General features: G+C 66.5%; 50 protein-coding genes (2 of these 50 only partly in view). 27 read left to right on the top strand and 23 right to left on the bottom strand.

Going from position 1 to position 56914, the window contains the following annotated elements; all coding sequences use genetic code 11:
- Positions 1–47 carry the start of a DEAD/DEAH box helicase gene (locus tag AC56LG_RS00490; protein ID WP_497164189.1) on the bottom strand. The gene continues 1366 nt to the left of window position 1, outside the view, so only the first 47 of its 1413 coding nucleotides appear in the window; the start codon lies at positions 45–47; its stop codon lies beyond the left edge, outside the window.
- Between the two features lie 216 nt (positions 48–263).
- Positions 264–1043 carry an inositol monophosphatase family protein gene (locus AC56LG_RS00485; RefSeq protein WP_497165001.1) on the bottom strand — a complete coding sequence of 260 codons (780 nt, stop codon included), beginning with the start codon at positions 1041–1043 and terminating at the stop codon, positions 264–266.
- Positions 1044–1232: 189 nt separating this feature from the next.
- Here AC56LG_RS00485 and AC56LG_RS00480 point away from each other — a divergent pair, with 189 nt between their 5' ends.
- Positions 1233–1982: an RNA methyltransferase gene (locus AC56LG_RS00480; RefSeq protein WP_497164188.1), complete on the top strand. Its 750-nt coding sequence runs from the start codon at positions 1233–1235 to the stop codon at positions 1980–1982.
- A gap of 36 nt (positions 1983–2018) precedes the next feature.
- Here the strand turns inward: AC56LG_RS00480 and AC56LG_RS00475 are convergent, their stop codons facing one another.
- The 4 genes from AC56LG_RS00475 to AC56LG_RS00460 form a co-directional block, all read right to left on the bottom strand.
- Entirely contained in the window at positions 2019–2834 is an 816-nt protein-coding gene (locus AC56LG_RS00475; protein WP_497164187.1) for an acyl-CoA thioesterase, read from the bottom strand.
- Between the two features lie 146 nt (positions 2835–2980).
- The gene (locus AC56LG_RS00470; protein WP_497164186.1) at positions 2981–3292 is read right to left on the bottom strand and encodes a hypothetical protein; all 312 of its coding nucleotides are present in this window, start codon (positions 3290–3292) and stop codon (positions 2981–2983) included.
- Positions 3293–3558: 266 nt separating this feature from the next.
- On the bottom strand, positions 3559–4464 hold the full coding sequence (locus AC56LG_RS00465) for a DUF2145 domain-containing protein (protein ID WP_497164185.1): 906 nt from the start codon (positions 4462–4464) through the stop codon (positions 3559–3561).
- Positions 4464–4925 (bottom strand): hypothetical protein, encoded by a 462-nt coding sequence (locus tag AC56LG_RS00460; protein ID WP_497164184.1) that lies wholly within the window; start codon positions 4923–4925, stop codon positions 4464–4466. Before AC56LG_RS00460 ends, AC56LG_RS00465 begins: the two co-directional genes overlap by 1 nt.
- A 249-nt stretch (positions 4926–5174) precedes the next feature.
- Here AC56LG_RS00460 and AC56LG_RS00455 point away from each other — a divergent pair, with 249 nt between their 5' ends.
- From AC56LG_RS00455 to AC56LG_RS00430, 6 genes are all read left to right on the top strand, one after another.
- Positions 5175–5696, top strand: coding sequence for a hypothetical protein (locus AC56LG_RS00455; protein ID WP_497164183.1), 522 nt, complete (start codon positions 5175–5177; stop codon positions 5694–5696).
- 1 nt (position 5697) lies between these two features.
- Entirely contained in the window at positions 5698–7320 is a 1623-nt protein-coding gene (locus AC56LG_RS00450) for a GMC family oxidoreductase (RefSeq protein WP_497164182.1), read from the top strand.
- A complete protein-coding gene (locus tag AC56LG_RS00445) occupies positions 7317–8666 on the top strand; it encodes an alpha/beta fold hydrolase (RefSeq protein WP_497164181.1) in 1350 nt (449 codons plus the stop codon). Before AC56LG_RS00450 ends, AC56LG_RS00445 begins: the two co-directional genes overlap by 4 nt.
- Positions 8663–9169: a phasin family protein gene (locus AC56LG_RS00440; RefSeq protein WP_497164180.1), complete on the top strand. Its 507-nt coding sequence runs from the start codon at positions 8663–8665 to the stop codon at positions 9167–9169. Before AC56LG_RS00445 ends, AC56LG_RS00440 begins: the two co-directional genes overlap by 4 nt.
- A 90-nt stretch (positions 9170–9259) precedes the next feature.
- A complete protein-coding gene (locus AC56LG_RS00435) occupies positions 9260–9949 on the top strand; it encodes a TetR/AcrR family transcriptional regulator (protein ID WP_497164179.1) in 690 nt (229 codons plus the stop codon).
- Positions 9950–10060: 111 nt separating this feature from the next.
- On the top strand, positions 10061–10612 hold the full coding sequence (locus AC56LG_RS00430; RefSeq protein WP_497164178.1) for an LOG family protein: 552 nt from the start codon (positions 10061–10063) through the stop codon (positions 10610–10612).
- An 89-nt stretch (positions 10613–10701) separates the two neighbouring features.
- Here the strand turns inward: AC56LG_RS00430 and AC56LG_RS00425 are convergent, their stop codons facing one another.
- From AC56LG_RS00425 to AC56LG_RS00415, 3 genes are read right to left on the bottom strand one after another with little or no spacing between them, the layout of a single operon-like run.
- Positions 10702–13392, bottom strand: coding sequence for a bifunctional diguanylate cyclase/phosphodiesterase (locus AC56LG_RS00425; protein WP_497164177.1), 2691 nt, complete (start codon positions 13390–13392; stop codon positions 10702–10704).
- Positions 13393–13402: 10 nt separating this feature from the next.
- Positions 13403–13846, bottom strand: a complete 444-nt coding sequence (locus tag AC56LG_RS00420) for a phosphate ABC transporter substrate-binding protein (RefSeq protein ID WP_497164176.1) — start codon at positions 13844–13846, stop codon at positions 13403–13405.
- Between the two features lie 8 nt (positions 13847–13854).
- Positions 13855–15108, bottom strand: coding sequence for a hypothetical protein (locus AC56LG_RS00415; protein WP_497164175.1), 1254 nt, complete (start codon positions 15106–15108; stop codon positions 13855–13857).
- Between the two features lie 282 nt (positions 15109–15390).
- On the opposite strand from AC56LG_RS00415, the gene AC56LG_RS00410 reads away from it, so the two are divergent.
- The 4 genes from AC56LG_RS00410 to AC56LG_RS00395 all read left to right on the top strand — a co-directional run bounded on the left by AC56LG_RS00410 (position 15391) and on the right by AC56LG_RS00395 (position 21453).
- Positions 15391–15762 carry a hypothetical protein gene (locus tag AC56LG_RS00410; RefSeq protein WP_497164174.1) on the top strand — a complete coding sequence of 124 codons (372 nt, stop codon included), beginning with the start codon at positions 15391–15393 and terminating at the stop codon, positions 15760–15762.
- Positions 15763–15852: 90 nt separating this feature from the next.
- Positions 15853–17115, top strand: a complete 1263-nt coding sequence (locus tag AC56LG_RS00405) for a TolC family protein (protein WP_497164173.1) — start codon at positions 15853–15855, stop codon at positions 17113–17115.
- Positions 17112–18317 (top strand): efflux RND transporter periplasmic adaptor subunit, encoded by a 1206-nt coding sequence (locus AC56LG_RS00400; RefSeq protein ID WP_497164172.1) that lies wholly within the window; start codon positions 17112–17114, stop codon positions 18315–18317. The genes AC56LG_RS00405 and AC56LG_RS00400 overlap by 4 nt, the downstream gene beginning before the upstream one ends.
- A 10-nt stretch (positions 18318–18327) precedes the next feature.
- Positions 18328–21453: an efflux RND transporter permease subunit gene (locus AC56LG_RS00395; RefSeq protein WP_497164171.1), complete on the top strand. Its 3126-nt coding sequence runs from the start codon at positions 18328–18330 to the stop codon at positions 21451–21453.
- Positions 21454–21613: 160 nt separating this feature from the next.
- Here AC56LG_RS00395 and AC56LG_RS00390 read toward each other — a convergent pair whose 3' ends face one another.
- The 5 genes from AC56LG_RS00390 to AC56LG_RS00370 form a co-directional block, all read right to left on the bottom strand.
- On the bottom strand, positions 21614–22132 hold the full coding sequence (locus tag AC56LG_RS00390; RefSeq protein ID WP_192054687.1) for a YgjP-like metallopeptidase domain-containing protein: 519 nt from the start codon (positions 22130–22132) through the stop codon (positions 21614–21616).
- Between the two features lie 191 nt (positions 22133–22323).
- Entirely contained in the window at positions 22324–22680 is a 357-nt protein-coding gene (locus AC56LG_RS00385; RefSeq protein WP_497164170.1) for a KGG domain-containing protein, read from the bottom strand.
- 111 nt (positions 22681–22791) lie between these two features.
- Positions 22792–23343: a hemerythrin domain-containing protein gene (locus tag AC56LG_RS00380; RefSeq protein ID WP_497164169.1), complete on the bottom strand. Its 552-nt coding sequence runs from the start codon at positions 23341–23343 to the stop codon at positions 22792–22794.
- A gap of 22 nt (positions 23344–23365) precedes the next feature.
- Complete coding sequence (locus AC56LG_RS00375) at positions 23366–23791, bottom strand: phasin family protein (protein ID WP_497164168.1); 426 nt, start codon at positions 23789–23791, stop codon at positions 23366–23368.
- A gap of 124 nt (positions 23792–23915) precedes the next feature.
- Positions 23916–24935, bottom strand: a complete 1020-nt coding sequence (locus AC56LG_RS00370; RefSeq protein ID WP_497164167.1) for an NADP-dependent oxidoreductase — start codon at positions 24933–24935, stop codon at positions 23916–23918.
- A 150-nt stretch (positions 24936–25085) separates the two neighbouring features.
- Here AC56LG_RS00370 and purU point away from each other — a divergent pair, with 150 nt between their 5' ends.
- From purU to AC56LG_RS00355, 3 genes are read left to right on the top strand one after another with little or no spacing between them, the layout of a single operon-like run.
- The gene (gene purU / locus AC56LG_RS00365) at positions 25086–25955 is read left to right on the top strand and encodes a formyltetrahydrofolate deformylase (RefSeq protein WP_497164166.1); all 870 of its coding nucleotides are present in this window, start codon (positions 25086–25088) and stop codon (positions 25953–25955) included.
- Between the two features lie 19 nt (positions 25956–25974).
- Positions 25975–26520, top strand: a complete 546-nt coding sequence (locus AC56LG_RS00360) for a YaeQ family protein (protein ID WP_497164165.1) — start codon at positions 25975–25977, stop codon at positions 26518–26520.
- Between the two features lie 23 nt (positions 26521–26543).
- Entirely contained in the window at positions 26544–27002 is a 459-nt protein-coding gene (locus AC56LG_RS00355; protein WP_497164164.1) for a copper chaperone PCu(A)C, read from the top strand.
- Between the two features lie 41 nt (positions 27003–27043).
- Here AC56LG_RS00355 and AC56LG_RS00350 read toward each other — a convergent pair whose 3' ends face one another.
- Together AC56LG_RS00350 and AC56LG_RS00345 are read right to left on the bottom strand one after the other, a co-directional pair.
- The gene (locus AC56LG_RS00350) at positions 27044–27817 is read right to left on the bottom strand and encodes a head GIN domain-containing protein (RefSeq protein ID WP_497164163.1); all 774 of its coding nucleotides are present in this window, start codon (positions 27815–27817) and stop codon (positions 27044–27046) included.
- 123 nt (positions 27818–27940) lie between these two features.
- Positions 27941–28483 (bottom strand): RNA 2'-phosphotransferase, encoded by a 543-nt coding sequence (locus AC56LG_RS00345; protein ID WP_497164162.1) that lies wholly within the window; start codon positions 28481–28483, stop codon positions 27941–27943.
- A 150-nt stretch (positions 28484–28633) separates the two neighbouring features.
- Between AC56LG_RS00345 and AC56LG_RS00340 the strand changes: the two genes are divergently transcribed.
- The gene (locus AC56LG_RS00340) at positions 28634–29107 is read left to right on the top strand and encodes a DMT family transporter (RefSeq protein ID WP_497164161.1); all 474 of its coding nucleotides are present in this window, start codon (positions 28634–28636) and stop codon (positions 29105–29107) included.
- A gap of 98 nt (positions 29108–29205) precedes the next feature.
- The gene (locus AC56LG_RS00335; protein WP_497164160.1) at positions 29206–30327 is read left to right on the top strand and encodes a type IV pilus twitching motility protein PilT; all 1122 of its coding nucleotides are present in this window, start codon (positions 29206–29208) and stop codon (positions 30325–30327) included.
- 103 nt (positions 30328–30430) lie between these two features.
- Here the strand turns inward: AC56LG_RS00335 and AC56LG_RS00330 are convergent, their stop codons facing one another.
- A complete protein-coding gene (locus tag AC56LG_RS00330) occupies positions 30431–30853 on the bottom strand; it encodes a hypothetical protein (protein WP_497164159.1) in 423 nt (140 codons plus the stop codon).
- Positions 30854–31088: 235 nt separating this feature from the next.
- Here AC56LG_RS00330 and AC56LG_RS00325 point away from each other — a divergent pair, with 235 nt between their 5' ends.
- Both AC56LG_RS00325 and AC56LG_RS00320 read left to right on the top strand, forming a co-directional pair.
- Complete coding sequence (locus AC56LG_RS00325) at positions 31089–32186, top strand: RDD family protein (protein WP_497164158.1); 1098 nt, start codon at positions 31089–31091, stop codon at positions 32184–32186.
- 266 nt (positions 32187–32452) lie between these two features.
- Positions 32453–33406 (top strand): fasciclin domain-containing protein, encoded by a 954-nt coding sequence (locus AC56LG_RS00320; RefSeq protein WP_497164157.1) that lies wholly within the window; start codon positions 32453–32455, stop codon positions 33404–33406.
- A 58-nt stretch (positions 33407–33464) separates the two neighbouring features.
- Here AC56LG_RS00320 and AC56LG_RS00315 read toward each other — a convergent pair whose 3' ends face one another.
- From AC56LG_RS00315 to AC56LG_RS00300, 4 genes are read right to left on the bottom strand one after another with little or no spacing between them, the layout of a single operon-like run.
- Entirely contained in the window at positions 33465–34733 is a 1269-nt protein-coding gene (locus AC56LG_RS00315; protein WP_497164156.1) for a c-type cytochrome, read from the bottom strand.
- The gene (locus AC56LG_RS00310) at positions 34730–35443 is read right to left on the bottom strand and encodes a c-type cytochrome (RefSeq protein ID WP_497164155.1); all 714 of its coding nucleotides are present in this window, start codon (positions 35441–35443) and stop codon (positions 34730–34732) included. The genes AC56LG_RS00315 and AC56LG_RS00310 overlap by 4 nt, the downstream gene beginning before the upstream one ends.
- Before the next feature lie 53 nt (positions 35444–35496).
- Entirely contained in the window at positions 35497–36093 is a 597-nt protein-coding gene (locus tag AC56LG_RS00305) for a 3'-5' exonuclease (protein ID WP_497164154.1), read from the bottom strand.
- A gap of 13 nt (positions 36094–36106) precedes the next feature.
- Entirely contained in the window at positions 36107–36484 is a 378-nt protein-coding gene (locus AC56LG_RS00300) for a ProQ/FINO family protein (RefSeq protein ID WP_497165000.1), read from the bottom strand.
- 793 nt (positions 36485–37277) lie between these two features.
- Between AC56LG_RS00300 and rpoD the strand changes: the two genes are divergently transcribed.
- The 7 genes from rpoD to AC56LG_RS00265 all read left to right on the top strand — a co-directional run bounded on the left by rpoD (position 37278) and on the right by AC56LG_RS00265 (position 49724).
- Positions 37278–40004, top strand: a complete 2727-nt coding sequence (gene rpoD / locus AC56LG_RS00295; protein ID WP_497164153.1) for an RNA polymerase sigma factor RpoD — start codon at positions 37278–37280, stop codon at positions 40002–40004.
- A 306-nt stretch (positions 40005–40310) separates the two neighbouring features.
- Positions 40311–41036, top strand: a complete 726-nt coding sequence (locus AC56LG_RS00290; RefSeq protein ID WP_497164152.1) for a gluconate 2-dehydrogenase subunit 3 family protein — start codon at positions 40311–40313, stop codon at positions 41034–41036.
- A gap of 10 nt (positions 41037–41046) precedes the next feature.
- Entirely contained in the window at positions 41047–42822 is a 1776-nt protein-coding gene (locus tag AC56LG_RS00285; protein WP_497164151.1) for a GMC family oxidoreductase, read from the top strand.
- 19 nt (positions 42823–42841) lie between these two features.
- Entirely contained in the window at positions 42842–44224 is a 1383-nt protein-coding gene (locus AC56LG_RS00280) for a c-type cytochrome (protein ID WP_497164150.1), read from the top strand.
- Positions 44225–44615: 391 nt separating this feature from the next.
- On the top strand, positions 44616–46499 hold the full coding sequence (locus AC56LG_RS00275; RefSeq protein WP_497164149.1) for a methyl-accepting chemotaxis protein: 1884 nt from the start codon (positions 44616–44618) through the stop codon (positions 46497–46499).
- A gap of 74 nt (positions 46500–46573) precedes the next feature.
- Positions 46574–47368, top strand: coding sequence for a transporter (locus tag AC56LG_RS00270; RefSeq protein ID WP_497164148.1), 795 nt, complete (start codon positions 46574–46576; stop codon positions 47366–47368).
- Between the two features lie 175 nt (positions 47369–47543).
- Positions 47544–49724, top strand: coding sequence for a glycoside hydrolase family 10-like protein (locus tag AC56LG_RS00265; RefSeq protein ID WP_497164147.1), 2181 nt, complete (start codon positions 47544–47546; stop codon positions 49722–49724).
- A gap of 117 nt (positions 49725–49841) precedes the next feature.
- Here the strand turns inward: AC56LG_RS00265 and AC56LG_RS00260 are convergent, their stop codons facing one another.
- Together AC56LG_RS00260 and ppc are read right to left on the bottom strand one after the other, a co-directional pair.
- On the bottom strand, positions 49842–52415 hold the full coding sequence (locus tag AC56LG_RS00260; RefSeq protein ID WP_497164146.1) for a bifunctional diguanylate cyclase/phosphodiesterase: 2574 nt from the start codon (positions 52413–52415) through the stop codon (positions 49842–49844).
- A 180-nt stretch (positions 52416–52595) separates the two neighbouring features.
- Positions 52596–55424, bottom strand: coding sequence for a phosphoenolpyruvate carboxylase (gene ppc, locus AC56LG_RS00255; RefSeq protein ID WP_497164145.1), 2829 nt, complete (start codon positions 55422–55424; stop codon positions 52596–52598).
- Between the two features lie 173 nt (positions 55425–55597).
- Here ppc and hemC point away from each other — a divergent pair, with 173 nt between their 5' ends.
- On the top strand, positions 55598–56578 hold the full coding sequence (gene hemC / locus AC56LG_RS00250; protein ID WP_497164144.1) for a hydroxymethylbilane synthase: 981 nt from the start codon (positions 55598–55600) through the stop codon (positions 56576–56578).
- A gap of 18 nt (positions 56579–56596) precedes the next feature.
- Positions 56597–56914: the 5' portion of a uroporphyrinogen-III synthase gene (locus AC56LG_RS00245; RefSeq protein ID WP_497164143.1), read on the top strand. 450 nt of this gene lie beyond the right edge of the window; 318 of the gene's 768 nt are visible here — the first part of the coding sequence; the start codon lies at positions 56597–56599; the stop codon falls past the right edge of the window.

Raw genomic sequence — 56914 nt, 5'->3', positions numbered from 1 at the left:
ACTGCACGGACGATGGCGTCGGACAGGCCGAGGGTAGCAAATGACATAGACTCTTCTGGTGAGGTTGATTCCGCCGCGGCGCGAGCGGCGCCAGGATCGGAACGGACAATCGACCGGCACACGCGCATCGTCGTGATGCGCCTGTCGGACAATTGATTATAGAGATTTTGTTGCGCGGTAGAAATGCCGGGATGGGTGCTCAGTGACGCAACCCCGGTACGCAACGCGCCAGGGCCACAAGCAAGCCTGTTATTTTACGCTAGTTACGCGAAAGGGACCATCAGCGGCACCATCTGTGCGAACACCTTCGGGCCGGCGGCCATGATGTCGCCCTTGTTCAGGTAGGCGGACTCGCCGTTGAACTCGCCGCAAATGCCGCCCGCTTCGGTCACCAGCAGCGAACCGGCAGCGATGTCCCAGATTTTGAGGCCCTTTTCGAAGAAACCGTCGACGCGGCCGGCGGCCACGTTGGCCAGTTCCAGCGCGGCCGAGCCGCTGCTGCGCACGCCGTGGCAGCGCGAAGCGACGACTTCGTACATGCGCAGGTATTCGGCGAGCGCGCGAGGATCGGGACCGTGGCCGGCGGCGATCAGGGCCTTGCCGATGCGGTCGTGGTTCTTCACGCGGATGCGCTTGTCGTTCAGGTAGGAACCGGCGCCCTTGGACGCGGTGAACAGGTCGTTGCGGACCGGGTCATAGATGACGGCCTGGGTGATCACGCCCTTGTGCTGCAGCGCGATCGAGATGCAGAAGTTCGGGTAGCCGTGCATGAAATTGGTGGTGCCGTCGAGCGGGTCGATAATCCAGACATACTCGCTGTCGTCGTTCAGGTTGCGCGACGGGCCCGACTCTTCGCCGAGGATGGCATGGTCAGGGTAGGCCTTCAGCAGCGTTTCGACGATTGCCTGCTCGGACGCCTGGTCGACGTCGGTGACGAAATCGTTGTGTTGTTTTTCAGAGACCGTAATACGGTCGAGGTCGAAAGACGCGCGGTTGATGACGGTGGCGGCGCGGCGAGCGGCCTTGATGGCCGTATTGAGCATTGGATGCATTGTGCTTTTCCCTGAAAAAAACGCTGAAGCCCGCGGCGCATGGAGCGTCGCGAGCGATCGAGTATGAGGTGACGACTTAAAGCCGAATTAAAGAGCGGGGCGGCCGCCGAACAGAGTAAAATTCCGGCCCTTGATGCCGAAATTCCAATTGCTCGTCGCCGCGCGATAGCGCTATTTTAAATGAACCCGCCCAATTCCGACACGTCTCTTTTCACTCGTCTCCGTTTCGTTCTGGTCGAAACCAGCCGCGCCGGCAATATCGGCTCGGTGGCCCGTGCCATGAAGACAATGGGTTTTACCGAACTCGTGCTGGTGGCGCCGCGCTGCGCCGATCCTTTGACTGACCCCGAAGCCGTTGCCTTTGCCAGCGGCGCCCTCGACGTGCTGAGCAATGCGCGCATCGTCGGCAGCATCGGCGAAGCCCTGGAAGGCTGCAATTTCGCCGCCGCCGTCTCGGCGCGCCTGCGCGAATTCTCGCCGCCGGTGTGGACGCCGCGCGCATTCGCTGGCCATGCCGCAGGGCAGAGCGAAGTGCACGCCGCACTCATCCTCGGCAACGAACGCGTCGGGCTGCCGAACGAGATCGTCGAAAAGTGCAACGTGCTGATCAATATTCCGGCCAATCCCGCCTACTCGTCGCTGAACCTGTCGCAGGCGGCGCAGGTGCTGGCCTACGAATGCCGGATGGCGGCCATCGGCGACGGCGTGCCGGAAACCCCGGTCGGCTTCCATGGCGACGCCGCCAGCGTCACCCAGATCGAAGGCATGTATGCGCACTTGGAAGAGGCGCTGGTGTCGATCGGCTTCCTCAACGCCGACAATCCGAAGAAACTGATGCCGCGCCTGAAACGCCTGTTTGCGCGCACCCAACTGGAGACGGAAGAAGTTAATATCCTGCGCGGGATTGCACGGCAGATCCTCAAACGCTGACGACGCGCTCCGCCGCCCGCGTCCTATTTCCCGCCGTTATTCCTTGTAGTAGACCACCTGGTGCGTGGTCGCCAGTAGCTCGCCAGTCTCGCTCCAGATCTCGGCCGTCTGGTCGAAAAATCCCCTCCTGAAATTCAGCGCCCGCGCCCGTCCCAGCACCGGCGCGCTGCCTTGCGCCGCCAGTTGCGCGGCGTCCGCATGAAAGTAAGTGGTCAGGGCGACCGTGCCGATCGGCACCCACTGCGGCCGGCGCACGAAGATGCGCGGGAAAAAGGCGTCGCAGATGGCCGACAGCGACAGGAAGTCGAGCGGGCGCGCCGGCTGGTCGCGCATCCACAACAGCGATTCCGACGAATCGCTGTCCGTACCGGGCGCCCCGGGAATGCCGTCGACGAAGCGCATTTCGTAGCAGGCGGTCCATGCGGCGCGCGCAATCGCCGGCGCCGGCGCGATGCTGTCGGCCGGCGGCGCCGCCGGAAAGACCGCGTCGAGCGCCTGCCAGGTATCGCGCCGGACGGCGGTCACCGCCGTGGCAAACGCCGCGACACCGTCATCCTGGATCAGTTCCACATACCAGTGCTGGGTCGAGCGGTTGGTGCGTACGGTCCTGGCCTGCACCGAAAAGCCGCCATCGGCGATCGGCGCGGCGAAGTGCACGGTGAGCGACAAGGGGTCGCCCAGGCGCTGCGGATGCTGCATGATCGCATTCAACAACGCCGCGCCGATGACGCCGCCGAAGGGGCCGACCATGTTGGCGTAGGCGGGATGCGTGTGGCCGGTGTAGGCGCCGTCGGTCGCTGGTTTCAGCGCGATGGCTGCGTCGAAGATGTGCGTGGGTTCGCTTGTCGTCATGGTCGTCTCTTGTTGGTTTCCTGTCAGGATACGATAACTGTTCGGAAACTGCTGACGGAGGACGCTGTCAGGAAGAAGAAAGACCGGTGGCCGCTCGACGATTATCGGTTCGGCGCAGGGCGGCGGCGTGCATGCAAAGCGCGGGTCTATTTGAGCTCGTGCGTCAACAAAGAGAACATTTTCTCCTTACAACGTGCCACGAACTCATCTTCCGTTTCATCGTTATGGGGCTTTCCGATCGCCGCACTGAATTTACTCAGAAACTTTTCGCTATAGGCTAAGCCACCGATTTTATTTGCGAGATCTTGCGCTGCGGGTTCCGAAAATACTGGGGCATCTCCAAGCTTGATTTGTCGTAAATCTCGCGCCACCGATGTGCTGACCGAATCCTGCGAAAGGGCCAAGGCGCGGCCCGCACCGGAAGTGCGGTCTTTTACGAAGTCGATAAACCCGCTCATGCTGCCGACTCCTTCCTGCTCGACTGGAAGTAGGCGCGTAAAAGCGCATCGAAGCTCTCAACGACAAAGGATAAAATGCGCTGTTTTTGCGAGTCAGGGACTTTGCCCCAGAATTCGAATAACCACGTCACGATTTTGTTAAGGATTTCCACCATGTTCATTCCAATCACAAGGTTGAGCGCACAACACGCGAACACCTGAGTTTAAAATGAATTTTTCCTTGGTGCAACAAAATAGCAATATCGCATGCCGGAGGGGCCGCCGCTTTACGGGTGTAGCGTAATCACTTCGTCACCCGCGAGCGCCCGGCACTGTGCCCCGATCGGCTGCCACCCGCGGCGCACGACGATGCGTTCGCTGTCGTGGCACAGTTCTACCCGGCGCGCGGCCGGCGTCCTGGCTTGCACGAAAGCCTCGATCGACTCCGGCAAGCTGACCTGCAGCTTGAGTGCGTGGATGTCCTCGACCGGGTGGTCGTTTACATGCAGCAGCGGCACGAACTGGCCGGCGAACATCATCGCGTGCGACGGGATCCGCACCGGGCCGGCGGTGTAGCCCTGGGTGCGCAGCCAGGCCTGTGCCTGGGCGCGCGGGGCGGAAGTTCCATCGAGATTGCCCCAGGCGCCGGCCAATAGTTCGGCCACCCACCCGTTACAGTTCTGGTAGCGCGTCCCGAAGGCATAGGCGTTGGCGCTGTACTCTCCGGCCAGCAGCGACAGCGCCAGCGGCTTGTCGAGCGCGGCCCGTTCCAGCAACGCACCATCTTCCTCTGGCAGGAAGACCAGCGACATGTGGCCGGCAGCGGGGGTGTCGGCGCCGAGGGCGAAACCGGCCACGCCCTGGTCGAACAGGCGCGGGCGCGATTCGTCGCAGGCGTAATAAAGCTGGCGCACGGCCCAGGGGCCGGCGGGATTGTCCTTGAGGGCGACGGCGGCGTGCGAATACAGCAGGCCGAAGCGGCTCAGGTCGGTGCCGGCGCGCGCCACCAGCGCCACGCGGGCGCCGGAGCGTTCGAGTTCGCGCTTGACGACGCCGGCAAAACGCAGCACGCGGTCCTGTTCGGCGGCAGTGATTTCGCTGGCGCGTTCGCAAAAGGCCGGGATGCCGGCCCAGGCGCTGCCGCCGGCGCACAGCGCCAGTACAGCAACGGCGAGCCGGAATCGAACACGCATCAGATCGCGACTTTTTGCGAACCCAGTTCGCGGTACCAGTTGTCTTCCAGCGCGAGGAAGAAGGCTTGCTTGCTGTCGGCATGGGCGAATTCGTAGCCGTATTCGCGCGCGTTCACCTGCACCAGTGCGCCCTTGCCGACAGTGCGTTGCGCCAGCGCGCGGTTCGGCACGTCGAGGGTGAATTCGCGTTCGCCGACGGCCGCGTGCAGGGTCATGCGGGTGGTGTCCGGCTTGCCCGGTGCGGCGGCGACGTCGATCACGCGGTATGCGCCGGCGGCCACGCGGCGGTCGTCGCCCGAGCTGTTGCTGGAGGCGCCGATCGAATCGGAGACGCTGCCCGACGAGGCCGAACCCGCGCTGGAGGCGGACGAAGCGGCGGTGCTGGCAGCCTGCACAGGCAGGGCGCAGGCGGCGGCAAAGATGGCCAGCAGGGTGGCGCGGGAGAGGGAAGTGGTGGTCATGTGGAGCTTTCGTAGTCGAGCTGAATACGCCTATGGTACAAGCCCGCCGCGCGCAAGAGAAGGCTCGTCCGAAGGGGTGACCAAGTATACGTGGCGCTATGCAAACAAAATTTGCATGTGGGGCGCATCTTGCAAAGCTTATTTGCCTGCAGCATGAGATCGCCATCATCCCGACGATCCCCTCTAGAGCGATGCCGTTTCGACAGCACTGCCTGGCGTACACTAGCCTCGACAACAACAAGGATTCCAATGGAGACCAGGCGTCGATCGTTCCTGAAGGCCGGCTTGCTCGGCACGCTGTTGCTGGCCGCGGGCGGCGGCATCTATCGCGCCGTGCAGGCGCCGGGCCCGCAAGGTTTCGTGCTCGATGGCGAGGCACGCGCCGCGCTCGCGGCCATTGTCCCGGCCATGCTGGCGGGCGCGCTGCCGCATGGCACAGCCGAACGCGCGGCCGCCGTCGACAGCGCGATCGCAGGCGTGCACACGGCAATCTCGAACCTGCCGCTATCCGCGCAAAACGAAGTACAAGACCTGTTCGGCCTGCTCGCGCTGGCGCCCGCGCGCCGTCTGCTGACGGGTATCTCCGGCGGCTGGGCGAGCGCAGATCCGCGCCAGGTTGCCGCCTTCCTGCAGGACTGGCGTCTGCATCGCCTCGCCCTGTTGCGCACGGCCTACGGCGCGCTGCACGATCTGTCGCTCGGCGCCTGGTACGCGCAGCCGGCCAGCTGGCAGGCGATCGGCTATCCCGGCCCGCTGCAGGAACTGGCCTGAGATGCGGACCAACATCGTTCCCGACCCGATCCAGGCCGGCCGCGCGCGCGGCTGGCGGATCGTCGACGCCGCCACCCTGGAAGCCGACCGCACGCTCGAGGCCGACGTCGTCATCGTCGGCAGCGGCGCCGGCGGCGGCGTGACGGCCGAGATCCTGGCGCTGGCCGGCTTGAACGTCCTGATCGTGGAAGAGGGCGCGCTGCGATCGTCTTCCGATTTCAAGATGCGCGAAGCCGACGCCTATCCGGCCCTGTACCAGGAATCGGCCGCGCGCCAGACCCTCGACAAGGGCGTCAAGATCCTGCAGGGACGCACCGTCGGCGGCTCCACCGTCGTCAACTGGACTTCGAGCTTTCGCACCCCGCCATCGACGCTGGCCTACTGGCGCGACCGCTTCGGCCTGTTCGACTACGATGCCGAGGCGCTGGCGCCCTGGTTCGCCATGATGGAAGCGCGCCTGCACGTGAGCGACTGGCAGGCGCCGCCCAACGCCAACAACGACCTGCTCAAACGCGGGCTCGACCAGCTCGGCATCGCATCGGGTTTCATCCGCCGCAACGTCAACGGCTGCTGGAACCTCGGCTACTGCGGCATGGGCTGCCCAAGCAATGCCAAGCAATCGATGCTGGTGACGACGATTCCGTCGGCGCTCGACCATGGCGCGACGCTGGTCACGCGCGCCCGCGCCGAACGCTTCGTCTTCCACGGCGAGCGCGCCGACGAGTTGCTGTGCAGCGCACTCGGCGCCGACGGCGTGGCCACTACCGGGCGCGTGCTGCGCCTGCGCGCCAGGCATTTCGTCGTCGCAGGCGGGGCGATCAACTCGCCGGCGCTGCTGCTGCGCTCGGGCGCACCGGACCCGAACCGGCTGCTCGGCAAGCGCACCTTCCTGCACCCGACCCTGATCTCGGCCGGCATCTTCCCGCAGCGCGTGGACGCCTGGGCCGGCGCGCCACAGACCGTCTATTCCGACCACTTCCTGGACACGCAGCCGATCGACGGCGCACTCGGCTACAAGCTGGAAGCGCCGCCGCTGCACCCGGTGCTGCTGGCGACCACGCTCAACGGCTTCGGCCAGGATCACGCCGCCATCATGCGCCAGTTCCCGCACCTGCAAGGCACGCTGGCGCTGCTGCGCGACGGTTTTCATGAGGAGTCCGCGGGCGGCGCCGTGCAATTGAAAGATGGCGCCGCGGTGCTCGACTATCCGCTCAACGATTTCCTGTGGGACGGCGCGCGGCGCGCCTTGCTCACCATGGCCGAAGTCCAGTTCGCGGCCGGCGCCGTCGCGGTGCAGCCGGCGCACGACACGGCGCGCCGCTATACGTCGTGGACCGAAGCGAAGCGCGCGATCGCGGCCTTGCCGCAAGGGCTGCACCTGACGCGCGTAGCCTCGGCCCACGTGATGGGCGGCTGCACCATGGCCGGCAGCGCGGAGCGCGGCGTGGTCGCGCCGGATGGCCGCTACCGCGATCTCGCCAACCTGTCGGTACACGACGGCTCGCTGTTCCCGACCTCGATCGGCGCCAACCCGCAACTGTCGATCTACGCCATCACGGCGCGCCTGGCCAGCACGCTGGCAACCAGCCTGACCGGCAAGCCGGCGCCACGGGTGTCGGCATGAGCGCGCGCCGCATGCTGCGATGGCTGCTGGTCGTGCAAGGCGTGGGCGCGGCCGCCGTTGCCATCGCCGCCTGGCGCCTGCTTGGTGCCGCGCCATGGGCGGCGCTGGCGCTCGGCCTGGCCTGCGTGGTGCTGGTGCGCCTGGTGATCAACATGAACAATTTCGTCCTCAGCGCCTGCTTCGCCAGCCCGACGCCGCGCGAATTTCATCTGGGCTGGCGCGCGCGCCTGCACCTGCTGGCCGAGGAATACCGCAGCAGCATGCTCTACACCTCCTGGTTCATGCCGCGTGCCGTCGCCTGCCGCCGCATCGAGCCTGATTCGCGCCATGTGCCGGTGCTGCTGATACACGGCTACGGCTGCAACAGCGGCTATTGGGCCTACCTGGTGCCGCGCCTGCAGCGCAACCACATCAGCTACGGCGCCATCGACCTGGAACCGGTCGGCGGCGCGATCGACGGCCACGTACCGCTGGTCGAGCGCGCCGTCGCGGACCTGTGCGCGGCGACCGGTGCGGCGCAGGTCGCCATTGTCGCCCACAGCATGGGCGGGCTGGTGGCGCGCGCCTGGATGCGCGAGCACGGCAGCACGCGCGTGGCGCGCCTGGTTACGCTCGGTACGCCGCACCACGGCACCGGTCTCGCCAACTTCGGGCTGGGTGCGAACGCGGCGCAGATGCGGCGCGTGCGCGGCGCAGCCTGCGATTGGCTGTGCCGGTTGGCCGCGTCCGAAGACCCGGCGCGGCGTGCCCTGGTCACCTCGATCTTCAGCCACCACGACAACATCATCTCGCCGCAGACATCAAGCGTATTGGAGGGCGCGCGCAACCTCGCGCTGGGCGGCGTCGGCCACGTGGCGCTCGGCTGCAATGCCCGCGTGCTCGACCTGGTGATGGAAGAGCTGGGCGCGCTGACACTGGACGCGCAGATGCCGGCCGTGCTCCTGGTCGACGACGATCCCTTCATGCTCGCGATGCTGCGGGAAACACTGCAGGGGCAGGGCTGGCGCCCCCTGGCGGCAGGTTCCGGCGCCGCGGCGCTGGCCGTGCTGGCGCGCGAACCGGTGGCCGCGATCGTCAGCGACCACGTGATGCCTGGTCTCAGCGGCGCCGCATTGCTGGCGCAGGCACGGCGCCTGCAGCCCGCGAGCTATCGCATCCTGTTGTCGGGCGCGCGCGACGACCCGGCGATCGCGGCGGCGCTGGGGAATGGCGACGCCGACGCCTTCCAGGCCAAGCCCTGGCGGTTGGACGACTTGCTGGCGCTCCTGAACGATGCACGCGCCGTTTACAATGCGGGTACTAAGGTGCAGGCCTACAATGGGCTGCACAGGATGAGGAAGCGATGACGAAAAATATCAAGGAACTCGAGCAGGAAGAAGAAGAGCTGTCGCGCGCTGTGCGCAGCTCGGCCCAGCAGATCTGGCAGGCGGGCCTGGGCGCATTCGCCAAGGCCCAGCAGGCGGGCGGGCGCGAGGGGGGACGTGAGTTTACGCGCCTGGTGCGCGACGGCAGCGAGCTGCAAAAGCGCGCGCGCCAGGTCGAGGATGCAACCGACACCGTGGCGCGCAAGGCCGAGCGTTCCAGCCGCCGCGCTTCGGGCACCTGGGGCAAGCTGGAGCAGGTGTTCGAGGAACGCGTGGCGCGCGCCCTGGCCACCATCGGCGTGCCGGCGCGCAGCGAAATGGAGGCGCTGAACCACCGCATCGACGAACTCGAGCGCATGGTGGCCGAGCTGGCGGGCGAACACCTGCGCAAGAAGGCCGATCCGAAGCCGGCGCCGGCCAAGCGTCCCGCCACGAAACGACTCTCCACAAGCCGCGCCGCGAAGCGAAGCGACGCCGCCGACTGACAGCGCAAGGGTCGGGCCATGGCGGCCGCAATGCCGCCAACATCCGGTTCGATGATATGCTTGCGCGTGACACCATTCAGACCGCCATCCATGCTACAGAAAGCTCCACGCCGCACCCGTGAACGCATCCTCGAGCTCTCGCTCAGGCTGTTCAACGAGTTCGGCGAGCCGAACATCACGACGACCGTCATTGCCGAGGAGATGAATATCTCGCCCGGCAACCTGTACTACCACTTCCGCAACAAGGACGACATCGTCAATTCGATCTTCGTGCAGTTCGAAGCCGAGATCGAGCGCATCCTCACGGTGCCGGCGGGACGGCGCTCGAACATGGAAGACGTCTGGCTCTACCTGCACCTGATGTTCGAGCTGATCTGGCGCTACCGCTTCTTCTACCGCGACCTCAACGACCTGCTGTCGCGCAACCGCAAGCTTGAGCTGCACTTCAAGGCCATTCTCGCCCACAAGATCAAGGTCGCGCGCCAGTTGTGCGAAGACCTGCGCAGCGAACAGTCGCTCGAAGCCTCCGACCAGCAGATCGGCGCCATGGCCACCAACATGGTCGTCGTCGCGACCTACTGGCTGTCCTACGAATATGTGCGCAACCCGCGCAAGTACAGCGAGCAGCAAGCCATCGCCGACGCCCTGGCGCGCGGCTGCTACCAGGTGCTGTCGATGCTCGGACCCTACCTGCGCGGCGATACCAGCCTGCTGTTCGAAAAGCTGAGCGAAGAATACTTAAAAAAGCTGCCCGACGAGGGCCGCGACCCGAGCGCCTGATAAAACCACCCATGGCGGCGTTGCAGCGTCTCGCCGTACTAGCGTACTGTCTTCGACGCTGCGCCTTGCCCTGGGCGGTTTTATCAAGCGCTCTACTATTTTGGAATTTTCATGAAATCCATCGCCGTCTACTGCGGCGCCTCGAATGGCGCCAAGCCCCTGTATGCCGACGCCGCGCGCGCGTTGGCGCGCGTACTGGTCGAACACAACATCGCCCTCGTCTACGGCGGCGGCAAGGTCGGCCTGATGGGCGTGATCGCCGACGAGGTATTACGGCTGGGCGGCGAAGCCACCGGCGTCATCCCGCGTGCCCTGGTCGAACGCGAAGTCGGCCACGCCGGCCTGACGCGGCTGTTCGTGGTCAAGGACATGCACGAGCGCAAAGCCATGATGGCCGAGCTGTCGCAAGGCTTCATCGCCATGCCCGGCGGCTTCGGCACGCTGGAAGAGTTGTTCGAGATGGTGACCTGGGCCCAGCTGGGGATTCATGCCAAGCCGATCGGCTTGCTGAACGTCGATGGGTTTTATGACGGCCTGGTGAGTTTTGCGCGGCACCAGGTGGGGGAGGGATTCGTGCGCGAAGGGCATGCAGCGTTGATGCACGTCGATGCGGATGCCGAGGCGTTAGTACGGCGTTTGCGCGAAGCGGCTGGCGTCAAATAACACCAGTTCGTTACGAGCAGACCGTAGGGTGGGCGGGAGACCCGCCCACCCTACGGTCTGCGCACGCTGTTCGGTGAAATTTTTCGCCGCTACGCCATCTCCAGCGCATGCACCTCCAGCATGTCGACAATCTCGTCCGCCGACACCGGCTTGCTGAACAAATACCCCTGCATCTCGTCGCATTCGTTCTCGCGCAAGAATGCGCGCTGCTGCTCGGTCTCGACGCCTTCGGCGATCACGCGCAAATTCAGCTTGTGGCCGAGCGAGATCACGGCCATGGCGATCGCCTGGTCGTCGGCGTTGTCGGCCAGTTCGCTGACGAAGCTCTTGTCGATCTTCAGGCGGCTGATCGGGAAGGTTTTCAGGGACGACAGGCTCGAGTAGCCGGTGCCGAAGTCGTCGATCGACAGCGACACCCCCATCGCTTCGAGTTCGCGCATCTTCGCGACCGACTTCTGCAGGTCGCGCATGATCAGGCTTTCCGTCACTTCCAGTTCCAGCAGTTCCGGCGCCAGGCGGCTGTCGCGCAGGGCGCAGGCGACGCGCTCGACCAGGCGCGCTTCCTCGAACTGGCGCGCCGACACGTTCACCGACATCGTCACCGGCGGCAGGCCGGCGTCGACCCAGGCGCGCGCCTGGCGGCAGGCTTCGCGCACTACCCAGTCGCCGATCTCGACGATCAGGCCGCTCTCTTCGGCGAGGCCGATGAAGCGCTGCGGCGGCACCATGCCGTGTTCCGGATGCTGCCAGCGGATCAGCGCCTCGACGCCGAACACGCGCCCGCTGCGCAAGTCCACCTTCGGCTGGTACAACAGGCGGAAACCGTTGTCGGCCGCGCCTTCGAAGGTGGCCTGCACGGCCTGGCGCAGGCCGTCGAGCAGCACCAGCTTTTCCTCGACGCTGGCATTCATCTCGCGCGCATAGAACTGGAAGTTGTTGCTGCCCAGGTCCTTGGCGCGGTACATCGCGGCGTCGGCGTTCATCAGGAGGGCGCTGGCATCCATGCCGTCGCGCGGATACATCACCACGCCCATGCTGCAGCTGACCTGCACCGCCTGGCCGCCCACTTGCACCGGTTCGGTGACGGCGACGCGGATCTTTTCCAGCAGCGGCGCCAGCGCGTCTGGATCGTGGCCCTGGTCGGGCAACAGGATCACGAATTCGTCGCCGCCGAAGCGTGCCAGCGTGTCGCTGCGGCGCAGGCAGGCGCCCATGCGCTTGCCGACCACCTTGAGCAGTTCGTCGCCGGCCTTGTGGCCGAGGCCATCGTTGACCAGCTTGAAGCCGTCCAGGTCGACGAAGGCCAGCGCCACCGCATTGCCGTTGCGCGCCGCGTTGTGGATCGCGTGCTCGATCCGGTCGTGCATCAGGGTGCGGTTCGGCAGGCCGGTCAGCTCGTCGTGGTGCGCCAGGTGGAAGATGCGCGCCTCGACCTGCTTGCGCTCGGTGATGTCGCGCACGATCACGACCACGCCGTCCTCGACCGCCACGATCTGGCGGTGCAGCCAGCGTCCGGCGGCCAGGCGGGTCGAGGCCTGCCATTCGCCTTCGCGCGGCTGGCCGTCCTGGGTCGCCGCGGCCAGGTCGTCGAAAATGCCGTTGTCGCGGTAGTGCGGCAGCATGTCGCACAAGAGCATGCCCTGCATCTCGGCACGCGCCAGGCCGGTGATGCCCTCGGCGCGGGTGTTGGTCGCTTCCACGACGAAGTCGGCGATGCGCCCGCCGTTGCCACGTACTGCACGCAGCACGAAAAACGCATCCAGGCTGCCCTCGGAAGCGGCGGCATAGGTTTCCTGCGCGCGCCGCGCACGGCGCCGCACACGCGCCAGCTGCCAGGCCCAGCCCGCGACCACGGCCACCACCAGCAGCAGCAGGGCGCTGGCGCTGGCCGCGGCCAGCAGGTAGGTGCGGCGCTTTTCCTCGAAGGCCGCAAACTGTTCGTCGTGCGCCAGGCCGACCACGATCGCCAGCGGGAAGCCGTGCACGCGCTGCACGCTGGTATAGCGGGCGATGCCGTCGGGGCCTGTGTGCAGCGTGACGCCGCCCTCGGAGGCGCCGAGTTCGATGCGCTGGCCCCAGCTGACATGGTCGCCCACGCGCAGCGCGCGCATCACGCCGTCGACGCCGGCCAGGCCCAGCATGCCGTGCTCGCCGTCGCGCGAGCGTTCGTAGGCGCTGGTGAAGTACGACGGCTCGGCTGCGACGATGGCAATGCCGGCGAAGCGGCCGGCGCTGTCGTTGATGCGGCGGGTAAAGTGCAGGTGCGGCTCGGCGCGGGCGCCGTCGCCCAGGGTCGCGCTCACGAAAGGCAGCCCCAGGTCGTTGTTGCGGTGGTAGAGGAAGTAGCCGGTGCCGGAGACGTCGTGCTCGCCCTGTTCCGGGTTGCTGGCGTTGACGTGGCCATCGCGGTCGGCGACGGAAACCACGAACACCAGGCTGGGCGGCAGCAGGCCTTGTGCGCGCAGCGCCGGGATGGCGCCGTCGGCGCCGTTCAGTTCGACCGCGTACTTCAGTACTTTCAGGGTCTGGTCGATGCCGTTCAGGCTGCGCGCCATCTGCGCTTCGTAGGTCTCGACGCGTTCCAGCGTGGCCGCGTGCACGGCGTTCACGGTTGCGGCGCGGTCGGCGTCGATCACGCGCAGCGTCAGGACCCACAGGCCGATGACGAGCAGGACCGCGAACAGCGGCAGCGAGATGTGCGTGTCGAGCCCGCGTCCGAGCCAGCCCGCCAGCCTGGGGCGGCGCGCCGCGCTGCGCGGGGAGAGGGAAGTGGAAATCATGGTCGTCCTTTCAATGCACCAGCAAGACCTGGCGCACGCTCGGGTCGAGCGCCTCGCGTTCGATGTAGCCGATCAGGGCCGGGTCCTCGGCCACCGCCTTGCGCACCGCGGCGCTGCCGGCCAGTTCGCGCGGCGGCTGGCCGCGGCCGGTGAACACCATCTTCGACCAGTGCGCCTTCAGCAGGGCCGGCGTCTTGCCGGTCACGCGCAGGTAGAACTGGTCGCGCTCGACGGTGCCGAGCGGCTGGTCGAGCGCGCTGGCGACGGCGCCGTTCGGAAAGCGCGGCGCCTGGCCGAGGAAAATCGCGGCCACCTGTTCCGGCCGCAGCGCTTCGACGCTGCTGCGCGCCGAGACCACCACCACCAGGTCGCCGGCCTGCGCCAGGCCGGCGCAGCATGCGAGGAGAAGGGAGACCAGCAGCCTTGCATTGTGACGAATACTGCGACGTGTCATGGCGGCCCTCAAAAGACGAAGTCGAGGGCGGCGCTGGTCACGTGCGCCGTGCGCCCGGGTTGATAGTCCGGCGTCGAATTGATGAACAGGCCGCGCGAGCCGCCATGGGGGGTGACGCGTTCGTGCTGGAACTTCAGTGCGACGTTCGGGGCACAATCCCAGCGCAGGCCGGCGCTGAGCGTCGATTGCGAGGGCACGCTGCGCATCAGCAGCATGTCGAGCCCGGCGTTCAGCGCGGCACCGGCGGCTGCGTAGGGCGGCGCCAGGCCGTCGAGGGAGAGTGCCTTCGGACCGCGCGGCAGGATGCCCCGTACCCGCGCATAGCCGGCATAGGGCGTCAGGTTCCCATGGCGCCAGCCGCCGCTGAGGTAAGCCGAGCGCGTGCCGCCGAGGAAACCGTCGACCTGGGTGTAGCCGGCTTCGCCCAGCACGAACCACCCACCCGGATCGTAGTTCATGCCGAGGCTGACCATCGAGGCGCGCTTGTCGGCAATGGCCAGGCGCTGTGCGATGTCGCGCCCTTGCGCGCTGAAACCACGCAGCGCATTGGACAATTCCGGGTACATGCTGAGCGACACGCGTGCGGCCATGACGGATGCGCGTGCGCTCAGGGCGCCGCGCTCGACCGTGTGCGACAGGCCGGCAATGCCGCGCCCGTTCAGGCGCGCGCCGCCGTAGAGCGCCACGTCGGTATGGCCGTACAGGACCTGGGTGGTGCTACGCACCGATTCGCCGTTCCACTGCCAGCTGAGGTCGGCGCCTTCGCTGCTGCTCAGCGGCAGGACGCCGTACACCTCGATCGGCGTGCGGACCCACGGGTAGGCATAGCCGACCTTGCGGTAGTCGGCGGCGATGAATACCGGCAGCGCGATGCGCCCGACGCGCAGCGCCAGTTCGGGTGTGACCTGGTATTTAATGTTGGCCCATTCCACGCGCGGCTGGTAGCTGTTGTCGTAGCGCTGCTGGCTCACGACCTGCAGCACCGCCGACCAGCGCGTGTTGAGGGTAAAGTCGACCTGGCCACCCAGCTTGCTGTCGACGTGGCGGCTCCAGCGCGCTGTGTGCCCGGCGCCATCGCCCTGCAGGATGGTGGCGACGAAATCTGCCTGGCGCTCGTCGGAATGGACGACCCCGACCGTGCCGAAGCCGGAAAAGGTCCAGCCCGGCGCACCGGGGTCGGCGCAGGCGGCGCCGGCAAGGACGAACAGGATGGCGCCCGCGCAGGCGGGGGCAGCAAGGGCGGCAAGGGATGGGAACAACATGGATCGCTTTCGTTCGGGTCCGGCGTGCACGGATGAGCGGCACTGCCGGCGGCATGGGCGCGCGTATGGCGCACGCTATGGAACTGGACTGTAGCGGACCCGCCCCGCTGAAGTCGATGAATTTACGTATAGAAACGATTCGGCGGCGCTTAAGCGTTGTTGGGTGGCAACGAAAATTGCGTTGCTCATATCTAAGGCGCGTGGACGGCGGCGCCCGCCATTCCCTTGAACGCCAAACACGCAAACCTCTCGTCCCGATGGCCTGATATGGCAAGAACAAGTATGATGGCGCTTCCTTCCGCCGATCTTCTGCCGATGCGCCGCTGGCTCCTCATCCTGTTGTTGCTGATCTATCCATTCCAGGTATCCCTGGCAATGGCGGACCGGTGCTGCGTGGCAACGCCCGGCGGCATCACGCATCACGCCGCGGCGCAGGCGAACGGCGCCCCGGTGCCGGTGTTCGTCGCCGACGATGCCGCTTCGTCGCTGGCCGATCCCCACTGTCCGGCATGCGTGTTCGGACAGGTCTCCGCCGTGCCCGCGCACAACCCCGCTGTCCCCGCAACCCGCCACCATGTGTCGGCGGTGGCGTCCGGCATTCCCTTCCTGACTTCCGTGCCTGCACGCCGCCTCGAGCGGCCCCCCATGGCCTGACGCCGCCAGGGTGCGCGCAGGATCTTCGCATGTGGGCCTCCCGGCCCACACGTTCCTGCGCGCCTGATCGACGTTTTTTCAGGAGCATGCATGACCATCCAACCCAAGCGGCTGCCGATGCTGGCCGCGCTGTTTTTGTACGCGTGGAGCGGCGGAGCCGCCGCGCAAGCGCTGCAAGCTGCATCGATTGATTTACCGACAGCGATCCGGCTCGCCCTCGCACAGCCCGCCGTGCGCGCCGCGGCCCATGAAGTCGCGGCCAGCGACGCGGCCGCCGGCCAGGCCGGCAGCTATCCGAATCCCACGCTGGAATACCTGCGCGAGGGCCAGCAAGCCGGCACCCGCACCACCACCATCCAGATCAACCAGCCGATCGAACTCGGCGGCAAACGGCGGGCGCGGGTGGCGCTCGCAGAGGGCAGTGCCAGCCTCGCCCGCAGCGAACTGGCCGCACGGCGCCAGGAAATCCGCGCCGACGTCATCGCCGCCTTTTACGGGCTGCAGGTCGCCCGCGAGCGGCAGGGCGTGGCGCAGTCGCTCCTCGAGCTGGTGCGCCGCAGCGTGGACGTCGCCGCCAGGCGCGTCGCAGCCGGCAAGATCTCGCCGATCGACGAAACCAGGGCGCGCCTCGCTGCCGTCGATGCGGCCAGCGCGGTGAATGGTGCAAAGGGCGAACTGGCGATGGCCAGGGCGCGGCTCGGGGCCTTGATCGGCCAGCCGGGCGACGCCATCGCGCTGGCGCCGTCGTCCATCGAGCAGCTTCCCGATGCCAGGCCGCGCGCGGCCCTGCTCGCCGACGACACGACCGCAGTACGGCGCGCCCGCGGCCAGCTCGCGGCCCAGCTGGCGCAAGCCGACGTCGAACGCGTCGCCCGCATTCCCGACGTAACGGTCTCGATCGGCAGCCAGCGCGACGATGAAGTTGGCCGGCGCCAGGCCGTGGTCGGCCTGTCGGTGCCGCTGCCGCTGTTCAACCGCAACGCCGGCAACCTCAAGGCGGCCCTGCTGCGCACCGACAAGGCGCGCGACGAACTGGCCGCGGCCCAGGCAATGGCCGCCGCCGACCTGGCGAGCGCCGACGCCCGCTACGAAACGGCGCACGCCGAGGCCAGCCTGCTGCGCCAGGACGTGCTGCCACAGGCCGCCTCTGCCTACGACCGCACGCTTACCGGTTTCGAGTTCGGAAAATTTTCCATCCTCGACGTGCTCGATGCGCAGCGCACCCTGTTCCAGTCGCGCACCCGCTACCTCGACGCACTGCTGGGCGCCTGGCGCGCCTGGGCCGACATCGAGCGCCTCGCCGGCGCCACCACCGAACAAACCGGATCGACCGGACAGGGACCGACACCATGACCAGGAAACAGACTTATCTGATCGCGCTGATGTGCGCGCTCGCCGCCGTGCTGGCCGCGCTGCTGCTGTGGCGCGCCCCCGAGCCGCCCGCGACCGGAGGCCACGAAGCCCATCAAGACACGCATGGGCACGACGACCGTCACGCGGACGAAAGGGAAGAGCACGACACGGAAGAAGCCGGCATCGCCATGACCGAAGCGCAAATAAGAGCCAACGGCATTGCGGTCGATGCCGCCGCGCCCGCCATGATCCGCGAGCGCCTGCACCTGCCGGCGCAGGTAACCGTGAATGCCGAGCGCACGCTGGCGCTGGCGGCGCCGGCCGCGGGCATCGTGCAGTCGGTGCCGGTCTCGAGCGGCACGCCGGTCAAAAAGGGGCAACCGCTGGTCGTGATCAGTAGTCCCGACGTGGCGCAGTGGCGCGCCGACGAGGGCAGCGCGCGCCAGCGCCTCGAGCTCGCCCGCATCACCTACGCGCGCGAGAAAACCTTGTGGGAACAGCGCATCTCGGCGCGCCAGGACCTCGACGCGGCGCAGGCCGCGCTGAAGGAGGCCGAATTCGGCGCCGACGCCGCACGCCAGCGTCTCGCCGCCTTCGGCATTGCGCCGGGCGGCGCGGTGTCGAACAGCGTCACCGTGCGCGCGCCGCTGGACGGCGTCGTACTCGAAAAACCGGTGGTGGCCGGCCAGGCGGTCGATGCGACCACGCCCTTGCTGACGATCGCCGACCTGTCCCAGGTCTGGGTCGAAGCGGCGCTGCCGGCGGCGAGCCTGGCACAGGTCGCCGGCGGCATGCCGGCCCGGATCAGCGTCAACGCGCAGCCGAAGGAACTCGAAGGGACGGTCTCGTTCGTCGGCCCGGTGCTGGGCGAGGCCACGCGCATGGCCACGGCCAGGATCGCGCTGCCTAATCCGGGATTGCGCCTGCGGCCGGGCATGCTGGCCACGGTGGACCTGCTGGGGCAGCAGGGCAGTGTCGCGGTGGCGGTGGCCAGCGAGGCGATCCAGACCGTGCACGAGCGCAGCGTGGTGTTCGTGCGCACCGCCGGCGGCTTTCGCGCCCAGCCGGTGACGGTGGGGCGTTCGGACGGCAAGCGCAGCGAGATCGTCGCGGGCCTGGCGGCGGGCACGAAGTATGCGGCCGGCGGCAGTTACCTGCTCAAGGCCGATCTCGGCAAGTCCGAGGCCGAACACCATGACTAGGCCGCCGACCATGTTCCAGAAAGTTATCGAGCTTGCCATCGCGCGGCGCTGGCTGATCGTCTTCGTCGTCGCCTGCCTCGGGGCGCTGGGCGTCCATAGCTACACGCGCCTGCCGATCGACGCGGTGCCCGACATCACCAACGTGCAGGTGCAGATCAACACGGCCGCGCACGGCTATTCCCCGCTCGAAGTCGAGCAGCGCATCACCTTCCCGATCGAGACCGTGATGAGCGGCCTGCCGCGCCTGGAGGGCACGCGCTCGCTCTCGAAGTACGGCCTGTCGCAGGTGACGGTCGTGTTCAAGGACGGCACCGACATCTATTTTGCGCGCCAGCTGGTGAGCGAGCGGCTGCAGGAAGCCCGCTCCAGGCTGCCGGCCGGGGTCGAACCGGCCATGGGCCCGACCGCCACCGGCCTCGGCGAAATCTTTTACTGGACGGTGGAGACGAAGGAGGGTGCCCGTAAAGCCGACGGTAGTCCCTACACGCCGGCCGACCTGCGCGAGATCCAGGACTGGATCGTGGCGCCGCAACTGCGCAGCGTGATGGGCGTCACCGAGGTCAACACGATCGGCGGCTACCTGAAGGAATACCAGGTGGCGCCCGACCTGGCCAGGCTGTCCGCGCACGGCCTGTCGCTGGCGACGCTGGTGAATGCCATCGACCGCAACAACGCGAATGCCGGCGCCGGCTATATCGAGCGCGGCGGCGAGCAGTTCGTGGTGCGCACGCCGGGGCAGGTACGGTCGCTGGAAGAGATCCGCAACATCGTGCTCGACGTGGTGCAGGGCGCGCCGGTGCGCGTGCGCGACGTCGCCGACGTCGAACACGGGCGCGAGCTGCGCACCGGGGCGGCCACCGAAAACGGGCGCGAGGTGGTGCTGGGCGCGGTCTTCATGCTGATCGGCGAGAACAGCCGCGCCGTGGCGCAGGCGGCGCGCCTGAAGCTGGAAGACGTCAACCGCTCGCTGCCCGCCGGTGTGCAGGCGCTGCCGGTCTACGACCGCTCGGTGCTGGTCAACAAGGCAATCGACACCGTGCGCCGCAACCTGGTCGAAGGCGCCTTGCTGGTGATCGCGATCCTGTTCCTCTTCCTCGGCAACCTGCGCGCGGCCCTGATCACGGCGCTGGTGATTCCGCTGTCGATGCTGATGGTGTTTACGGGCATGGTGCAGGCGGGCGTCAGCGCCAACCTGATGAGTTTGGGCGCGCTCGACTTCGGCATCATCGTCGACGGCGCCGTCGTGATTGTCGAGAACTGCATCCGCCGCCTCGGCTTGGCGCGCACGGCGGCGGGGCGGACGCTGACGCGCGAGGAACGCTTTGCCGAAGTCGCCGCTGCTGCAGCCGAGGCGCGCCGGCCGCTCCTGTTCGGCCAGCTGATCATCATGACGGTCTACCTGCCGATCTTCGCCCTGTCCGGCATCGAAGGCCGGATGTTCCATCCGATGGCGATCACGGTGGTGATGGCGCTGCTGGCGGCGATGATCCTCTCGATCACCTTCGTGCCGGCCGCGGTGGCGCTGTTCGTCAAGGAAGGCGCCGAGCACGAGAACCGGCTGATGGCAAAGGCACGCGCGCTATACCGGCCGCTGCTGGACTGGGTGCTGGCCAACCGGCCGGTGGCGTTCACGTTCGCGGTGCTGTCCATCCTCCTGTCCGGCCTGCTGGCGACGCGCCTGGGCACCGAGTTCGCCCCGCACCTCGACGAAGGCGACCTCGCCGTGCTCACCATGCGCATTCCGGGGACGAGCCTGGCGCAATCGGTCGCCATGCAACAGCACCTGGAAAGCACGCTGCTGAAGCAGTTCCCCGAGATCGAACGCATGTTCGCGCGCGTCGGCACCTCCGAGGTGGCGACCGACCCGATGCCGCCGAACGCCGCCGACAGCTACATCATGCTGCGCCCCGAAAAGGAATGGCCGGCGCCGCGCAAGTCGCATGCCGCACTGGTGGCGGCGATCACCGAAGCAGCCGCGCAGATCCCGGGCAACAACTACGAGTTCTCGCAGCCGATCCAGTTGCGCTTCAACGAACTGATCTCGGGCGTGCGCAGCGACGTCGCCGTCAAGGTGTTCGGCGACGATACCGCGGCCATGGCGGCGGCTGCGCAGCGCATCGCGCGGGTACTGGGCGGGATTTCCGGCGCCGCCGAGGTCAAGGTCGAACAGACCGAAGGGCTGCCGGCGCTGACCTTGTCGGTCGACCGCATCAAAGCGGCGCGCTATGGGCTGAACGTGGCCGACGTGCAGGAAGCCTTCGGCACCCTGGTCGGCGGGCGCGACGTCGGCATGGTGTTCGAAGGCGACCGCCGCTTCGCCATCACGGTGCGGCTGCCCGAGGGCGTGAGCAACGACGTCGACAGCCTGCGCCAGTTGCCGCTGGCGCTGCCCGCCAAGGACAGGGAAGGCCACGCGGCCAGTATCCCGCTGTCCGAGGTGGCGACGCTCGGCTTCGTGCCGGAGGCGAACCAGATCAGCCGCGAAAACGGCAAGCGCCGCATCGTGGTGACGGCCAACGTGCGCGGGCGCGACCTCGGTTCCTTCGTGGCCGAGTTCAAGCCGGCGCTAAGCAAGGCGGCGCTGCCGCCCGGCACCTGGGTGGGTCTCGGCGGGCAATTCGAGAACCTGGAAGCGGCCAGCGCGCGCCTGGCGATCGTGGTCCCGGCCGCGTTGGCGCTGGTGTTCGCGCTCCTGTACCTGATGTTCAACAGCGTCAAGGATGGCTTGCTGGTCTTTAGCGGCATTCCGTTCGCGATGACGGGCGGCGTGCTGGCGCTGTGGCTGCGCGGCCTGCCGCTGTCGATCTCGGCGGCGGTCGGCTTCATCGCCCTGTCCGGCGTGGCAGTGCTCAACGGGCTGGTGATGGTGTCGTTCGTGCGCACGCTGCGCGAGGCGGGCCATGCGCCCGAGGCGGCGATGCGCGAGGGCGCCGAGGTACGCCTGCGCGCCGTGCTGATGACGGCGCTGGTGGCTTCGCTCGGCTTCCTGCCGATGGCGCTGGCGACCAGCACCGGGGCCGAGGTGCAGCGCCCGCTGGCGACGGTGGTAATCGGCGGGATCCTGTCGTCGACGGTGCTGACGCTGTTGATCCTGCCGGCGCTGTATGTCTGGGCGCATGGAGGAGGTCGTAAGTAGGGTGCGCATGCCCACCGATTACAACGGTTGAACATCGACTGCATCGCCTGGCTCCAGGCCACGTTGTCGACAAGCGTTGCGGCGTGCATGGGCACGGAGGCGGGCATGCCCGCCCTACATTACACAGCGGTCAACAATGAAACGAATGCCGGTAAATAATTCAAGCCGCTTCGCTCCACAGGCGCTCGCCCGTCGTTTCCATATGCGTGAGATACAGCCGCAAGTCGAGTTCGAACTGGTGGTACTGCGGCTCCATCCAGCAGCAGAGTTTGTAGAAGGCCTTGTCGTGCTGCTTTTCCTTCAGGTGCGCCAGTTCGTGGACGGCGATCATGCGCAGGAATTCGAGCGGGGCGTCGCGGAACACGCTGGCGATGCGGATCTCGTGCTTGGCCTTGAGCTTGCTGCCCTGCACGCGCGAAATGGCCGTGTGCAGGCCGAGGGCGTGCTGCACCACGTGGATCTTGCTGTCGTAGGCGACCTTCGCGACCGGCTCGGCATTGCGCAGGTAATCGTCCTTCAAGTCCTGCACGTAGCCGTACAGGGCGCGGTCGGTGCGCAAGCCGTGCGCTGCGGGATAGCGCGAACGCAGCAGGGCGCCCAGGCGGCCCTCCTTGACGAGGGTGGCGGCTTGCTGGCGCAGCTGGTCGGGGTAGGCGGTGAGATAGCGAAGTTCGGACATGGGACGCGAATGTAGCACAGCCGTCGCGCCCTTGCAGCCGGCCGCAGCACCGGCGCCGGATGATCCGGCGCCGGTGCGAGCGCTGCAAACCCGACGCGGCGAATACGCCGCAACCTCGACGCGGCGAATACGCCGCAACCCCGACGCGGCACTTTCGTGCCGCGCCAGCAAGATGGCGGCGCGGCGCTACCTCAGCTTTCCTTGCCTCCCTGGCGATTGCCGCCGGCCTTGCTTGCGGCAGCGGCTGCACGGCTGGCCGATTGCCGGCTTTCGCCCCCTTTGCGGCCGATGTCGGCCATGTGCGCACGGTTGCGGCTGACTGCTTCCCCGCCTTTCTGCCCCGCGCGGCGCGCTTCCTCGGAATCGAATTCGTGCGCCGTGCCTTTCTGGTGGGCGGCCTGGCCACCCTTGCTGGCGATTTCGCGCTGCTGGTTCTGGTCCATCGCCGCGAAGCCGCGCTTGGCCGGAGCACTGTTGCCACCGCCGCTCTTTTGCGCGCTGCCGCCGGAGCTGCCCGCGCTCTTGCCGCTCTCCTTGCTTGTCGCCATGTCGTTCTCCTGGTTGCCCTGCATTCAAGTGGAAGTGAACGCACATTGCCGCGCTCGTCCGGTTAGAGAGACCACGCCTGTGTTAGTTCCTCTATCCGGCGCGGATGATCGTCAGTCTGGCGCGCGCGGCGGCGTGCGCCGGCCTTCGTGCGGCACGGCCGCGGCGTCGAACGGGGGCGGCGCGCTCAGGTCTTCGTCGAGCTGGGCGCGCCGCAGCGCCAGCCGCTCGCCGAGCGCCACCAGGTCGATGCCGGCGCTGCGCGCGGCCTCGAACATCTCGCCTTCTTCCTGGGCGATGTGGTGCGCCACTTCCTCGAACAGCACCGCGAGGGTGGCGTCGAAATGCTCGTCGCCGGGGTACATGACTTCGAGCTGGCTGATCAGCTCGCGCGCGCCCGCATGTTCGAGTTCGGCGTCGTCGAGCAGCTCGTCCTCGCCGAGTGCCGCGCGCAGGGCCGGATAGAACAACTCTTCCTCGATCATCGTGTGGATGATGAGCGCGTCGCAGAGATCGTCGACCAGTTCGGCCATCGTCTCTTCCGCGTCGTCCAGCCCGCGCAGGCTCTCGTAGCGCGCGAACAGCCGGCGCACCTGTTCGTGTTCGCCCTGCAGCAGCGCGAGCGCGTCTGCCGGCCCATCCTGGTGATTGCCAGTCGATGCCATGACTCCTCCTCGTTGATTGTGGTCAGGTGGGATTGTGGGCGGCGCCCATGTCTTCGAAACCGGCGCGTGCGCTGCGCACGCTGGCGCCTTTACCTGCGGCGCTACTGGATGCACCGCGGGCGGCCTGCCAGCCGCCGTCGTTGGCGTCGCGTGCAAGCGTGGCACCGCTGTTGGTGAGCACGTTCACCAGGGCGCCGTGCCAGTTGCGCCAGCCCTCGGCCGCGGGCGGGATGGCGCGCATGGCCAGCGCACCCATCTGCATCGGGTCGTTGCAGCTTGCCAGCGCGCGTCCGAGGCGGATGCCCTCGTCGAGCATCCGGCGCGCCGTGTGCATGTTCAGGTCGCTGAGCTGCTCGAGGGTGTCGACGGCGTGGCGCGATACCTGGCTCAGGAAGTCGACCTGCATGGCGAGCTGGGCGCGCAGGTCGGGTAGGGTAATGGCGGGCATGGAATCCTCGGCGAAAGAGTCAGTCTCAATAGACGCCGCAGGACCGCAGGAGTTCCAACACATGGCAAAGCAAAAGCAGCGAAAGCGCTTGCGCCAGCGAATGGCGCAAGCGTGCTACAAAAAGTCAGGCGACCTTCAGCACCAGCTTGCCGAGGTTCTCTCCCTTGAACAACATCAGCAGCGTCGACGGGAAGGTGTCGAAGCCCTCGACGATGTGCTCGCGGCTCTTGAAACTGCCTTCCTTCATCCAGCGCGCCAGCGCCGCCACGCCTTCCGGGTAGCGGGCGGCATAGTCGGTGACGAGCATGCCTTCCATGCGCGCGCGGTTGACCAGCAGCGCCAGGTAGTTGGCCGGGCCCTTGACCGCCTCGGTGGCGTTGTACTGCGAGATCGCGCCGCAGATGACGATGCGCGCCTTCATGTTGATGCGGGTAAGCACGGCGTCGAGGATGTCGCCGCCGACGTTATCGAAATACACGTCCACACCCTGCGGGCAATGCTGCTTCAGGCCCGCGTGCACGGGGCCGGCCTTGTAGTCGATGCACGCATCAAAACCCAGTTCCTCGACGACGAAACGGCACTTGTCCGCGCCGCCGGCGATACCGACCACGCGGCAGCCAAGATGCCTGGCCACCTGGCCGACCGTCATGCCGACCGCGCCGGCCGCGCCCGACACCACGACCGTTTCGCCCGCTTTCGGCTGGCCGACTTCGAGCAGGCCGAAGTAGGCGGTCATGCCGGGCATGCCGAGGGCGTTCAGCCAGGTCGGCAGCGGCGCCAGGCTGGGGTCGACCCTGGCCAGCATCGCGCCCTTGTCGTCGGCGGGACCGGTCCAGTAGCGTTGTACGCCGGTCACACCCATCACATGGTCGCCGACGGCAAAGCGCGGCGATTTCGATTCGACCACCTCGCCGACGCCGCCGGCGCGCATCACCTCGCCGATCGCCACCGGCCGCACATAGGAGCGGGCATCGTTCATCCAGCCGCGCATGGCCGGGTCGAGCGAGATGTAGAGAATCCTGACACGCACCTCGCCGTCGCGGAGGTCTTCCAGCGGCGGCGCGGCGCGTTGCCAGTCGCTGTCTTTCGGCATGCCGACGGGGCGTGCGGCCAAGAGAAATTGATCGTTGGTGGCTTGCGGCATGGTGTCTCCCTCGTGTTGGTTGAACTACCAACTATACCTAAAAACAAACGGTCGTGCGATTTTCTGCCGATGCTTTTTGCATGGCTGTTTTTGCAAGCCGTGCGACAATGCAGAGCACCCATCCGCCAACTTCACGACATAGCCGCCACCATGACGCACCCGGAATACATCCTCACCCTGTCCTGCCTCGACCAGCGCGGCATCGTGCTGCGCGTGGCCGGTTTCCTGGCCGAGCACGGCTGCAACATCATCGACTCCGCCCAGTTCGGCGATCCGGAATCGCGCCTGTTCTTCATGCGCGTGCACTTCGCGCTGGAAGATACGGCCGTGCTCGATACCGACCTGCGCGGCGCCTTTGCCGCCCTGTGCGAGGCGAACGACATGCGCGGCCAGCTGCACGACGCCCATGCCAAGCCGCGCGTGCTGATCATGGTCTCGAAGATCGGCCACTGCCTGAACGACCTGCTGTTCCGCTACAAGAGCGGCCTGTTGCCGGTCGAAATTTCGGCGATCGTCTCGAACCACATGGACTTCTACCAGCTCGCGGCAAGTTACAATATCCCGTTCCACCACTTGCCGCTGGCAACGGGGGCGGGCGAGGAGGCCAAGCTGGCGCAGGAGGCGCGCATCGTCGAGCTGCTCGACATGCACAAGGTCGAGCTGGTGGTGCTGGCGCGCTACATGCAGATCCTGTCGCCGGGCTTGTGCAAGGCGCTGGAGGGCAGGGCGATCAACATCCACCACTCCTTCCTGCCGAGCTTCAAGGGTGCGCGGCCGTATGCGCAAGCCCACACGCGCGGCGTCAAGCTGATCGGCGCCACGGCGCACTTCGTCACGGGCGAACTCGACGAAGGCCCGATCATCGAGCAGGACGTCGAGCGGGTCGACCATGCGATGACGACCGAGGAGCTGACCGCGATCGGGCGCGACGTCGAATGCGTGGTGCTGGCGCGCGCGGTCAAGTGGTTCGTGGAACACCGCATTTTGCAAAACGGCCACCGCACCGTGGTTTTCAAATAATTCGATAAGTAAAGTACCAATGGCACTCAAAGCGACCATCTACAAGGCCGATATCCAGATTGCGGACATGGACCGCAACTATTACGCGGAACACGGGCTGACCATTGCCCGTCACCCGTCCGAAACCGACGAGCGCGTGATGATCCGCGTGCTCGCCTTTGCCCTGCACGCGAACGAAGCGCTGGCCTTCACCAAGGGCCTGTTCGACACCGACGAGCCGGACCTGTGGCAAAAGGATTTGACCGGTGCGATCCAGACCTGGATCGAGGTCGGCCAGCCCGATGAAAAGCGCCTGTTGAAAGCCTGCGGCCGCGCCGAGCACGTCTACGTGTATTGCTACAGCGCGACCAGCCACATCTGGTGGAAGGGCATCGCCAACAAACTCGATCGCGCGCGCAACCTCACCGTCATCAACATCCCTGCCGAGACCAGCGCCGCGCTGGAAAAGCTGGCCAAGCGGTCGATGCAGCTGCAGTGCACGATCCAGGACGGCCAGCTGTGGCTGACCGACAGCGTCGATACGGTACTGGTCGAGCGCGAGAGCTTCAAGGCCGCCGCGGCCTGACAACATTCATTCTTGAGTCCACCATGACCCGTATTCTTTTGACCCTGCTGGCCGCCGGCCTGTTCTCCACCAGCGCGCTGGCGCAAGTGACCGTGAGCGATCCCTGGGTGCGCGCCACCGTGCCCAACCAGAAGGCCTCGGGCGCCTTCATGCGCGTGCAATCGGCCCAGGCCGCACGCCTGGTCGGCGTCAGCACCCCGGTCGCCGGCCGCGCCGAGCTGCATGAAATGGCGATGGAAAACAACACCATGCGCATGCGCCAGGTCGACGCCATCGACCTGCCGGCCGGCAAAGCCGTGAACCTGGCCTCGGGCGGCTACCACCTGATGTTCTTCGACCTGAAGCGCCAGTTGAAGGAAGGCGAGACCGTGCCGGTGACGCTGGTGGTGCAGGACGGGGCGAAGAAGAACAGCAGCGTGACGGTGGAGGCGCGGGTGTTGCCCTTGACCTACGTGGCGCCGAAGGCGGGACACGGGCACTGAGCGGTAGGGTGGACGGGTCCCCCGTCCACGCGTGCGATCCCTTATTTCGGCGACGCGCCCATCCTGCGCACGCCGCCCGATCCCAGCGTCGTCTTGCTCACCTGCGGATCGCCGTAATAATTCACGTCGCCCGAGCCGGCAATCGTTGCGCTCAATTCGTTGCGCGGCCAGACCGTCGCTTCGCCCGAGCCGGCGATCGACACGCTGGCGCTGTTCGCCTGCACCCGTCCCAGGTCCACGTCGCCCGAGCCGCCGATCGATACCGTCAGTTTGCCGATCGTGCCGCGCGCCGCCTGCAGGTCGCCGCTGCCGCCGAGCGCGACCGCCATGGTGTCGCTCTCGACGCCCTTCAGCCGGACCGTGCCCGAGCCGCCGATGTCGACGTCGAGGCGGCGGCCGCGCAGCGGGTCGGCCTCGATGGTGCCCGAACCGCCCAGCGCCAGGCGCTCGATCGAGCGCGCCTGCACCACCACGCGGATCGATTTCGAGTGCAGGTTGAGGTTGCGTTTGTTGGGGCGGATCTTCAGCGTGCCGCCTTCGACCACGGTCTCGATCAGCGGCAGCACGTTGTCGTCGGCCTCGATGGTGACGCTCTCGCTGTTGCCGATGCGCAGTTCGACATGCCCCGGCAGCGCCAGCGCCAGGCCATTGAAATTGCTGACCTGGCGCGCCTGCTTGACGATGCGCCCGCTGCCTTCGACCCGCTCGCCGCCCCAGTCCCAGGGTGCGGCGGCCACATGACTGGTGGCGGCGAAGCTACCTGCAATGCAAACGGCGAGCAGGGCGCGGCGGGCGATGGAAACATTCTTTTTCATGATCTTGTCCTCATGGTTGTCGATGATGAAAGACTAACCAGGCGCGACGTCGAGCGCATCGGGAATGCGACAGACTGCACGGAAATGCGGCCAGGCTGCACGCCGGACCAATAAACGTATCCCTCAGCGGCCGAGGTAGCGCGGCGGGACCGCATCCGTCAGCCACACGCCGTTATCGGCCAGGTAAAAGACAAAGCCGTCCGCCGCCATGGCCGCCGCATCGACTTGCAGCACCACCGGCACGCCATAGCGCGCCCCGACGCTGGCCGCCGTCGCCTGTTCCTGCGACAGGTGCACGTGGTGGCGCGATCCCGCGCGCAAGCCTCCGCGCATGATGGCGGCGACGAAGCGGCTCGCCGTGCCGTGGTAGAGCAGCGGCGGCGGCGCCAGTGCGCGGTGCGTCAGGGCGACCGCTGCGCTCGAGTGGCCTTGCACGGCGCGGATGCGCAAGCCGTCGCCGGATACGGCGAAGCGGCTCTTGTCGTTCGTGCGCACCACCTCGTCGACCAGGGCACGGTCGAGGCGGCGTCCATCGCGCGTCGCCGCGGCGATCAAGGCGTCGATGTCGGTCCAGCCTTCGCGGTCGAGGTCGATACCGATGGCTTGCGGCTGGTGCCGCAGCACGAAGCTGAGGAACTTGCTGGTCTCGACGATGCGCTTGCTCATCCACCGCTCCTGTTGTTGATTATAGGGCCGCATGATAGACGCAAAGGGGGAGCGGCCGTCGCGCACGCTTCCCATAATCCACCGGCCGCGCCCCACATCCACTACAATCTTGCCCTTTTTGTTTCCGGCTTTACCGGTAGGGAAGTAATCATGAACGCGGTGTTATTCGTGCTGGCCTTTTGTGTCGGCATCTTCATTTCGGTGCAGGCGGCCGTCAACAGCCAGCTGGCCGGCGCGCTGCATGCGAACTCGGTGGTCGCGGCCTTTATCTCGTTCTCGGTCGGCACGCTGGTACTCGGCATTGCCGCCTTTGCCCGGGGCGGCGTCGGCGAGTCGCTGGCGCTGCTGGTGCAGCAGCCGCTGTGGAAGCTGAGCGGGGGCATGCTGGGCGCGGCCTTCGTGTTCGGCACGGTGTTCCTGGCGCCACGCATCGGCCTCTTGAACATGGTGGTGCTGGTGATTGCCGGCCAGCTCATGATGTCGATGGCGATCGATAACTTCGGCCTGGTGCAGATGGCCGTGCGCAAGGTATCGAGCATCCGCATGGCCGGCGCCCTGGTGGTGGTGGCCGGCGTTGCCTTGACCCTGTTCGGCGACCGCATTGTTGTGGCATTGGGACGCTGAACAATTTCTCGCTAGCAGTTGCAATTTCTAACAGGCATGGTTCTATAATGGTCGGTATTGTCTGAACGACACCTTCATTAGCCAGAGAACCACGCCCGATGGAATTCCACCAGTCCTCGCAAATCCCCACGCTGTCGTATGTCGAAAACGAAGACCACCCGGTCTTCGGCACTCTGGTCGAGCAGATCCTGCACCTGCTGAATTCGCGCCTGGTGTTTTCCGACATCATCATCCACCAGAACAGCCCACTGATGCTGCGCCAGCCGAAGGGGCTGGTGGCGGTGACGGATTCGCCGATCACGCGCGAGGAACTGGAAGAATTTTTCGAAGTCATCGAGCCGAACTGGGCCGAGCGCATCGCCGACCGCGCCTTCGACCGCTCGATCGACCTGCACACGGCGCGCATCCGCGCCAATTGCTTTACCTTCCAGGGCAAGAAGCGCCTCGGCTGCGTGATCCGCCGCTTCCCCAAGGAACCGCTGCCGCTCGCCGAACTCGGTCTCGACCGCGACGCCCAGGAATTCGCGCGCCTGACCAGCGGCCTGGTGCTGATCATCGGCGACACCTGCCAGGGCAAGTCGACCACGATCGCGTCGATGCTCGATGAAATCAACAAGCGCCGCTCGGGCCACATCATCACCATCGAAGACCCGGTCGAAACCCTGATCCCGCAGCGCAAATGCATCATCACCCAGCGCGAAGTGGGCATCGACGGTGACGTCGAAAGTTATTACCTTGGCGCGCTGGACGCGCTGCGCGAGCGGCCGGACGTGATCGTCATCGGCGAGATCCGCGACGCCCAGACCGCGCAGGAAGCCCTGGCCCTGGCCGAATCCGGCCCGCTGGTGCTGGCGACCCTGCATGCGCGTTCGACCGAGATGGGGCTGCAAAAGATGCTGCGCCTGCTCGGCAATTCCGACGCCCAGGCGCAAGCGCTGGCGCACGCCCTGCGCGGCGTGCTGTGCCAGGCGCTGCTGCCTTCGCTCGAGGGCAACCGCTATCACCTGGCCACCGAATGCCTGACGCCCGGCCCGGCGGTGGTGCGCCTGATCGAGGAAGGGGAACTGGGCGCCCTGCGCGAACACATGAACAGCGGACGCGATCCGGGCTGCCATACGATGAATGCCTCGCTCGAGCGCCTGCTCTCAAACCACAAGATCGGCATCGACGACGCGCGCGCCGCGACCACCGACCGGGTCGGGTTCGCGGATCTGGTCTGAAAGCCTGTAAAAGGCTGGGGGCAGGTCTGACATTGGGACACGGTCTCTGCCGTAGTGCGCTGGCTCCGACCCCAGGCCGACCCGAGGCCCGGGCGCGTTGGCCTTATTTCGGCGTCGTCGGCAAGGCGGCGACCTGCACCCCCGAAGCGGCTTGCAGCAGCTCGTAGTGATCGATGGTGAGCTTGTCGCCTGCATCCGTGAACACCAGTCTGGCGCCGTCGCTGGTCACGAACTGCTCGGCGGCGGCGGGAAAGATCTCCACCGTCGGCTGGCCCTTGATGGCCACAAAGAAGCGCCCCACGCGACGGCTGAAGCGCACCACCTCGCCGTTACTGAGAACGTACGTGTATTCGTAATCCTTGAACTCCTGCGGTGTGACATGGAAGCGCTGTGCCGTGACGGTGACGGTCTGCACCGGCTCCGCCGCGTCGCTGACGCTGGCGGCTTGCGCTTGCTGCTGGGCGTACGCGCACGACATGCAAGCCGCTACTGCAATGGCGGCCAGGCCATAGCTAATTATCTTCATCACAGTCTCCAATGAATTGATTAGAAATGCCAATCGATTGTAGTCCTAATAGTTTTTTCAAACAATTAACTTTTACGGTAGCCGATATATAGGTACATCAAGCTTTTATATACATCCTCAGGGCATAAAAAACCCGGGGCGGTTACTGAAAATCGCCGGAAACTAAAATACGCGGGCAGCCTGTCAATGGCGTCCGGCTCTGCATTATTCAAACCAGTTCTCTTCCGGAGTCATATTGAACGAACCCGATTTCGCCAGTTATTCTGCGGACCAGCTCCGGCAAATCCTTGCCCGTATCGATGCGCAGCGTTTTCCGGAACGCGTCCGGCATATTCACGCGCGCCTGGCCGAGCTCGAGACTGCACGGTCGATGCGCACGGCGGTGGACGCTCCGGCGCCGGACGACGGGCCACCCGAGATCGCCGGGTTCTGGCGCCGCAGCGCGGCTTTTCTGATCGATACGCTGTTGCTCGGCCTGGTGGGCTTGTGCCTGGGCCTGGTTTTCGGCGAGCAGTTCGAAGCAATGGGCGCCTGGGGCCGCCTGGTCGGATTTCTCGTCATGGTCGCGTATTTCGGCAGCATGGACAGCCGCCTGTACCAGGGCAGCAGCCTGGGCAAGCGGGCGTCGGATATCCGGGTCGTCACGACGGCCGGCGCGCCACTCGGCGTCGGACGCGCCGCATTGCGCTGCACCGTGTTTTATATGCCGTATTTGCTGAATAATCTCGCTTTGGGCGGCGGCTATTCGAGTATCGTGCTGCCGGCCTTGCAGGCGGTATTGGTATTCGGGCTGGGCGGCGCAACTGTCTACCTTTATCTGTTCAACCGGCGTACGCGGCGGTCAGTCCATGACCTGCTTGCCGGTACCGTTGTCGTGCGTGCGAGGAGGGCGGCAGTGCCGCCCCTGCCGCCTTTATGGAAAGGCCATGTGGCGGCAGTCGCAGTCCTGTTCGTTCTTGTGATCGGCGCGCTCTTCTATATTCATTCGATAGCCGATAACCGCTTTTTCGCACCCTTGCGCCAGGTCCAGCAAAAGGTGATCGCGATTCCCGGCGTGCGCAATGCCACCATTCTCGAAAATACCAGCCTGACAAGCGCAGACAAGCGACCGAAATCCTTGACGATCAATGCGGTGAGCAGTATCCGGACCGCTGAGGAAAAAAATGCGTTGGCCCGCAAGATTGCGAATATCGCCCTGACCACTTACCCGGCCGCGCAGCAGTTCGATGCCGTGTCGGTGGTGATCGTGCACGGTTACGATATCGGGATCGCGTCGGACTGGACTACGACGACATTCGGTGCGGCGCCCGGCGACTGGCGCACGCTGCGTTAGCTTGTCCTCGGATGTCCCTGGATGTCTAGACAATTAGGTCGTTAAATCCCGGAATTGTCCATTGATTGACTTGGAATTGACCCACATTTGTGTGTGCGTGCTTTCGTGTGTCCCGCACTGTCCCATTATATTCAATCCGAAGTAAAAACCTGGTACCGGATGCCCCGCGCCCGGGACGACATCCTCAAGGCTTTCCGAGCGTTCGGCCGCCGGCGGCTGGTCAGTGCGGAGAGTCTCGTTCAGTTCGATAACCGATTGGAGACATCATGAACATACGACATTTTCTGAAGTCCGGATTTGCAGTCCTGGCACTGGCCACCGTACTCGGTGGCTGCGGCAGCAGCGATGACGACGATGCGCCGGCTGCCCCGAACATTGCCGAGGTCGCGAAGCAGCAAGGCTTCAATGCCTTGCTGGCAGCATCGACCAAGGCCGGCATTGTCGGAACGCTCACGGATACGAATGCACAATTGACCGTGTTTGCGCCGACCGACCAGGCATTCACCGACCTTGCCACCCGACTGGGATTTGCAAATGCGGCAGCCATGGTCGACGCGTTGCCGGGGCCGGCCCTGCAGAGCATCCTGACCTACCATGTATTGGGAAGCAAGAAGCTCGCTGCCGACCTGGCCGCCGGCGGGTCGGTCCAGACTACCGCCTACAGCTACGCCAATTCGCCTACCCGGCTGACATTCGATTTTACTAACGGCGTGAAAATTACCGACGCGGCCTTGACGGTCGCAACGGTGACGACCCCGAATGTCCTTGCAAGCAATGGCGTCATTCACGCGGTGGACAAGGTGCTGGTGCCGCCAGGCGTGCTCAACGTCGTGCAGATGGCGCAGGCTAATCCGCAGTTCAGCTCGCTCGTCAGCGCGGTCGTGGCCGCCGACCTGCGCGGCACCCTGAGCGGCGCCGGCCCCTTCACGGTGTTTGCGCCGACCAATACCGCGTTTGCCGCCGCGCCGCAAAACCTGACGGTAGCGCAGTTGCGCACCGTCCTCACGTACCACGTGCTGGGTAGCCAGGTACTGTCGACGCAAATTCCATTCGGAACGCCCGTGCCGACGGTGGCCGGCCAGGCCATCACGATCAACGCTGGCACGCCGCCGACGATCAGGGACACCACGGCGCTGCAGGCAAAGATCGTCGCTGTCGATGTCAGGGCCAGCAACGGGGTCATTCACGTGATCGATAAAGTGCTGATCCCGGCCCTGTAAGCGCGCAGACGGGTATCGAACAACGCCGGTGGCGTGCGCACCACCGGCCTTTTCCTGTCTAATCCAGCGGCACGCTGCGATAGCGATTCACCTCGGCCGGCGACACCGGCGCCGCCGCATTGCCCCAGCTGGCGCGCAGGAAGCTGACCAGCGTCGCCACCTCGGTATCGCCCAGCGCGTGGCCGAACGGCGGCATGCCGTAAGGGCGCGGATTGCCCTGGGTGCCGGGCGCGAACCCGCCATTGAGCACGACGCGGATGGCGTTCACCGGTTCGGCCATGCTCAGGGCGCGGTTGCCGGCCAGCGCCGGATACGGACCTTTCCCTTCGCCGCGCTCGCCGTGGCAGGCGGCGCAGTGCTGGCCATACAGTTTTTCGCCGGCCAGCATGGTCTGTTCGGGCGGCCTGGGTGCGGCCGGACGTGCGTTGGCAGGCGCGGCCGGCAGCGATTTCAGGTAGACCGCCATGGCGCCGAGGTCGTCGGGCGTCAGGTATTGCAGGCTTTGCGCCACGACTTCCGCCATCGGCCCGGTGACACTGGCGCCCGGCGACACGCCGGTGCCGAGCAGCTGCACGATGTGCGCCTCGCTCCATTTTCCAAGGCCCGCTTCGCCATCCGAGGTCAGCGACGGCGCGTACCAGCCGATCGTCGGGATCAGGCCACCGCCGAGGGTGCTGTCGGTGGCGCCGAAGCGATTGCGTGTGCTGTGGCAGGCGGCGCAGTGGCCGAGTCCCTCGACCAGGTAGGCGCCGCGGTTCCAGCGCGCGTCCCTGGACGCATCCGGCTGCTGCACGCCCGGCTTGAAGTAGAGCAGGCGCCAGCCGGCCAGCGTGAGCTGCTGGTTATAGGGGAAGCGCAGCTCGTGCGGCGCGTTTTGCTGGCGTGCCGGCGGCAGGCTGCGCAGGTAGGCAAACAGCGCGTCGGCGTCCGGCCGCGTCACCTTCGTGTAGTTCGTGTAGGGAAAGGCCGGATACAGCAGGCGGCCATCCTTCGATTTGCCGTTGTGCAGGGCGCGCCAGAAATCGTCGGGCGTCCAGTTGCCGATGCCGGTAGCGGGTTCCGGCGTGATGTTCGGCGCCACCAGGCGGCCGAAGGGCGTGTCGAGGGCGCGCCCGCCGGCATAGGGCACGCCGCCGCGCGCCGTGTGGCAGGCCATGCAGTCGCCGGCGCGTGCGAGATAAGCGCCGCGCGCCAGGTTGGCCTCGCTGGCGGCATGGTCGGCGGGCGAAGCGGCGGCGATGAATTCCTCGCGCGGCCAGGCCAGGGCGATGGCCGCTGCCGCCAGCGCCAGCAGTACGATCAAACCGATGCGGATGCGCCGCTTCATGGCGCGCTCCCGCATGCCATCGGCAAGGGGCTGGTGAGGCGTTCGGCGGGGCGCGCGCCGGGCGGCGTCGGCTGGGCGGCCAGCCAGGCCGAGACGGCGGCGACGTCGCCCGGCCCCAGGCGCTCGGCAATCGTCGCCATGCAGTCGGGCGCATGGGCGCGGCGCACCTTGTTGCGCCAGGCGCCGAACTGGGCATTCACGTAGTCGCGCGGCAGGTTCAGCAAACCGGGAATCGCGGGCGCCACGCCGGCCAGCTGCTGGCCGTGGCAGGCGATGCAGGCCGGTACGTTTAATCGTGTGTCGCCGCGGCGTACCAGTTGCTCGCCACGCGCGAGCACGGCGGGAGCGACGACCGGCGCGGCTGGCGCAGGCACCGGCGGATGCTGGTTCGAAAAATAGTCGGCGATCTCGTGCAGGTAGGGATCGGGCAGGTGGGTGACCATCCAGGTCATGAGCGGATACTGGCGCCGCCCGTCGCGGAAGTTCACCAGCTGGTTGTACAGGTAGCCGCTCGGCTTGCCGGCGATGCGCGGGAAGTAGACGCCGCCGACGTTCGTTCCCGCGCCATCTTTCGGCGCATGGCAGGCGATGCAGGCGGCGACGCGCTGTTCGAGGGTGTCGGGGACGGTGGCGCCTCGCTGCGCCGCGGCCGCGAAAGGCAGGGCGCAGAAGAGTAAAGCTGAAACACGCAGCGTTCTGAAGAGCGGCATACGGCATCCAGGTTATCGATGACAGGATGATAACCCATCAGCCTGATGCAGTCTCAAGAAGGTGGATTCGCCCGCCAGTGACGATACAGCTTGAGCGCCACGTGGGCGTCGTCGGCCGCATACTGGATCTGCTGTTCCGACAGGCGCGGCAGCGACCAGTTGGTGGTGGTGATGCGTTTCGACTTGGCCAGGCGCTGGCCGAAGAAGCGCGCCACCGCCGTCTTGGCGCCGAGCGTGTTGCGCTCGCCGCGGCGGCGCAGGGTGGTCGACAGGTCGACGACGTTGCGCGTTTCGATGCCGAGCTTGCTGCGCAGGCGGCGCAAGTCGTCGCCCAGGCCGAACCCTACCTTCAGGATGCCAGGGGCTTCCAGCACCGCGCGCAACAGGTCGACGCTGGCCGGGTCCGGCCGGGCGCCGATCTGGAACAGGTAGGCGGTGCTGTCGGTGGCCAGTTGCACCAGGTGCGGGCCGGTCGATTCCTCGCCCTTGAGGAAGGTCGGCTTCGATTCGGTATCGAAGCCGACCACGTCGCTGGCGGTGAGGGCGGCCAGGGCAGCGGCGGCCTCGGCATCGGACTTTACCAGCACGACGTCCGCCAGAGCGATGCCATGGTAGGGCGGCAGGTCTTCCTGCTCCGCGACTGAACTCATCGGGTCCTGCAAATCAGCCGCGCGAGAACTTCGAGGCGAGCTGCTGCAGCTTTTCCTGGCGCAGGCGCGCCGCTTCCGCTTCGGCGGCAGCTGCTTTTTCGAGTTTCTTGCGCTCGGCTTCCTTCTTGAAGCGCAGTTGCAGCTGTTCCTTGGCGTGCAGGCGATGGGTGTCGGTTACTTCCGCGCCGGCCACGCCGTCGAGGTCGTAACGCACGGTGGCCTTTTCCATCGAACGCAGGTAGCGCATCGAACCGGTGTGGATGCCGAGCGCGGCGCGCATGGTCTTGCGGTCGAGGCCCGGGATGCGCGAGAGCAGTTGCTTGTCGATGCCGATGGCGAGCGGCAGGCAATCGCGGAAGGCCGGGAATTGCTGCTGCAGCTGCTTGAGCAGGGCGCGTGCCGACGGGGCGGGCGTGCCTGGCGCAGTGGCCGGGGTCTCAGCCGGGGTCTCAGCCGGGGTCTCGGCCGCGGTCGATTGCGCGTTGCTTTCCTGCGCGCCCTGCTGGGTCGTCGCCTCCGTATTCGGGGTATCGGCTGGGGAAGGGGTGGTGGCGTCGACAGACTCGGCGGCAGAACTAATGGTATTCATTGACTTCATGGTAATAACGGGAATCCGAAGGATAGCATGCTGGCCCGCACTAGTGCGCTGCCAATCGTGTGACTTCTGCTGAGCAGGCGACGTTGACCGGGTGTGAGGGCCGGCAAGACGCGGATCGGGCGCAGGCTGGCGCTCCCGTTCGCGAAATCGTGTATGATCCGCCTCTTGCCTTGCGCACGGCTTGCGTCGGCGCAGACGGACCTGAGAGTCGTCGTGGACTAAAAAACAACAATATGTGGTTTGCTTATATCGCTTATCCGATATATCAATTATCACCAATTCTTGCCTTAAGGCATAATGTTGCCTGTCCCGTCTCCTCCATCCGGCCGAGATAGATGCAAGCCCGTTTCAGCCAACGGGCTTTTTTTCGTTTTGACATGCACACCGCGATCCTGACCACTGCCTCCTTCCATCCTGCCCATTGCGCATCCGGCCCCGCCGCATGCCGCAGGCGAGGACGCGCTTGATTCAGGCTTGACCGTCCTGATATAGGACCCTTCCCGATACCCTTGACCGCGGCGTGTTTGAAGCCGTGGTGACCATTTGACCTCGCAGGCGCGCACCCGCCTCGACAGGAGAGTTTTTCATGAAGAACACCGCCAAGACACTGACATTGACAGCAAAGAAAGCGCCGGCCAAGAACGCCACGGCGCAGCTGGCGGTGCCTAAAACCGCGACCTCCTACTTCCTCGAAACGGAAGCGGCGGCCAAGGTAACGGTGGTCAAGACCCGTTCGCGCCTGGCGACGCTCAAGGCCCAGGCCGATGAGATCCTCGCAGCCGGCGCCGCCATGGCTGCGGCCGAACCAGTGGCCGCCCCGGCGCCGGTCGCTGTCGAACCGGTTGCCGTTGCGCCGGCTCCGGTCGAAGTCGTTGCAGAACCGGTTGCCGAACCAGTCGCCGAGTCTGCCGACGGCGCACCTGAAGCCGATTTCGCAGCCGAAGCCGACGGGTACCAGGTCACCGCATCGTCCACGCCGGCGACGGTCCCGGTCATCGTGCGCAAGCGCGGCTCGAAGCTGGCCGCCCTGAAGTCGGTCGAGAGCGCCGAAGCCGCAGTGCCGGTCGCGGCGGCTGCCGTCGCCGCGGCGCAAGCGCCCGCGCAGGCACCGGCTGCTGACGAAGCACCGAAAGTGGTCAAGGCGCGCGTCGCCCGCCGCATCGAGCCGCAGTCGACCGTGATCCAGACCGCCGGCAGCTCGGTCAGCAAGACCACCGACGCCGCCACGCTGGCCGCGATCGACACCACGGGCTACCTGCTGCCGCAAGTGAAGGTGCCGGGCCGCCGCGGCCGCAAGCCGAGCGAATTCACGCCCGAGAACGATGAAGTCGCGGCACTGAACGCCGTCGAACGCGCCGAACTGAAGGCCGTGTCGAAGGCGCGCGAGCGCAAGGCCAAGGGTATGCCGTCGCTCGGCACCGAACAGGGCTTCTCGGAAGCGGAACTCGAAAAGCGCCGCACCCAGCTGCGCAACCTGATCAACATGGGCAAGGAGCGCGGCTACCTGACCCATGCGGAGATCAACGACCACCTGCCGGAAAACATCATCGATCCGGAAGCGATCGAAGGCATCATCGCGACCTTCAACGACATGGGCATCGCCGTCTACGAGCGCGCACCGGAAGCGGAAATGATGCTGCTGTCGGATAACGCCGTGACCCCGACCAGCGAAGACGAAGTGGAAGCGGCCGCCGCGACCGCGCTGTCGACCGTCGACTCCGACTTCGGCCGCACGACCGACCCGGTGCGCATGTACATGCGCGAAATGGGCGCCGTCTCGCTGCTGACGCGCGAAGGCGAGATCGAAATCGCCAAGCGCATCGAACAGGGCCTGAAGGACATGGTCCAGGCGATCTCGGCCTGCCCGACCACGATTTCGGAAATCATCACGCTGTCGCACAAGATCGCCGCCGACGAGATGAAGATCGACGAAGTCGTGGACGGCTTCGTCGACCACAACGACAGCGCCCCGGCCCCGGCCGCCGCGCAAGCCAAGGCAGCCGCGTCGGACGAGGACGAAGAAGAAGAGGAAGAAGTCGAAGAGGAAGAAGACGGCGACGCCGCCGGCGGCGCGGCCGGTTACTCGACCGAGCAGCTGGCACAGCTGCGCCGCAGCGCGCTGGAAAAATTCGCCCTCATCGAAGAGCAGTTCGACCGCATGGGCCACGCCTTCAAGACCAGCGGCTACGGTTCGCCGGCCTATGAAAAGGCGCAGGAAATCATCTCGAACGAACTGCTCGGCATCCGCTTCACCGCGAAGGTCGTGGAAAAGCTGTGCGACACGCTGCGCGGCCAGATGGACGAAGTGCGTTCGATCGAACGCGCCGTGCTGGACATCTGCGTGAACCGCTGCGGCATGCCGCGCGCTCACTTCATCAAGGTTTTCCCGGGCAACGAGACCGACCTGGAATGGGGCGACCGCGAAGTCGACTGCGCCTATCCGTACAGCGCCGTGCTGGGCCGTAACCTGCCGGCGATCAAGGAACTGCAGCAGCGCATGATCGACCTGCAGGCGCGCGTGGCGCTGCCGCTGGCCGACCTGCGCAAGATCAACAAGCAGATGGCGGCCGGCGAGAAGCGCGCCCGTACCGCGAAGCGCGAAATGACGGTGGCCAACCTGCGCCTGGTGATCTCGATTGCGAAGAAGTATATCAACCGTGGCCTGCAATTCCTCGACCTGATCCAGGAGGGCAATATCGGCCTGCTGAAGGCGGTCGACAAGTTCGAGTACCGTCGCGGCTACAAATTCTCGACCTATGCGACCTGGTGGATCCGCCAGGCGATCACGCGTTCGATCGCGGACATGGCCCGTACCATCCGCGTGCCGGTGCACATGATCGAGACGATCAACAAGATGAACCGCATCTCGCGCCAGATCATGCAGGAAACCGGCAGCGAGCCGGACCTGCCGACCCTGGCCCTGAAAATGGAAATGCCGGAGAACAAGGTTCGCGAGATCATGAAAATCGCGAAAGAGCCGATTTCGATGGAAACCCCGATGGGCGAGGACGGCGATTCGCAACTGGGCGACTTCATCGAGGACAACACCACGCTGGCCCCGCTGGACGCCGCGCTGCACGCCTCGATGCGCAACGTGATCAAGGAAGTGCTGGACTCGCTGACCCCGCGCGAAGCGAAAGTGCTGCGCATGCGCTACGGCGTCGAGATGTCGAACGACCACACGCTGGAAGAAGTGGGCAAGCAGTTCGACGTGACGCGCGAGCGGATTCGCCAGATCGAAGCCAAGGCGATGAGTAAACTCCGCCAGCCGTCGCGTTCGGACAAGCTGAAGACGTTCTTGCACGACAAATAAGCGGTTTTCCGCTTCACAGAAATGCCGCCGGGTCCGACCCAGGCGGCATTTTTTTTGTCCAGTGAGATCGGCGGCAACGCGTGGACGGGTAACCCGTCCACCCTACGGTCCACCAGCGCGGCTGAGGGCAGAGCCTGCCTACTGTGGATTCCACGTAGTTCGTGGCGCACAACCAGCGACGATTCAATTTGTTTCGGCAATGTATCCGCTCCCACCCATAGTCTGTTTCCGTGTAGCATCACGCCCTTTTTCACGTTCCCCCATCGCGCCCCGCCCGTGCAGGCGCGCGCATTACCAGAGAACCTTATGTCTGACGATACCAAATCGCCCTCCCGTCGGAGCCTGATCAAGAGCCTCGTGTTCATGCCGATGGGTGTCGGCGTGGCCGGCGCGCTGAACGGCTGCAGCAAGGCCGGGGCCAGCGCCGCCGGCGCGCCCGAAGGCAAGCCCGATGCCTACACGCCGACCTTCTTCAACGCGGCCGAGTGGGCCTTCCTCGGCGCCGCCGTCGACCGCCTGATCCCGCACGACGAACACGGCCCCGGCGCCATCGAGTCCGGCGTGCTCGAATTCCTCGACCGCCACATGCAGACCCCGTACGCGAACGGCGGCATCTGGTACATGCAGGGCCCCTTCCTGGAAGCGCCGTCCGAATTCGGCTACCAGGGCAAGCTGCCGCTGTGCGACATCCTGCGCGTCGGCATCAAGAGCATGGACGCGCATTGCGCCAGCAGCTTCTCCGGCAAGAAGTTCGCCGACCTCACGCCGGTCAAGCAGGACGCGCTGCTGAAAGACATGGAAGCCGGCAAGATCAAGCTGGCCGACATTTCGTCGAAGCTGTTCTTCAGCAGCCTGCTGAACGAAACCCGGAATGGCTATTTCGCCGACCCGAAACACGGCGGCAACAAGAACATGGGTGCCTGGAAGATGATCGGCTACCCCGGCATGCGCGCCGATTACCTCGACTGGGTCGAGGTGCGCGACAAGCCGTACCCGATCGGACCGGTGGACCTGGCAGGACGCAGAGGATAAGGAACAGAACATGGCAATCGCAAAAAACAAAGTGGACGCCGTCATCGTCGGCATGGGCTGGACCGGCGCCATCATGGCCAAGGAACTCACCGACGCCGGCCTGAACGTGGTCGTGCTCGAGCGCGGCCCGGACCGCGACACCCAGACCGACTTCGCCTATCCGCGCGTGGTCGACGAACTGGAAGGTTCGATCCACCGCAAGTACCTCCAATCGCTGGCGCAGGAAACCGTCACCATCCGCCACGGCGTGAGCGACACCGCGGTGCCGTACCGCCAGATGGGCTCGTTCAAGCCGGGCACCGGCGTCGGCGGCGCCGGCAGCCACTGGTCGGGCGCGCACTTCCGCGCACTGCCGGAAGACTTCACCGTGCGTTCCAACCTCGAGCAGCGCTTCGGCAAGAACTTCATCCCGGCCAACATGACCGTGCAGGATTTCCCGGTCACCTATGAAGAGCTGGAACCGCATTTCGACCATTTCGAGTACGTATGCGGCACCTCGGGCAAGGCCGGCGTCGTCAACGGCCAGAAGGTCGCCGGCGGCAACCCGTTCGAAGGTTCGCGCAAGCGCGACTACCCGCTCGGTCCGAACCCGAACTACCTCGGCGCCGAACTGTTCTACAAAGCCGCGCGCGAAATGGGCTACAACCCGTTCCCGATCCCGGCCTCGAACGCCTCGGCCCCGTACATCAACCCGTACGGCTGCCAGATGGGCCCGTGCAATGCCTGCGGCTTCTGCTCGGACTACGGCTGCCTGAACTACTCCAAGGCGAGCCCGAACATCTCGATCCTGCCGGTGCTGCGCGGCCGCAAGAACTTCGAGCTGCGTACCCATGCCCAGGTCTTGAAGGTCAACCTCACCGCCGACAAGAAGCAGGCCACCGGCGTGACCTACCTCGACGCACAGGGCCGCGAAACCGAACAGCCGGCGGACCTGGTGCTGCTGTGCGCGTTCTCGCTGTTCAACGTCCACATGATGCTGGTCTCGGGCATCGGTACTCCGTACGACCCGGTCAGCAAGACCGGTAACGTCGGCAACAACTACTCGTACCAGAACCTGAACCGCGTCTCGCTGTTCTTCGACGAGACCGTGCAGGCCAACGGCTTCATCGGCATCGGCGGCGCCGGCACCACTTTTGACGACCTCAACGGCAACCGCAACGATTCGTCCAAGACCGGCTACATCGGCGGCGGCATCATCTGGGCGCGCCAGCCGGGCGCCGGTCCCGTGCGCGGCATCGCCACCGCGCCGGGCGTGCCGAACTGGGGCAGCGCGTGGAAGAAGGGCGTCAAGGAAGCCTTCCGCCATTCGTTCTACTACGAAGTGCAGGGTTCGTGCATGTCCTACGACGATGCCTACCTGAGCCTGGACCCGACCTACCGCGACGCCTTTGGCCGTCCGCTCTTGCGCATGACCTTCGACTGGCACGACAACGAGATCAAGGCCTCGCAATACCTGGTCGAAAAGGCCACCGACATGTGCAAGGTGCTGGGACCGAAGGCGATGAAGGGCGACGCCAAGAAGGATGGCTCGCACTACAACATCACCCAGTACCAGTCGACCCACACCTGCGGCGGCGCGATCATGGGCGCGAACCCGAAGACCTCGGCCCTGAACAAGTACCTGCAATCGTGGGACGTGTCGAACGTGTTCGCACCGGGCGCCAACGCCTTCCCGCAAAACAACGGCTACAACCCGACCGGCATGGTCGGCGCGCTGACCTACTGGTGCGCCAAGGCCGTACGCGAGCTGTACCTGAAGAACCCGGGCCCGCTGGTGCAGGCATAAGAAGAGAACAAGGATGACCATGAGTTCCAAGAAAAAAATCCTGATCGGCGCCGTCGGCGCGGCCGTGCTGGTGTTTGCCGGCGCGCTCGGCTATGCCTTGATGCCGACCGAGACGCGCGACATCGGGCCGAGCCCGGTGCTCGCCGCCAACTCCGCGGAAGAACAGCAGATGATCCAGGCCGGGCGCTACATCGCCGTCGCCTCGGACTGTATCGCCTGCCACACGACGCCGGGCGGCAAGGAGTTCGCCGGCGGGCGCGGCATCGAGTCGCCGATCGGCACGATGTACAGCTCGAACATCACGCCGGACAAGAAGACCGGCATCGGCAGCTACAGCCTGAACGACTTCGACCGCGCGCTGCGCCACGGCATCCTGCCGAGCGGCGCCACCCTGTACCCGTCGATGCCGTACCCGTCGTACGCCAAGATGACCGACCAGGACGTGCGTTCCCTGTACGTCTACTTCATGAAGGGCGTGGCGCCGGTCGACGCCGCCAACCGCGGCACCGACATCGCCTGGCCGCTGTCGATCCGCTGGCCGCTGTCGATCTGGCGCAAGCAGTTCGCACCAGCCGTCGCGCCGGTCGACATGGGTAAATATGCCAGCGCCGAGATGGCGCGCGGCGCCTACCTGGTGCAGAGCCTGGGCCACTGCGGCAGCTGCCATACGCCCCGTTCGGCCACGATGAGCGAACTGGCGCTGGACGAATCCGGCCCGGCCTACCTGTCGGGCGGCACGCTGATCGACGGCTGGCTGGCGGTCAACCTGCGCGGCGACAAGGCCGACGGCATGGGCAACTGGAGCCAGAAGGACATCGTCGACACGCTGAAAGGCGCGCGCAACGCCCACAGCGCGGTGGTCGGCAGCCCGATGGCCGACGTGGTCTCGCACAGCACCCAGCACATGACGGACGCGGACCTGAACGCGATGGCGGTCTACCTGAAATCGCTGCCGGCCTCCGGCGGCGACAAGGCGACCTTCGTTGCCAACGACCAGACCGCGAAAGAGCTGTACGCGGGCGTGCAGAAGGGCCGCGGCGCCGAGCTGTACCTGGACAATTGCGCGGCCTGCCATCGCACCGACGGCAAGTCGAACGCGATCGTCTTCCCTGCGCTGCCGGGCAACCCGACCGTGCTGGCGCAAGACCCGACCTCGCTGATCCGCGTGATCCTGGCCGGCAGCAAGCTGCCGTCGACCAAAACGGCGCCATCGGACCTCGGCATGCCGGCCTTTGCCTGGCGCCTGTCGGACGGGGAAACCGCGCAACTGGCGACGTTTGTGCGCCAGAGCTGGGGCAACAACGCCCCGGCCGCCACCGAAGCCCAGGTGGCGACGGTGCGCAAGTCGGTCGACCACGAAGTGGCCAAGGCCGGCCACGCGGTCGCGCTCGAGACGAAGTAAGCATCAGACGGGGATAATGCCGGCTCTGCCGGCGTCCCAGCGAAAAAGCCGCCCGGGCCAACCGCCCCGGCGGCTTTTTATTTCAAGAACAATGCACAGACCGGCAGGGTGGGCGGCGCATACGCTTGTGACCTGCAAACTGAAGAGGTATAGCCGCCCTCCCTACGGGTCTCGGGCACCCGGTGCCATTGCATGTTCAATATCGAACTCCTCCCGAATCCGACCAAATCACAACAGTTCCTTAAAACTGTATAAACACTTCCCGCCAAACCGGTTGACGCTCCCCCGGGTGCACAGCGAAGATGCGATACGGAAACATTTCCACACATTCTCACAGCCACTGCCCATGCCTGCCCACTTCCTCCGCCGCGCGTCCATCCGGACCAAGCTCATGCTCAGCATGGCCGCCTGCCTGCTGCTGTTCCTCCTGATCTCTTCCACCCTCAGCGTCGCGCTGACCGGCCAGGGCTTGCGCGAGCGTGCCGTCGAGGGGGAACTGCCGGCCGTCGTCAGCGCCATCCGCAACGACATCCTGCGCCAGGTCAGCGGGCCGGTCACCGCTTCGCTCGGCGTGGCCCACAACAGTTACCTGCATGCCTGGGAGCGCGAGGGCCTGGCCGAGGGCGGCCTGGAAGCCTGGCGCGCCTACGCCGCGAACGTCAAGGCGCTGAACAAGGCGGTGACCGTGTTCTGGGCCTCGCCCGCCCAGCTGAAGTTCATGGACCAGACCGGCCTTTCCTACGTGATGGAAAAGGGCAATCCGCGCGACGCCTGGATGGATGCCTTCCTCGCCGGCGGCAAGCCGTACGAACTCAACCTCGACCCCGATCCGAAGACCGGCGAAATGAAGCTGTTCATCAATGCCCGCGTCGATGCCGGCGCGGGCAAGCTGGCGGTGGCCGGCCTGGGCTTGTCGGTCAAGGCGATGGCCGATGCGGTACGCGCCCACAAGGTGGGCAAGTCGGGCCACGTCTTCCTGGTGCGCCCGAACGGCGCCATCGTCCTGCACCGCGACCCGGCACTGGCCGACGGCGAGCACAACATCAAGGACTTGCCTGGCTTCGGCGCCGCCCTGGCAGGCAGGCTGTTCACCAAGAGCGGCTTCGTCCACGCCAGCCACGACTCGCCGCTGGGCAACCTGATCGTCGCCTCTTCGTACATGCCGGAGCTGGACATGTACGTGGTGGCCGAAGTGCCGGAAGCCGAAGTGCTGGGCGACCTGGCGCGTTCGGCGACCATCGCCGCGCTGGTGGCCGGCGTGGTCGGCGGCGGCATCGGCATGTTCGTCATCTTCCTGGTCAGCCGCGCGATCGCGGCGCCGGTGGCGCGCGCCGCCGCCATGCTGGGCGAAATCGCCGACGGCAAGGGCGACCTGACGCGGCGCATGCCGGTCGAATCGGGCGACGAGGTCGGGCTGCTGGCCGACGCCTTCAACCGCTTCGTCTCGTCGCTGAACCACACGATGAGCGAAGTGCGGCGCAGCAGCCATGCGATCGCCGGCGCATCGAGCGAAATCGCCGCCGGCAACATGAACCTGTCGCAGCGCACCGAAGCGCAAGCGTCCAGCCTGGAAGAGACGGCCGCCGCCATGGAAGAGCTGACCTCGACCGTGCGCCAGAACGCCGACAACGCGCGCCAGGCCAACGCCCTGGTGCTCTCGGCCAGCGAGCAGGCGCAACAGGGCGGCGACGTGGTGGGCGAAGTCGTCACCACGATGGGTTCGATCACCGCCAGCTCGCGCAGGATTGCCGACATCATCGGCACCATCGACGGCATCGCCTTCCAGACGAACATCCTGGCGCTGAACGCGGCCGTGGAAGCGGCGCGCGCCGGCGAGCAGGGCCGCGGCTTTGCGGTGGTCGCCAGCGAGGTGCGCAACCTGGCGCAGCGCTCGGCCGCCGCCGCGAAGGAAATCAAGGAACTGATCAACGACTCGGTCGGCAAGGTGGAGGCGGGCGCGCGCCTGGTCGACACTGCCGGCGCGACCATGACCGGCATCGTGCAGGCGGTTGGCCGGGTGGCCAGCCTGATGCGCGAGATCGACGCCGCCAGCACCGAGCAAAGCCAGGGCATCGGCCAGGTCAACCAGGCGATCGCGACGATGGACGACGCCACCCAGCAGAATGCGGCCCTGGTCGAGGAAGCGGCGGCGGCCGCCAGCGCGCTGGAAGAGCAGACGGCGACGCTGGCGCGGGTAGTGGCGGTGTTCAAGCTGGAAGACGAGGCACCGCAAGCGGCGCAGCGCCATTTGCTGGCGGCGCCCGCGACCGCCTGAACCATGCAACCGGACTGGCCTGGCGCGTCCGGCAGTTGTAAGATCGGGCATTCTTCTTCCATTGCGGAGCGCGCATGTCACGAACGATTCCCCTTGCCCTCCTGCTGTCCCTCGCCTGCGCCGCGGCGCATGCCCGGGACAGGGAGGCGCGCATCGTCAGCGACCGGCCCGACCTGGTCGAAACGAGCGAGGTCGTCGGCAAGGGCAGGGTGCAGCTCGAGACCGGGGTGCTGGTCGAACGCGAACGCGGTGGCGGCGAACACGAACGCACCTATTCGATGCCGGCCCTGCTGCGCGTAGGGCTGGGCGAGTCGCTCGAAATGCGCATCGAGACCGAGGGGCGCACCATTCACCACAGCCGCGATACGGACAGCGGCGAACGCAGTACCGTCGCCGGCTATGCCGATACCGCGCTCGGGTTGAGCTGGCACGCCCTCGACGGCGACGGCATGCGCCCCTCGCTGGGCGTGCTGGTCGACGCCGAGCTGCCGACCGGCTCGCGGCGCCTGCGCGGCGAGGGCGCGCGGCCATCGCTGCGGGTGGTCGGCGAATGGGAGCTGCCGGGCGACCTGGAACTTGGCCTGATGCCGGGCGTGGCGGTCGAGCGCCAGCGCGACACCGGCCGCTACACCTACGGCATCTTCGGCGCGGTGCTGGAAAAGGCCTTCAGCGAGCGCCTGCACGGCTTCGCCGAAATCGCGCTGCCGCAGATCGCGCGCAGCCGCCATGGCGGCACCCAGGCCCGCTTCGACGTCGGCGCGGCCTGGTTCGTGTCGAACGACTGCCAGATCGACACCATGTTTTCGCGCGGCCTGAACGACCGCACGCCGTATGCCAGTTTTACGGTGGGGCTGTCGATCCGGCGCTGACGGTCTGCGTCATACATACAGGTTATGCGACACGCCAGCAATTTCATTGGTTGGCCCGATTTGGCGCGCGTAACCTCTTAAAAAGATGGCAACGCCGTAGTGCTTGGAGAGGCGCTCGGGGACCGCCACTGGCGCATCCGCACGGGTGCGTTCAACCTCGCAAAAAACACACAACATGAAAAAACTTTTGCTTGCCGCGGCAGCCTGCATGCTCGTCGCGTCCTTGGCGCACGCCGACGCCCAGACCGTGTCACCCAAGCGCGAACTGCGCGGCGTCTGGATCAGCACCCACCTGAGCCTGGACTGGCCGAACCGCACCCAGACCCCGGTCCAGCAACGCGCCGCGCTGACCGCCATCCTCGACCACAACGTCGCCACCGGCATGAACGCCGCCTTCCTGCAGGTGCGCAGCCAGTCCGACGCCCTGTACCCGAGCGACCTGGAACCCTGGTCCTACTATCTCACCAACAACCAGGGCAGCGCCCCGGCGCCAAGCTGGGACCCGCTGCAGTTCGCCATCGACGAGTCGAGGAAGCGCGGCCTCGAATTCCACGCCTGGATCAATCCCTACCGCGCGGTGGCCAATACCGCCACCGAGAACACGCCCGGCCAGTACGCGGCGACCCACGTCTCGCGTACCCATCCCGAATGGATGCTGACCGTCGGTACCGTCAAGATCCTGAACCCCGGCCTGGCCGCGGTGCGCGAGCACGTCACCACGGTGATCATGGACATCGTCAACCGCTACGACGTCGACGGCATCCACTTCGACGATTATTTCTATCCCGCCGGGACCATCAACGACGACGACGCCTATGCGCTCGACCCGCGCGGCTTTCCGGCGACGACCGCCGGCCGCGCCGACTGGCGCCGCGACAACATCAACCTCTTGATCGCCGGCGTCAACGCGCGCATCCGCGCCGTCAAACCCTGGGTCAAGTTCGGCGTGTCGCCCTCGGGCATCTACCGCAGTTCGACCGACCCGGCGGTCGGCTCGCCCACCTCCGCCGGCGCCAACCAGCATTTCGTGACCAATTTCGCCGACACCCGCACCTGGCTGCGCGAGGGCTGGGTCGACTACCTGGCGCCGCAGGTCTACTGGTACATCGGACAGACCGGTTCCGACTACAAGCTGCTGGTGCCGTGGTGGAACGAGAACAGCTTCGGGCGCCACATGTACATTGGCCTGGCCGACTACAAGATGAATACCGCCGGCTGGCTCGATCCGAAGCAGATCGCCAACCAGATCGCGCTGAACCGCGCGCAAACCCACATCGCCGGCCAGATCCACTTCCGCCACGCTTTTCTCGCCGCCGATCCGCTCGGCTACCGCACCGACCTGCGCCAGAACGTCTACAACCGGCCGGCGCTGATCCCGCCCATGCCATGGAAGAGCGAGGTGCGGCCGCTGGCACCGGCGAACCTGGCCGCCAGCGCGGGCGAGAACGCCGTCGTGCTGGCCTGGGCCCCGGCTGCGGACACGCGCGACGAGCTGGAAAAGGTGCGCCAGTTCGCGGTGTATCGTTCACCCGAGCGCAACATCGACATCGAAGCCGCGCAGAACCTGCTGGGCGTGACCCACGGCGCCGTCAACGCCTTCGCCGACACGGGGGCCGGACCCGGTCAGTATTACTACTACACGGTCACCGCGCTGAACCGCCTGAGCCAGGAAAGCGCGCCCGCGAACGTGGTCAGCAACGACTTCGAAGCGCCGGTCGTGCGCACCCGCGACGTGTCGCTGACGCTGGCCGGCGGCACGGCGACCCTGCAACCGGCCGCCATCGACGGCGGCAGCAGCGACAACTGGGGCATCGAATCGCTCGGCGCCTCGCAGACCACCTTCAGCTGCGCCGACATCGGCGCGCGCCGGGTCGTCCTCACCGCCGTCGACAAGGCCGGGCTGAGCGCTTCCGCCGAAGCCACGGTGAATGTGCTCGGACGCGTGCCGCAGCCGTCGATCGCAATTAGCCGGCTGGATGCGACGCCGACCGGCGCCGGCGCGAATACGGTCGTGCTGGGCTATGGGGCGCAGAGCCTGACCCTGACGGCGGCCGATGCCGGTTCCGGGACCAGCCATGCATGGACGCCGGCGGCCGGCCTTGTGGCCAACGGCGCCGCCGCGACCTTCACGCCGACGGCGGCCGGCACCTATACCTTCACGGTGCAGGCGACGAGCGAGAACGGCTGTCCGGCCGTGGCGAGCGTCACGGTACCGGTGATCGACGCGCGCTGCGGCGACGGCAAGGTAGCGGTGTGCCACAAGCCGGGCAAGGGCAAGGACTGGAACGTGTGCGTCGCGCCGAACGCGGTGCAGGCGTTCATCAACCGGGGCGAGAAACTGGGACGCTGTGATTGACCGCGTAGGGTGGGCGCCCCGTGCCCACGCGTGAAGCCGGCACCGTGTTGGCAGGGCCTCTTATAAAACGAAGCCAACACATTGCGACGTTTACGCGTGGGCACAGGGGCGCCCACCCTACGCGGCCGCAGGATTCTCGTCCGGCAGCAGCCACCTGTCCGCGAACACCTCCGCCGGCTCGGGCCGGCCGAAGTGATAGCCCTGCGCCTGGTCGCAGCCGAGCGCGCGCAGCGCTTGCGACTGGGCTTGTTCCTCGACCCCTTCGGCGATCACTTCGAGTCCCAGGTTGCGCGCCATGCCGATGATGGTGGTGACGATGGTATGGTCGTGGTGGTCGCGCAGCATGTCGCGTACAAAACTCATGTCGATCTTGAGCTTGTCGGCCGGCAGGCGCTTGAGGTAGGCCAGCGACGAGTAGCCGGTGCCGAAGTCGTCGATGGCGATGGCAAAGCCGTCCGCGCGCAGCGTCGCCATGGTGCGGATCGCGCCTTCGACGTCGGCCATCAGGCCGCTCTCGGTCAGTTCCAGGCCGAGGCCGGAGGGCGGCACCCCGGCTTCGGCCGTCATCGTGCGAATATGGGCGACGCTGTCGGGGTCGTCGAGCTGCTGGGCCGACAGGTTGATCCAGAGCCGGCCCGGAAAGCGCAGGCCGGCATCGAACCAGGCGCGCAGCTGGCGGCAGGCTTCGCCCAGCACCCATTTGCCCAGCGCCCCGATCATGCGCCGGTTTTCGGCGATCGGGATGAAGGTGGCCGGACTGACCCAGCCGCGGCGCGGGTCGCGCCAGCGCAGCAGGGCTTCGGCGCCGATCGGCGCGCCGCTGGCCAGGTTCACCTGCGGCTGGTAGTGCAGTTCGAGCGCGCCCTCGGCCAGCGCCTGGCCCAGGTCCTTGGCCAGCTCCATGCTTTCCAGCAGGCCCACGCTCATCTCGGGCTGGTAGAACATGTAGCCGCCGCCCGCGGCCTTGGCGCGGTACATGGCGATGTCGGCGCGCTTGAGCAGGTCTTCGATGTCGGCGCCGTCGCGTGGGAAGGTAGCGATGCCGATCGAGAGGCCGACCGAGAAGGTCTGGCCATGGGTCGCGACCGGGTCGGCCAGGGCGGCGCCGAGGCGCTCGCCGATGATGGCGGCGGTATGCGCGTCGGCGCGTTCGGCCACCACCACGAATTCGTCGCCGGCCAGGCGCGCCAGCACTTCCTCTTCGCGCAGCGCGGCCTGGAAACGGCGCGCCACCCGCACCAGCACCTGGTCGCCGACGCCGTGGCCCTGGGTGTCGTTGATTTCCTTGAAGCGGTTCAGGTCCATGAACAGCACCGCCAGCGGCTGCTGGCTGATGCGCGCCCGTTCGAGCGCCGCGCCCAGGCGTTCGGTGAACAGGGTACGGTTGGCCAGCCCGGTGAGCGTATCGTACAGCGCCAGGTTGCGGATCTTTTCGTCGCTGGCCTTGCGCTGGGTGATGTCGGTATTGATGACCAGGAAGGACTTGGGCAGCTCTTCCTCGTCGCGCACCAGGGTCCAGTAGCCTTCGACCATCAGCAGGCTGCCATCCTTGCGCCGCTGCGCCACCTCGCCGCTCCATTCGCCTTCGCACAGCGTGGTCTGCACCACCGCGCACGAGGCGGCCGGGCCGTCGCGGTAGAGCCAGTGGTCGATCTGCTTGCCCAGCACTTCTTCCGAGGTCCAGCCGTACAGCCGCTGCGCGCCCTTGTTCCAGAACTGCACGCGGCCGTCGATGCCGCGCACGATGATCGCGTCACGCGCCTTGTCCAGCAGCGAGGCCTGGTCGCGGTAGCGCGCGGCATGGCTCCGGGCTTCTTCGCGCAGGCGCTGTTCCTCGGTCACGTCTTCGGCCATCACCAGCAGGCGCCGTTCGCCCTCGGCCAGCTCGATGCCGGCCATCGCCATGCGCAGGCGCTTTTCGCCGAGCGCCACGCCGATGCCGTGGCGGGTGCCGCCCGCGGCCAGCACCGCGGCGGCTTCCTCGCGCAGCCCGGCCTGCAGCGCAATCGCGCCCATGTCGAGGCCGCGCGCCGCGTCTTCGTCGGCCAGTTTCAGGATGTCGCAAAAGGCGCGGTTCATGCTCACCACCGCCAGCATGTCGCTCAGGATCATCAGGCCGGTCGGCAGGCTGGCGATGATCGCTTCGGCATAGCGCTTGAGGTCGAGCATGGCGCGGCGGTCGGTGATGTCGGTCAGCGCGCCGGCCACGCGGATGGCGCGACCGGACGCGTTGCGCTGGGCGTAGCTGAGCGCACGAAACCAGCGGTATTCGCCGCTCTTGTGGCGCATGCGGTAGGTGACGTCGTAGGGTGTCTGGCCGGTGCGGTCGCGGATGTGGGCGGTGAACGCGGCCACGGCGCCGGCCATGTCGTCGGGATGGAGCAGGTTGATCCAGCTGGCCAGCCCGTTGGGCAGGTCGGTTTCGTCGCGGTAGCCGACCAGGCGCCGCACCTGGTCCGACCAGATGAATTCGTTGGCGGGATCGGTGAGTTTGCGTTCGCCCAGTTCGACATCCCACAGGCCGTCGCTGGTGGCTTCGCGCAGCAGGTCGAAGCGTGCCTGCAGGCGCGCGTGGTCGCTCGTCAGCGCCGCCCAGCGTGCGTGCGCAGCCAGGCTGCGGCGGCGCAGGTGGGTGAACCGTGCGCCCGTCCTGCCGTCGGATCGGTTTTTTTTGATCAGCGTCGAACGCACCGGCGTCACCTTTCTGGAGAGGGCTCAGCCTCGCAGTATGGGTTGCTGGTGGTACATTGTCTCGGGACAAAAGCTGAACGGGCAGGAACTCTGATCGGGATCAGTGGGGGAGCGATGTGTTTGCGCAACGGGAATGCGTCACGCGCGGGCTCGCGCCCACGCGTGACGCGAGAACACACCTCAACCGGTGTTGCGCAACCCGGCCGCCACCCCGTTGATCGACAAATGAATCCCGCGGTGCACGCGCGGGTCCATCTCGCCGCCTTCGCCGGCTTTGCGCGACATTGCGCGGTGGCGGTGGATCAGTTCGACCTGCAGGTGGTTCAGCGGGTCGAGGTAGGCGAAGCGGTTCTGGATCGAACGCGCCAGCAGCGGATTCGCGGCCAGCCGTTCGCCGGTGCCCGTTACGGCTTCGAGCTGGCGCAGCGTTTCGCCGTGCTCGGCGGCGATGCGCTTGAAGATGCGCTCGCGCAGCGCCTTGTCCGGCACCAGGCCGGCGTAGCGCGAGGCGATGGCAAGGTCGGTCTTGGCCAGCACCATGTCCATGTTCGACAGCAGGGTGGCGAAGAAGGGCCATTCCTGGAACATCGCCTGCAGCATGGCCAGGCGCGCGCCGTCGGCATCGTCCTGCAGCCAGCCGGCGACGCCCGAACCGAAGCCGTACCAGCCCGGCAGCAGCAGGCGGCACTGGCCCCAGGAAAAGCCCCAGGGGATGGCGCGCAAGTCTTCGATGCGGCGCGTCGATTTACGCGAGGCCGGGCGCGAACCGAGGTTCAGTTCCGCGATCTCGGCGATCGGGGTGGCGGCAAAAAAGTAGTCGGTGAAGCCCGGCGTCTCGTAGACCAGGTCGCGGTAAGCCGTATAGGCGCGCTGCGACAGTTCCGCCATCACGCCTTCGAACTGGGCCAGGCGCTGGGCCTTCGCCCCTTCCGCCGCGTGCGGCATCAGGCTCGCTTCCAGCGTGGCGGCGACCAGCAGTTCCAGGTTGCGGCGGCCGATCTCGGGATTGGAGAATTTCGAGGCGATGATCTCGCCCTGTTCGGTCAGGCGGATCTGGCCGTTCACCGTGCCCGGCGGCTGCGCCAGGATCGCCTGGTAGCTGGGGCCACCGCCGCGCCCGACCGTACCGCCGCGGCCGTGGAACAGGCGCAGCTTGACGCCGGCGCGCTCGAACACGTCGACCAGTTTCAGTTCGGCCTGGTACAGCTCCCAGTTCGAGGTGAGGAAGCCGCCATCCTTGTTCGAATCGGAGTAGCCGAGCATGACTTCCTGCAGCCGGCCCGCATTGTGGACGATGCGCGTCACCGGCGGCAGGGCCATGAAGGCTTCCATGATGGCGCCGGCGCTTTGCAGGTCGGGGATGGTCTCGAACAGCGGGATCACCATCACGTCCGACACGCCCGCGGACGGGCGCAGCAGGCCCGCTTCCTTCAACAGCAGCAGCACTTCGAGCAGGTCGGACACGGCCTCGGTGTGCGAGATGATGTAGTTGCGGATCGCGCGCGCCCCGTAGCGCTGGCGGATCTCGCGCGCGGCGCGCACGATGGCCAGTTCCGACTGGGTCTCGTCGCTATAGGTCTCGAACGGCGAATACAGCAGGCGCGGCTGGGCGATCTCGGCCAGCAGCAGTGTGACCTTGTCGTCTTCCGACAGCGCCGCGTAGTCGGCTTCGACCTTCGCTTTTTCGAACAGCTCGGCCAGCACGCGCTCGTGCACGTCCGAGGTCTGGCGCATGTCGAGCGAGGCGAGGTGAAAACCGAAGATGTGGGCGGCGCGCATCAAGCCGGCCAGGCGCGGCACGATCAGCATGGCGCCGTGGTTCAGGCGCAGCGAGTCGGCCAGCACGTCGAGGTCGGCCGCGAATTCGGCGGCGTCGGCGTAGGGCTCGGCATGGCCGACTTCCTTGCGCAGGATGTTGGTGGCGCCCAGTTCGCGCGCGCTGGCGGCCAGGCGCGCATACATGCCGATCAGGGCGCGCCGGTAGGGTTCGTCGGCGCGGTGGTCGGACTGGTCGGTCGAGCGGTCGGCCAGCGCCTGCATGGCGGGCGTGACTTCGACCATCAGGGTCGAGGTCGACAGCTCGGCGCCGAGCGCGTGCACTTCGTCCAGGTAAAAATCGAGGATGGTGGTGGCGTGGCGCATCGTCGCGTGGCGCATGGTGTCGGCGTTCACGTTGGGATTGCCGTCGCGGTCGCCGCCGATCCAGCTGCCCATCTGCACGTAGGCGGCGTCGCCCAGCTGCGGCGGGTTGCCGTGGTACTGCACGCCGATCTCGTCTTCGATGTCGTCGTACAGCGCCGGCAGCTCGCGCAGGAAGGTGATGCGGTAGTAGGAGAGGGCGTTCTCGATTTCGTCGGCCACCGTCAGCTTGGTGTAGCGCAGCATGCGCGTCTGCCACAGGGTGGCGATGCGCGCGTGCAGCAACTGCAGGTTGCGCACTTGCTCCTTCGGCGTCAGTTGCCCGTCGCGTTCGGCCAGCAGGCGCGCGATGTCGTGCTCGGCGTCGAGGATCGACTTGCGCTGCACTTCGGTCGGGTGGGCCGTCAGCACCGGGGCGATCAGGGCGTTGCGCAGGAAAGTCTCGACCGTTTTCTGATCCACGCCGGCGCCACGCAGTTTACCGAGCGCGTGGCCGACGCTGCCTTCGCGCGGGCGCGAACCCTGCAACAGGTGCGCACGGCGGCGGCGGTTGTGGTGCTGGTCTTCGGCAATGTTCGCCAGGTGCGAAAAATACGAAAAGGCGCGCACCACCGAGATGGTCTGGTTGCGCGTGAGCTTGTGTAGCAGCGTGGTCAGCTCTTCGCCGGCTTGCGGATCGGCGTCGCGCCGAAAGCGCACGGCGGTCTGGCGGATCGTTTCGACGACGTCGAAGACGGCATCGCCTTCCTGGTCGCGCAGCACGTCGCCGAGCAGGCGGCCGAGCAGGCGGATGTCTTCTTTCAGCGGGGCGTCCTTGTCGGCGACGGCGCTCTGGCTGTCGTTCATTTCCGGTGCAACAGGTTTATCCATATCGGCCACTCATCTCAATTGTCAAATAAACAACAGTCATGGTCGCAGACCATGTTTAAGGGGAAGCCGCATGCTAAAATTTGTGATCTTATGCAAGAAGCCTGATTGAAGCTGTTACTGGCATCGGCTCGGTAAGCAACGACAGTGAAAGAAACCGTTTTGAAAGCAACGACATGACGCAGCAGGAGCCTGGAAAACGCTTGCCAACACAACTGGTGATCGCCTCGCGCGAGAGCCGCCTGGCCATGTGGCAAGCCGAACACGTGTGCGACCGTCTCGCCGCATTATATCCAGATTGTCAAATCAGCATTCTCGGCATGACGACGCGCGGCGACCAGATCCTCGACCGGACCCTGTCCAAGGTCGGCGGCAAGGGTTTGTTCGTGAAGGAACTCGAAGTGGCGATGGCGGAAGGGCGCGCCGACCTGGCCGTGCACTCGCTGAAAGATGTGCCGATGGACTTGCCCGAAGGGTTCGCCCTGGCCGCCGTGCTCGAGCGCGAAGACCCGCGCGACGCCTTTGTCTCGAACGATTACGCCAGCCTGGCCGACCTGCCGCCGGGGGCCGTCGTCGGCACCAGCAGCCTGCGCCGCCAGGCCTTGATTGCCGCGCGCTACCCGCAGCTGGTCATCAAGCCGCTGCGCGGCAACCTCGACACACGCCTCGGCAAACTCGATCGCGGCGAGTACGCGGCGATCATCCTGGCGGCCGCCGGCTTGATCCGCCTGGGCTTGCCGCAGCGTATCCGCAGCGTGCTCGATCCGGAACTGAGCCTGCCGGCGGCGGGGCAGGGCGCGATGGCGATCGAAGTCGCCAGCGTAGAGCGTTCGGACGGCGTCGACCTGCGCGCGGTGATGGCGCCGCTGAACCACACAGACACCTTCCACGCGGTGCTGGCCGAGCGCAAGGTGTCGAAATTCTTCGGCGGCAGCTGCCAGATCCCGCTGGCGGCGCATGCCACCGTCGACGGCGAGCGCATGCACCTGCGCGCGATGGTCGCCACGCCGGACGGCACGCGCAGCGCCTTTGCCGAGCTGAGCGGACCGGCGGACCAGCCGGAACTGCTGGGCGAGCAGGTGTCAAACCTGCTGGAAAAACAGGATGCCCAGGCGATTCTGGCCGCGTGCCTGCAAGATGCCGCGGCCGATGCCTGACGCCCTGCGTTCACGCTGATGTCCGGTTCGGTCGTCATCACCCGCCCGCGCGCGCAGTGCGACAGCCTGGCGCAGGCCGTGGCCGCGGCCGGGCGCACGCCGGTGCTGTTGCCGCTGCTGGAGATCGCGCCGCTGGCGGACCAGTCGGCCTTGGCGGCGGCGCTGGCCGGCCTCGAACGCTATGCGCTGGTTGCGTTCGTCTCGCCGAACGCCATCGACGCCGCCTTTGCGCACGTTGCCGCCTGGCCACGCCAGGTGGCGCTGGCGGTGCTGGGCGAGGGCAGCCGCGCGGCGCTGGCGCGCCATGGACTCACCACGGAAAACGCCACCATCCTC

The sequence above is a fragment of the Telluria sp. ZB2R32 genome (genome assembly GCF_059685715.1).
This window is presented reverse-complemented; position numbering and strand designations above follow the sequence as displayed.

Coding starts and splice junctions, on each gene's coding strand:
- AC56LG_RS00485 (WP_497165001.1), bottom strand. CDS start 1,043: ATGCTCAATACGGCCATCAAGGCCGCTCGCCGCGCCGCCACCGTCATC.
- AC56LG_RS00480 (WP_497164188.1), top strand. CDS start 1,233: ATGAACCCGCCCAATTCCGACACGTCTCTTTTCACTCGTCTCCGTTTC.
- AC56LG_RS00475 (WP_497164187.1), bottom strand. CDS start 2,834: ATGACGACAAGCGAACCCACGCACATCTTCGACGCAGCCATCGCGCTG.
- AC56LG_RS00470 (WP_497164186.1), bottom strand. CDS start 3,292: ATGAGCGGGTTTATCGACTTCGTAAAAGACCGCACTTCCGGTGCGGGC.
- AC56LG_RS00465 (WP_497164185.1), bottom strand. CDS start 4,464: ATGCGTGTTCGATTCCGGCTCGCCGTTGCTGTACTGGCGCTGTGCGCC.
- AC56LG_RS00460 (WP_497164184.1), bottom strand. CDS start 4,925: ATGACCACCACTTCCCTCTCCCGCGCCACCCTGCTGGCCATCTTTGCC.
- AC56LG_RS00455 (WP_497164183.1), top strand. CDS start 5,175: ATGGAGACCAGGCGTCGATCGTTCCTGAAGGCCGGCTTGCTCGGCACG.
- AC56LG_RS00450 (WP_497164182.1), top strand. CDS start 5,698: ATGCGGACCAACATCGTTCCCGACCCGATCCAGGCCGGCCGCGCGCGC.
- AC56LG_RS00445 (WP_497164181.1), top strand. CDS start 7,317: ATGAGCGCGCGCCGCATGCTGCGATGGCTGCTGGTCGTGCAAGGCGTG.
- AC56LG_RS00440 (WP_497164180.1), top strand. CDS start 8,663: ATGACGAAAAATATCAAGGAACTCGAGCAGGAAGAAGAAGAGCTGTCG.
- AC56LG_RS00435 (WP_497164179.1), top strand. CDS start 9,260: ATGCTACAGAAAGCTCCACGCCGCACCCGTGAACGCATCCTCGAGCTC.
- AC56LG_RS00430 (WP_497164178.1), top strand. CDS start 10,061: ATGAAATCCATCGCCGTCTACTGCGGCGCCTCGAATGGCGCCAAGCCC.
- AC56LG_RS00425 (WP_497164177.1), bottom strand. CDS start 13,392: ATGATTTCCACTTCCCTCTCCCCGCGCAGCGCGGCGCGCCGCCCCAGG.
- AC56LG_RS00420 (WP_497164176.1), bottom strand. CDS start 13,846: ATGACACGTCGCAGTATTCGTCACAATGCAAGGCTGCTGGTCTCCCTT.
- AC56LG_RS00415 (WP_497164175.1), bottom strand. CDS start 15,108: ATGTTGTTCCCATCCCTTGCCGCCCTTGCTGCCCCCGCCTGCGCGGGC.
- AC56LG_RS00410 (WP_497164174.1), top strand. CDS start 15,391: ATGATGGCGCTTCCTTCCGCCGATCTTCTGCCGATGCGCCGCTGGCTC.
- AC56LG_RS00405 (WP_497164173.1), top strand. CDS start 15,853: ATGACCATCCAACCCAAGCGGCTGCCGATGCTGGCCGCGCTGTTTTTG.
- AC56LG_RS00400 (WP_497164172.1), top strand. CDS start 17,112: ATGACCAGGAAACAGACTTATCTGATCGCGCTGATGTGCGCGCTCGCC.
- AC56LG_RS00395 (WP_497164171.1), top strand. CDS start 18,328: ATGTTCCAGAAAGTTATCGAGCTTGCCATCGCGCGGCGCTGGCTGATC.
- AC56LG_RS00390 (WP_192054687.1), bottom strand. CDS start 22,132: ATGTCCGAACTTCGCTATCTCACCGCCTACCCCGACCAGCTGCGCCAG.
- AC56LG_RS00385 (WP_497164170.1), bottom strand. CDS start 22,680: ATGGCGACAAGCAAGGAGAGCGGCAAGAGCGCGGGCAGCTCCGGCGGC.
- AC56LG_RS00380 (WP_497164169.1), bottom strand. CDS start 23,343: ATGGCATCGACTGGCAATCACCAGGATGGGCCGGCAGACGCGCTCGCG.
- AC56LG_RS00375 (WP_497164168.1), bottom strand. CDS start 23,791: ATGCCCGCCATTACCCTACCCGACCTGCGCGCCCAGCTCGCCATGCAG.
- AC56LG_RS00370 (WP_497164167.1), bottom strand. CDS start 24,935: ATGCCGCAAGCCACCAACGATCAATTTCTCTTGGCCGCACGCCCCGTC.
- purU (WP_497164166.1), top strand. CDS start 25,086: ATGACGCACCCGGAATACATCCTCACCCTGTCCTGCCTCGACCAGCGC.
- AC56LG_RS00360 (WP_497164165.1), top strand. CDS start 25,975: ATGGCACTCAAAGCGACCATCTACAAGGCCGATATCCAGATTGCGGAC.
- AC56LG_RS00355 (WP_497164164.1), top strand. CDS start 26,544: ATGACCCGTATTCTTTTGACCCTGCTGGCCGCCGGCCTGTTCTCCACC.
- AC56LG_RS00350 (WP_497164163.1), bottom strand. CDS start 27,817: ATGAAAAAGAATGTTTCCATCGCCCGCCGCGCCCTGCTCGCCGTTTGC.
- AC56LG_RS00345 (WP_497164162.1), bottom strand. CDS start 28,483: ATGAGCAAGCGCATCGTCGAGACCAGCAAGTTCCTCAGCTTCGTGCTG.
- AC56LG_RS00340 (WP_497164161.1), top strand. CDS start 28,634: ATGAACGCGGTGTTATTCGTGCTGGCCTTTTGTGTCGGCATCTTCATT.
- AC56LG_RS00335 (WP_497164160.1), top strand. CDS start 29,206: ATGGAATTCCACCAGTCCTCGCAAATCCCCACGCTGTCGTATGTCGAA.
- AC56LG_RS00330 (WP_497164159.1), bottom strand. CDS start 30,853: ATGAAGATAATTAGCTATGGCCTGGCCGCCATTGCAGTAGCGGCTTGC.
- AC56LG_RS00320 (WP_497164157.1), top strand. CDS start 32,453: ATGAACATACGACATTTTCTGAAGTCCGGATTTGCAGTCCTGGCACTG.
- AC56LG_RS00315 (WP_497164156.1), bottom strand. CDS start 34,733: ATGAAGCGGCGCATCCGCATCGGTTTGATCGTACTGCTGGCGCTGGCG.
- AC56LG_RS00310 (WP_497164155.1), bottom strand. CDS start 35,443: ATGCCGCTCTTCAGAACGCTGCGTGTTTCAGCTTTACTCTTCTGCGCC.
- AC56LG_RS00305 (WP_497164154.1), bottom strand. CDS start 36,093: ATGAGTTCAGTCGCGGAGCAGGAAGACCTGCCGCCCTACCATGGCATC.
- rpoD (WP_497164153.1), top strand. CDS start 37,278: ATGAAGAACACCGCCAAGACACTGACATTGACAGCAAAGAAAGCGCCG.
- AC56LG_RS00290 (WP_497164152.1), top strand. CDS start 40,311: ATGTCTGACGATACCAAATCGCCCTCCCGTCGGAGCCTGATCAAGAGC.
- AC56LG_RS00285 (WP_497164151.1), top strand. CDS start 41,047: ATGGCAATCGCAAAAAACAAAGTGGACGCCGTCATCGTCGGCATGGGC.
- AC56LG_RS00280 (WP_497164150.1), top strand. CDS start 42,842: ATGAGTTCCAAGAAAAAAATCCTGATCGGCGCCGTCGGCGCGGCCGTG.
- AC56LG_RS00275 (WP_497164149.1), top strand. CDS start 44,616: ATGCTCAGCATGGCCGCCTGCCTGCTGCTGTTCCTCCTGATCTCTTCC.
- AC56LG_RS00270 (WP_497164148.1), top strand. CDS start 46,574: ATGTCACGAACGATTCCCCTTGCCCTCCTGCTGTCCCTCGCCTGCGCC.
- AC56LG_RS00265 (WP_497164147.1), top strand. CDS start 47,544: ATGAAAAAACTTTTGCTTGCCGCGGCAGCCTGCATGCTCGTCGCGTCC.
- ppc (WP_497164145.1), bottom strand. CDS start 55,424: ATGGATAAACCTGTTGCACCGGAAATGAACGACAGCCAGAGCGCCGTC.
- hemC (WP_497164144.1), top strand. CDS start 55,598: ATGACGCAGCAGGAGCCTGGAAAACGCTTGCCAACACAACTGGTGATC.